The sequence below is a fragment of the Streptomyces sp. NBC_01006 genome (genome assembly GCF_045162725.1).
Classification (GTDB): domain Bacteria; phylum Actinomycetota; class Actinomycetes; order Streptomycetales; family Streptomycetaceae; genus Streptomyces.
On record NZ_CP108700.1, the window covers coordinates 4,529,621 to 4,587,291 of the forward strand.

Annotated in this window: 46 protein-coding genes, 1 tRNA gene and 1 pseudogene; 30 read left to right on the plus strand and 18 right to left on the minus strand. The window is 71.1% G+C overall.

All coding sequences use genetic code 11. From position 1 onward, the window contains the following. Nucleotide 1: 1 nt before the first annotated feature. The 5 genes from OG509_RS20735 to OG509_RS20755 all read right to left on the minus strand — a co-directional run bounded on the left by OG509_RS20735 (nt 2) and on the right by OG509_RS20755 (nt 7,845). The gene (locus tag OG509_RS20735) at nt 2-961 is read right to left on the minus strand and encodes an alpha/beta fold hydrolase (protein ID WP_406183939.1); all 960 of its coding nucleotides are present in this window, start codon (nt 959-961) and stop codon (nt 2-4) included. Then, complete coding sequence (locus OG509_RS20740) at nt 958-1,416, minus strand: phage holin family protein (RefSeq protein ID WP_406183940.1); 459 nt, start codon at nt 1,414-1,416, stop codon at nt 958-960. The genes OG509_RS20735 and OG509_RS20740 overlap by 4 nt, the downstream gene beginning before the upstream one ends. 86 nt (nt 1,417-1,502) lie before the next feature. Beyond that, complete coding sequence (gene nhaA, locus OG509_RS20745) at nt 1,503-2,966, minus strand: Na+/H+ antiporter NhaA (RefSeq protein ID WP_406183941.1); 1,464 nt, start codon at nt 2,964-2,966, stop codon at nt 1,503-1,505. 185 nt (nt 2,967-3,151) lie between these two features. Further along, nucleotides 3,152-5,149 carry an acetate--CoA ligase gene (gene acs, locus OG509_RS20750; RefSeq protein WP_385573655.1) on the minus strand — a complete coding sequence of 666 codons (1,998 nt, stop codon included), beginning with the start codon at nt 5,147-5,149 and terminating at the stop codon, nt 3,152-3,154. A 212-nt stretch (nt 5,150-5,361) separates the two neighbouring features. Next, entirely contained in the window at nt 5,362-7,845 is a 2,484-nt protein-coding gene (locus OG509_RS20755; protein ID WP_406183943.1) for a SulP family inorganic anion transporter, read from the minus strand. A gap of 232 nt (nt 7,846-8,077) precedes the next feature. On the opposite strand from OG509_RS20755, the gene OG509_RS20760 reads away from it, so the two are divergent. Then, nucleotides 8,078-9,385 (plus strand): hypothetical protein, encoded by a 1,308-nt coding sequence (locus OG509_RS20760; protein ID WP_406183944.1) that lies wholly within the window; start codon nt 8,078-8,080, stop codon nt 9,383-9,385. Here the strand turns inward: OG509_RS20760 and OG509_RS20765 are convergent. Next, complete coding sequence (locus tag OG509_RS20765; protein WP_406183946.1) at nt 9,339-10,403, minus strand: ATP-binding protein; 1,065 nt, start codon at nt 10,401-10,403, stop codon at nt 9,339-9,341. The two genes, OG509_RS20760 and OG509_RS20765, sit on opposite strands and share 47 nt — an antisense overlap. A gap of 109 nt (nt 10,404-10,512) precedes the next feature. Between OG509_RS20765 and OG509_RS20770 the strand changes: the two genes are divergently transcribed. After that, the gene (locus OG509_RS20770) at nt 10,513-11,334 is read left to right on the plus strand and encodes an oxidoreductase (RefSeq protein ID WP_406183947.1); all 822 of its coding nucleotides are present in this window, start codon (nt 10,513-10,515) and stop codon (nt 11,332-11,334) included. 458 nt (nt 11,335-11,792) lie between these two features. On the opposite strand, the gene OG509_RS20775 is transcribed toward OG509_RS20770, so the two are convergent. Continuing rightward, entirely contained in the window at nt 11,793-12,629 is an 837-nt protein-coding gene (locus OG509_RS20775; protein WP_030152694.1) for an HAD family phosphatase, read from the minus strand. Between the two features lie 527 nt (nt 12,630-13,156). Here OG509_RS20775 and ssd point away from each other — a divergent pair. From ssd to OG509_RS20810, 7 genes are all read left to right on the plus strand, one after another. Continuing rightward, nucleotides 13,157-14,344 (plus strand): septum site-determining protein Ssd, encoded by a 1,188-nt coding sequence (gene ssd, locus OG509_RS20780; protein WP_406183948.1) that lies wholly within the window; start codon nt 13,157-13,159, stop codon nt 14,342-14,344. Further along, a complete protein-coding gene (locus OG509_RS20785; RefSeq protein WP_385573641.1) occupies nt 14,341-15,489 on the plus strand; it encodes a TadA family conjugal transfer-associated ATPase in 1,149 nt (382 codons plus the stop codon). The genes ssd and OG509_RS20785 overlap by 4 nt, the downstream gene beginning before the upstream one ends. Nucleotides 15,490-15,494: 5 nt before the next feature. Next, a complete protein-coding gene (locus OG509_RS20790) occupies nt 15,495-16,370 on the plus strand; it encodes a type II secretion system F family protein (RefSeq protein ID WP_406187639.1) in 876 nt (291 codons plus the stop codon). Continuing rightward, the gene (locus tag OG509_RS20795; RefSeq protein ID WP_406183949.1) at nt 16,370-17,146 is read left to right on the plus strand and encodes a type II secretion system F family protein; all 777 of its coding nucleotides are present in this window, start codon (nt 16,370-16,372) and stop codon (nt 17,144-17,146) included. Before OG509_RS20790 ends, OG509_RS20795 begins: the two co-directional genes overlap by 1 nt. Nucleotides 17,147-17,265: 119 nt before the next feature. Continuing rightward, a complete protein-coding gene (locus tag OG509_RS20800) occupies nt 17,266-17,463 on the plus strand; it encodes a DUF4244 domain-containing protein (RefSeq protein WP_327132988.1) in 198 nt (65 codons plus the stop codon). Beyond that, nucleotides 17,450-17,827, plus strand: a complete 378-nt coding sequence (locus OG509_RS20805; RefSeq protein ID WP_403733385.1) for a TadE family type IV pilus minor pilin — start codon at nt 17,450-17,452, stop codon at nt 17,825-17,827. The genes OG509_RS20800 and OG509_RS20805 overlap by 14 nt, the downstream gene beginning before the upstream one ends. Beyond that, nucleotides 17,824-18,240, plus strand: a complete 417-nt coding sequence (locus OG509_RS20810; protein WP_406183951.1) for an Rv3654c family TadE-like protein — start codon at nt 17,824-17,826, stop codon at nt 18,238-18,240. The genes OG509_RS20805 and OG509_RS20810 overlap by 4 nt, the downstream gene beginning before the upstream one ends. Here the strand turns inward: OG509_RS20810 and OG509_RS20815 are convergent. After that, nucleotides 18,206-20,659, minus strand: a complete 2,454-nt coding sequence (locus tag OG509_RS20815) for a DEAD/DEAH box helicase (protein WP_406183953.1) — start codon at nt 20,657-20,659, stop codon at nt 18,206-18,208. The two genes, OG509_RS20810 and OG509_RS20815, sit on opposite strands and share 35 nt — an antisense overlap. A gap of 81 nt (nt 20,660-20,740) precedes the next feature. On the opposite strand from OG509_RS20815, the gene bldG reads away from it, so the two are divergent. From bldG to OG509_RS20895, 16 genes are all read left to right on the plus strand, one after another. Then, entirely contained in the window at nt 20,741-21,082 is a 342-nt protein-coding gene (gene bldG, locus OG509_RS20820) for an anti-sigma factor antagonist BldG (protein WP_030152678.1), read from the plus strand. Between the two features lie 119 nt (nt 21,083-21,201). After that, nucleotides 21,202-21,642 carry an ATP-binding protein gene (locus OG509_RS20825; RefSeq protein WP_385573631.1) on the plus strand — a complete coding sequence of 147 codons (441 nt, stop codon included), beginning with the start codon at nt 21,202-21,204 and terminating at the stop codon, nt 21,640-21,642. A gap of 262 nt (nt 21,643-21,904) precedes the next feature. Next, a complete protein-coding gene (locus OG509_RS20830) occupies nt 21,905-24,313 on the plus strand; it encodes a sodium-translocating pyrophosphatase (protein ID WP_406183956.1) in 2,409 nt (802 codons plus the stop codon). A 172-nt stretch (nt 24,314-24,485) separates the two neighbouring features. Beyond that, a complete protein-coding gene (locus OG509_RS20835) occupies nt 24,486-25,052 on the plus strand; it encodes a small secreted protein (protein WP_406183957.1) in 567 nt (188 codons plus the stop codon). Nucleotides 25,053-25,207: 155 nt separating this feature from the next. Next, nucleotides 25,208-26,713: a methyltransferase gene (locus tag OG509_RS20840; protein WP_406183959.1), complete on the plus strand. Its 1,506-nt coding sequence runs from the start codon at nt 25,208-25,210 to the stop codon at nt 26,711-26,713. A gap of 260 nt (nt 26,714-26,973) precedes the next feature. Next, complete coding sequence (locus OG509_RS20845; protein WP_385573619.1) at nt 26,974-27,171, plus strand: hypothetical protein; 198 nt, start codon at nt 26,974-26,976, stop codon at nt 27,169-27,171. Nucleotides 27,172-27,497: 326 nt separating this feature from the next. Then, nucleotides 27,498-30,320 carry a type I DNA topoisomerase gene (gene topA / locus OG509_RS20850; protein WP_406183961.1) on the plus strand — a complete coding sequence of 941 codons (2,823 nt, stop codon included), beginning with the start codon at nt 27,498-27,500 and terminating at the stop codon, nt 30,318-30,320. Nucleotides 30,321-30,453: 133 nt separating this feature from the next. Then, entirely contained in the window at nt 30,454-33,744 is a 3,291-nt protein-coding gene (gene tmk, locus OG509_RS20855; protein WP_406183962.1) for a dTMP kinase, read from the plus strand. 113 nt (nt 33,745-33,857) lie between these two features. Then, nucleotides 33,858-35,069 (plus strand): DNA polymerase III subunit delta', encoded by a 1,212-nt coding sequence (locus tag OG509_RS20860; protein ID WP_406183964.1) that lies wholly within the window; start codon nt 33,858-33,860, stop codon nt 35,067-35,069. Nucleotides 35,070-35,240: 171 nt separating this feature from the next. Further along, entirely contained in the window at nt 35,241-36,809 is a 1,569-nt protein-coding gene (locus tag OG509_RS20865) for an alpha/beta hydrolase (protein ID WP_406183965.1), read from the plus strand. 137 nt (nt 36,810-36,946) lie between these two features. Beyond that, nucleotides 36,947-37,020 (plus strand) — tRNA-Thr (locus OG509_RS20870). A gap of 556 nt (nt 37,021-37,576) precedes the next feature. Next, nucleotides 37,577-38,842, plus strand: a complete 1,266-nt coding sequence (locus tag OG509_RS20875; protein ID WP_406183966.1) for a hypothetical protein — start codon at nt 37,577-37,579, stop codon at nt 38,840-38,842. Beyond that, nucleotides 38,839-40,170 carry a hypothetical protein gene (locus OG509_RS20880; RefSeq protein WP_406183968.1) on the plus strand — a complete coding sequence of 444 codons (1,332 nt, stop codon included), beginning with the start codon at nt 38,839-38,841 and terminating at the stop codon, nt 40,168-40,170. Before OG509_RS20875 ends, OG509_RS20880 begins: the two co-directional genes overlap by 4 nt. Nucleotides 40,171-40,303: 133 nt before the next feature. Continuing rightward, nucleotides 40,304-40,861, plus strand: a complete 558-nt coding sequence (locus OG509_RS20885) for a hypothetical protein (protein WP_073797929.1) — start codon at nt 40,304-40,306, stop codon at nt 40,859-40,861. Nucleotides 40,862-40,979: 118 nt separating this feature from the next. Beyond that, complete coding sequence (locus tag OG509_RS20890; RefSeq protein WP_406187640.1) at nt 40,980-42,566, plus strand: relaxase/mobilization nuclease domain-containing protein; 1,587 nt, start codon at nt 40,980-40,982, stop codon at nt 42,564-42,566. A gap of 234 nt (nt 42,567-42,800) precedes the next feature. Next, nucleotides 42,801-45,434, plus strand: coding sequence for a valine--tRNA ligase (locus OG509_RS20895; RefSeq protein ID WP_406183969.1), 2,634 nt, complete (start codon nt 42,801-42,803; stop codon nt 45,432-45,434). A 100-nt stretch (nt 45,435-45,534) separates the two neighbouring features. Here the strand turns inward: OG509_RS20895 and OG509_RS20900 are convergent, their stop codons facing one another. From OG509_RS20900 to OG509_RS20930, 7 genes and pseudogenes are all read right to left on the minus strand, one after another. Then, on the minus strand, nt 45,535-46,461 hold the full coding sequence (locus OG509_RS20900) for a glycosyltransferase family 2 protein (protein WP_406183970.1): 927 nt from the start codon (nt 46,459-46,461) through the stop codon (nt 45,535-45,537). Continuing rightward, nucleotides 46,458-47,174, minus strand: a complete 717-nt coding sequence (locus OG509_RS20905) for a class I SAM-dependent methyltransferase (protein ID WP_406183971.1) — start codon at nt 47,172-47,174, stop codon at nt 46,458-46,460. Before OG509_RS20905 ends, OG509_RS20900 begins: the two co-directional genes overlap by 4 nt. A 42-nt stretch (nt 47,175-47,216) precedes the next feature. Beyond that, complete coding sequence (locus OG509_RS20910) at nt 47,217-47,774, minus strand: hypothetical protein (RefSeq protein ID WP_406187852.1); 558 nt, start codon at nt 47,772-47,774, stop codon at nt 47,217-47,219. A 61-nt stretch (nt 47,775-47,835) separates the two neighbouring features. Then, nucleotides 47,836-48,156 (minus strand): annotated as a pseudogene (locus tag OG509_RS20915) (PIN domain-containing protein); the annotation flags it as partial. Nucleotides 48,157-48,160: 4 nt separating this feature from the next. Beyond that, complete coding sequence (locus OG509_RS20920) at nt 48,161-48,616, minus strand: helix-turn-helix domain-containing protein (protein WP_327415536.1); 456 nt, start codon at nt 48,614-48,616, stop codon at nt 48,161-48,163. A gap of 199 nt (nt 48,617-48,815) precedes the next feature. Further along, entirely contained in the window at nt 48,816-49,034 is a 219-nt protein-coding gene (locus OG509_RS20925; protein WP_406183972.1) for a hypothetical protein, read from the minus strand. Between the two features lie 7 nt (nt 49,035-49,041). Continuing rightward, complete coding sequence (locus tag OG509_RS20930) at nt 49,042-49,506, minus strand: hypothetical protein (RefSeq protein ID WP_406183973.1); 465 nt, start codon at nt 49,504-49,506, stop codon at nt 49,042-49,044. Between the two features lie 568 nt (nt 49,507-50,074). Here OG509_RS20930 and OG509_RS20935 point away from each other — a divergent pair. The 3 genes from OG509_RS20935 to OG509_RS20945 all read left to right on the plus strand — a co-directional run bounded on the left by OG509_RS20935 (nt 50,075) and on the right by OG509_RS20945 (nt 52,697). Next, on the plus strand, nt 50,075-50,746 hold the full coding sequence (locus OG509_RS20935; protein WP_406183974.1) for a histone deacetylase: 672 nt from the start codon (nt 50,075-50,077) through the stop codon (nt 50,744-50,746). 222 nt (nt 50,747-50,968) lie between these two features. Further along, nucleotides 50,969-52,186, plus strand: coding sequence for a serine hydrolase domain-containing protein (locus OG509_RS20940; protein ID WP_406183975.1), 1,218 nt, complete (start codon nt 50,969-50,971; stop codon nt 52,184-52,186). Between the two features lie 4 nt (nt 52,187-52,190). After that, entirely contained in the window at nt 52,191-52,697 is a 507-nt protein-coding gene (locus OG509_RS20945; RefSeq protein ID WP_406183976.1) for a GNAT family N-acetyltransferase, read from the plus strand. Between the two features lie 16 nt (nt 52,698-52,713). Here OG509_RS20945 and OG509_RS20950 read toward each other — a convergent pair whose 3' ends face one another. Continuing rightward, nucleotides 52,714-54,414 (minus strand): bifunctional 3'-5' exonuclease/DNA polymerase, encoded by a 1,701-nt coding sequence (locus tag OG509_RS20950; RefSeq protein ID WP_406183977.1) that lies wholly within the window; start codon nt 54,412-54,414, stop codon nt 52,714-52,716. A gap of 398 nt (nt 54,415-54,812) precedes the next feature. Between OG509_RS20950 and OG509_RS20955 the strand changes: the two genes are divergently transcribed. Next, nucleotides 54,813-55,982 carry a DUF2786 domain-containing protein gene (locus OG509_RS20955; protein WP_406183979.1) on the plus strand — a complete coding sequence of 390 codons (1,170 nt, stop codon included), beginning with the start codon at nt 54,813-54,815 and terminating at the stop codon, nt 55,980-55,982. Here OG509_RS20955 and tatA read toward each other — a convergent pair. Then, on the minus strand, nt 55,979-56,146 hold the full coding sequence (gene tatA / locus OG509_RS20960; protein WP_030158578.1) for a Sec-independent protein translocase subunit TatA: 168 nt from the start codon (nt 56,144-56,146) through the stop codon (nt 55,979-55,981). The genes OG509_RS20955 and tatA overlap by 4 nt on opposite strands. A 290-nt stretch (nt 56,147-56,436) precedes the next feature. On the opposite strand from tatA, the gene OG509_RS20965 reads away from it, so the two are divergent. Continuing rightward, nucleotides 56,437-56,673: a DUF397 domain-containing protein gene (locus tag OG509_RS20965; protein WP_030158576.1), complete on the plus strand. Its 237-nt coding sequence runs from the start codon at nt 56,437-56,439 to the stop codon at nt 56,671-56,673. Nucleotides 56,674-56,810: 137 nt separating this feature from the next. Here OG509_RS20965 and OG509_RS20970 read toward each other — a convergent pair whose 3' ends face one another. Next, on the minus strand, nt 56,811-57,335 hold the full coding sequence (locus tag OG509_RS20970; RefSeq protein ID WP_406183981.1) for an ATP-binding protein: 525 nt from the start codon (nt 57,333-57,335) through the stop codon (nt 56,811-56,813). Nucleotides 57,336-57,671 lie beyond the last annotated feature (336 nt).

Sequence of the window (57,671 nt, forward strand, 5' to 3'; positions counted from 1 at the left end):
GTCAGCGGTCCGGCTCGGGGTCCTTCAGCCAGTTCACCAGCTCGGTCGAGAAGGCCACCGGATCCTCCTCGTGCGGGAAGTGCCCGAGGCCGTCGAACAGCCGCCATCGGTAAGGGGCTTCGACGTACTCCCCGGAGCCGGCCGAGCTCCGGGTGCGCATCACCGGGTCGAGCGATCCGTGCAGGTGCAGCGTCGGCACGCGCACCGGCCGCTTCATACGGCGGTTGAACTGGAGCCCGTCCGGCCGGGCCATCGACCGCATCATCCAGCGGTACGGCTCGATCGAGCAGTGAGCGGTGGACGGGATGCACATCGCGCGCCGGTACACGTCGAGGTCCTCGACCGCGGGCGGCAGCGGCCCGGACCAGTCCCGGATCAGCTCGGCCACGAGCGCCCCGTCGTCGGCGACGAGCTGGCGCTCCGGGATGAACGGCCGCTGGAAGCCCCAGATGTGCGAACCGGCCCGGGTCTGGCCGAAGTCGGAGAGCATCGCCGAGCGCCAGCGCCGCGGGTGCGGCATCGAGGAGACCACGAGCCGGCGCACCAGCTTGGGCCGCATCACGGCGGCGGTCCAGGCGAGGTAGCCGCCGAGGTCGTGTCCCACGAGGGCGGCGTCGGGCTCGCCGAGGGACCGTACGACCCCGGTGATGTCGAGCGCCAGGTTCGCCGGGTCGTAGCCGCGCGGGGTGCGGTCGCTGCCGCCCACCCCGCGCAGGTCCATCGCGACCGCCCGGTACCCGGCGTCGGCGAGCGCGGTCAGCTGGTGCCGCCACGTCCACCAGAACTGCGGGAAGCCGTGCAGCAGCAGCACCATCGGCCCGTCGCCCATCTCGGCGACGTGGAACCGGGCCCCGTTGGCCGCGACGTCCCGGTGGGTCACCGCTCGCCCGCCCGGCACGTCGATCCTGACCGCCGTCGCGGCGGTGGGCGGAGTGCTGGAGTCCGGTGAGGGCGCTGTCATGAGGACGAGCGTGCCACACCCACGGCCTGGTCACTCACCGACCGCGGATGCGGCTTGACGGTCGCGACGACCGCCGCGGTCTGCTTGACCGAGGCGATGGTCTTCTCCGGCGGCTTGACCTTCTTGAACTTCGATACGGCGATCAGCGCCAGCAGGCCCGCGAGCAGCAGGAACGCCACGCCGACGATGAGGAACGACCAGGCCAGCCCGAGCCCGAGGTTGTGGATCCCGTACGCCGCGGCGAAGCTCAGCACGGGCAGCGAGAACAGGGCGAACACCCCTGCGATCCCGATGGCGCTGCCGCCGACGCCCACGCGCTTGACGTCCTCGCGGATCTCCGCCTTGGCGAGGGCGATCTCGTCGTGCACCAGGGCGGACATCTCGGCGGTGGCCGAGGCGACCAGCTGGCCGAGTGTGCGCTCGGCTCCTTGCGCCCCTTGGTCCACTGCGCTCATCGCTCTCTCCCTCTGTCTTCTGCCGTCGTCTGCTGTCGACGCTCTGCGCGGCGGCTGTCCTTCGCCCGTCACGGCGTCAGTTCAGATCATGCCGGACGGTCGCGCTCGGCGCTGGACCCGGTGGCCGCTTCGAGCGCGGCGGCCGTGGCCGTCTCGGCCTTGCGGCGGTGTTCCGCGGCCTTCGCCTCGTAGATCTTCGCCATCCGCAGGTGGTACTCCGGCTTGTCCTGCTCGTAGATGTCCGGGATGCCGTCGAGGTCCTCGTCGCGCTCCTCGTCCTCGGTGAGGGCCTGGTACTTGCGGTTGCGGAGCTTGAGCATGACGCTCGCGACGACGGCGGCGATGAGGGAGCCGAACAGGACGGCGGCCTTCACCTCGTCGGTGAGGGTCTGGTCGCCGGTGAAGGCGAGTTCGCCGATGAGGAGCGAGACGGTGAAGCCGATGCCGGCGAGCGAGGCCACGGCGAGTACGTCGGGCCAGGCCAAGTCCTCGTTGAGCGAGGCGCGAGTGAAGCGGGCGGCCAGCCAGGTGCCGCCGAAGATGCCCACGGCCTTGCCGACGACCAGGCCGAGGACGACGCCGAGGGTCTCGGGCCGGGTGAAGACCTGGGCGATGGAGTCGTCGGAGAGCGAGACGCCGGCGGAGAACAGCGCGAAGAGCGGGACGGCCAGGCCGGCGGAAATGGGCCGGACGAGGTGCTCGATGTGCTCGCCGGGGGAGGTGTCCTCGCCCTCCTTGCGGGAGCAGCGGAGCATCAGGCCCATGGCCACGCCGGCGATGGTGGCGTGGACGCCGCTGTTGTACATCAGGCCCCAGATGACCAGGGCGAGCGGAACGTAGACGTACCAGCCGCGGACGCCCTTGTGGAGCAGGAACCAGAAGACGACCAGGCCGAGGACCGCGCCGCCGAGGGCCAGGAAGTCGATCTCGCTGGTGAAGAACACCGCGATGATCATGATGGCGAAGAGGTCGTCGACGACGGCGAGGGTCAGCAGGAAGGCGCGCAGGGCGGACGGCAGCGAGGTGCCGATGACGGCCAGGACGGCCAGGGCGAAGGCGATGTCGGTGGCGGTGGGGACCGCCCAGCCGTCCATCGAGCCGCCGCCGGCGGTGTTGACCAGTACGTAGACCAGCGCGGGCACGGCCATGCCGCAGACGGCGGCGATCACCGGGAGGGCGGCCGCCTTGGGGTCGCGCAGATCGCCCGCGACGAGCTCGCGCTTGAGCTCGATGCCGGCGACGAAGAAGAAGATGGCCAGCAGCCCGTCGGCCGCCCAGTGCTGGAGCGAGAGGTCCAGTCCGAGGGCGGCGGGGCCGATGTGGAAGTCGCTGACCTCGGCGTAGCTGTCGGAGAGGGCGGGGATGTTCGCCCACAGCAGGGCGGCGATGGCGGCCACGAGCAGAAGCACGCCGCCGACGGTCTCGGCGCGCAGGGCGTCGGCCACGAAGCGCCGTTCGGGCAGGGAGAGCCTGCCGAGGAACTTGCGGCTGTGGCGGTCGGTGGGGCTGGGCGCGGCCACGGGGGGCACCTCCGGGTGGTTGGACGGCATGGCGGAACTCGTTGCCGACCAGACTTCCCGGCGCACCCTGTGGACTTGCATTTTTACGCTTCTAATACTTTACAGGGTTGCGCAAGGACGTATCCGGCGATCTTCACTTTATGTGCGAAAGGGGCATCCGGCGCGACGCGCCGGATGCCCCTCGTCACTCAGTACTCAGTCGCTGCAGTTCGCGCCTAGTCCTCGCTGGAGGCGGACGGCAGCTTGCTCTGGATCAGGTCCATGACCGAGGAATCGGCCAGCGTCGTGACGTCACCGACCGCGCGGTCCTCGGCGACATCGCGCAGCAGGCGCCGCATGATCTTGCCCGAGCGGGTCTTGGGCAGCTCCTGGACGGGAACGATCCGCTTCGGCTTGGCGATCGGGCCCAGCGTGGCGCCCACGTGGTTGCGCAGCTCGCCGACCAGGGTGTCGGTCTCCGAGGCGCTGCCGCGCAGGATCACGAAGGCCACGATCGCCTGCCCGGTGGTCTCGTCCTTGGCGCCGACCACGGCCGCCTCGGCGACCGACGGGTGCGAGACGAGCGCCGACTCCACCTCGGTGGTCGAGATGTTGTGGCCGGAAACCAGCATCACGTCGTCCACCCGGCCGAGCAGCCAGATGTCGCCGTCCTCGTCCTTCTTGGCGCCGTCGCCCGCGAAGTACTTGCCCTCGAAGCGGGACCAGTACGTGTCGATGAACCGCTGGTCGTCGCCCCAGATGGTGCGCAGCATCGACGGCCACGGCTCGGTGAGGACCAGGTAGCCGCCACCGCCGTTCGGCACCTCGTGGCCCTCGTCGTCCACGACCGTGGCGCCGATGCCGGGCAGCGCGCGCTGCGCCGAGCCCGGCTTGGCCTCGGTCACGCCGGGCAGCGGGGAGATCATCATGGCGCCGGTCTCGGTCTGCCACCAGGTGTCCACGATCGGGCAGCGGTCACCGCCGATGTGCTTGCGGTACCAGATCCAGGCCTCGGGGTTGATCGGCTCGCCGACCGAGCCCAGCACGCGCAGGCTCGACAGGTCGAACTTCGCGGGGATGTCGTCGCCCCACTTCATGAACGTACGGATCGCCGTGGGCGCGGTGTAGAGGATGGTGACGCCGTACTTCTGCACGACCTCCCAGAACCGGCCCTGGTGCGGGGTGTCCGGCGTGCCCTCGTACATCACCTGCGTGGCGCCGTTGGCGAGCGGACCGTAGACGATGTACGAGTGCCCGGTCACCCAGCCGATGTCGGCGGTGCACCAGTAGACGTCGCTCTCCGGCTTGAGGTCGAAGACGGCGTGGTGGGTGTACGCGGCCTGCGTGAGGTAGCCGCCGGAGGTGTGCAGGATGCCCTTGGGCTTACCCGTGGTCCCCGAGGTGTACAGGATGAACAGCGGGTGCTCGGCGTCGAAGGCCTGCGGGGTGTGCTCGGCGGACTGGCGTCCTACGATCTCGTCCCACCAGACGTCGCGGCCCTCGGTGAACGCGGTGTCCTGGCCGGTGCGCCGTACGACGAGCACGTGCTCGACCTGCGGGCACTTGGCGACGGCCTCGTCGATGGCGGGCTTGAGGGCGCTGGGCTTGCCGCGGCGGTAGCCTCCGTCGGCGGTGATGACCAGCTTGGCGTCGGCGTCCTGGATGCGGGAGGCCACGGCGTCGGCGGAGAAGCCGCCGAAGACCACCGAGTGCGCGGCGCCGACGCGGGCGCACGCGAGCATCGCGACGACGGCCTCGGGGATCATCGGCAGGTAGACCGCGACCCGGTCGCCGGCCTGGACGCCGAGCTCGGTCAGGGCGTTGGCGGCCTTGGAGACCTCGTCCTTGAGCTCGGCGTAGGTGATCGCCCGGCTGTCGCCGGGCTCGCCCTCGAAGTGGATGGCGACGCGGTCGCCGTTGCCGGCCTCGACGTGCCGGTCCACGCAGTTGTACGCGACGTTCAGCTTGCCGTCCGCGAACCACTTGGCGAAGGGCGGGTTGGTCCAGTCGAGCGTCTCGGTCGGCTCGGTGTCCCAGGTCAGCCGCCGTGCCTGCTCGGCCCAGAAGCCCAGCCGGTCCGCGTCGGCCTGTGCGTACGCAGCCCCGGTCACATTGGCGGCGGCGGCCAGGTCGGCGGGAGGAGCGAATCGACGCTCCTCCTTCAACAGGTTGGCCAGGCTTTCGTTGCTCACGACATCTCCCTTTCCCAGGGTGTCCGTTGTGTCCCCGGGCATAGCTCATCAGTCAGCGGCCCTGGTGACAAGGGGTAGCCGAAAATTGGTTTAGACCTATATCACGGCCGGGCGGACGTGCAGAGTGGCCCCTTCCCGCTGCAGGGTGCGGGAAGGGGCCACTCTGTGACACGGATACCGGAGGGTACCGGTTCGTTTGTATCCATGATCCGGATCTGCCGGGCACGGCGATTCGGTCATCATCCGGTCATCTTTCAGGCGTGCTGCCCGACGTGCTGCGCGGTGTGGTGTCCGGCATGCTCTTCGGCGTGCTGTCCGGCCTGGTGCCCCACGCTGTCGAAGACCCGGCAGTCGAAGAAGTCCTCGCCCTCCGACAGCAGGTACGCCTGGGCCTCGCCCACGTGGAAGTACATCCCGTGCAGCTCCAGCGTGCCCTCCGCGAGCCGCCGGGCCACCGACTCGTGCGCCCGCAGGTGCTCCAGCTGCTGCACCACATTGGTCAGGCACAGCTGCTCCACGGCATCCGCCGGGAGCCGGCCCGCGATCCGGGCCCAGGCGTGGTGGCGGCTGGCCATCCGCTCCAGGCTGGGCAGCCCGTGCCGCAGCCACCGGCGCAGCGGGGTCATCGGGGCCCCGGGCGTGGAGTTCAGCAGCGCCTGCATGGCCCCGCAGCCCGAGTGCCCGCACACCGTGATGCTGTCCACCTTGAGCACGTCCACCGCGTACTCGATGGCCGCCGCGACCGAGTCGTCCGTGGCTTCGGCGCCCGGCAGGGGGACCAGATTGCCGACGTTGCGGACCGTGAACAGGTCGCCGGGGCCGCTGGCCGTGATCATGCTGGTGACCAGGCGGGAGTCCGCGCAGGTCAGGAAGAGCTGCGAGGGCCGCTGCCCCTCCCGGGCCAGCCGGGCCAGTTCCTCGCGGACGTGCGGCGCGGTGTCCCGCTGGAAGGCGCTGATGCCGCTGGCCAGTTGGCCGGCGCCGCGGCGGCGCGGGGCCGGGGTCGGGGCCGCCGCCTCCATGACCTCCAGCGCGTCGGGAGCCGCGGCCGCGCCGGGGATCGTACGCTCGGCCGCCGGCCGGTGGTCGCAGTGGTTCATCCACGGGGTCCAGGGGCGGCAGCACTGGTGCCCGCCGCGATGGCTCCCGCGGTGGGAGCGCTGCTCCACGCGGTCGGCCCGGTGTCCCTGGTGCGCCTGGTGCGCCAGGTAGGTCCGGTTGGCGCGGTCCGCCCCGGTCATCCGGGTGGTGGAGCGGCCGGTGACCTCCAGCGAGCCCCCGTGCACCAGGTGGGCGTGCTGCCAGTCCTGGAGCGTCTCGTACGCCGCGTGGTCCATGAACGAGCCGTCCAGCTCCACCACCACCCGCCCGCCCGTCGGGATCTGGTTCAGCACCCGGCTCAGCCGCGGCACCGCGAGGAAGGTCAACTGCCCGCGCGCCCACACCCGGTGGACCCCGTCCAGCACCTCCACCGTGATCCGGGTCCGGGCCAGCCGGTGCAGGGCGATCGCGACGGCCACCGCGATGCCGATGGCGACCCCCTCCAGCACCCCGCCGAGCACCACTGCCGCGATCGTCGTCACGTACACCGCGATCTCGCGGTGCCGGGTGACCGTACGCAGATGCGTGGCGCTGACCATTTGCACGCCCAGCGCCATCACCAGGGCGGCCAGCGCGGCGAGCGGGATCAGGTCGAGGACCGGGACGAGAAGGGCGGCCGCGAGCAGGATCCAGAGCCCGTGCAGCATGACCGACCGGCGGCTGACGGCCCCGGACCTGACGTTGGCCACGCTCCGGACGGCCCCGCCCGCGACGGGCAGCCCGCCCAGCAGTCCGGAGACGACGTTCGCCGCGCCCTGTCCGCGCAGTTCCCGGTCGAGGTCGGCGCGCGACGGGCGGTTGCCCGTACGCCGCTGCGAGGCGATCAGCTTGTCGGTGGCGACCGCGGACAGCAGGGATTCCACACTGCCGACCAGGGTGACCGTCAGGACGGCCGCGATGATGCCGAGGACGGGACCCTCGGGCAGCTCGGGCAGGGCGTGGCTGCGCCAGGACGGCAGGTCCACCCGGGGCAGGGTCAGCCCGGTCAGCGCGGCGAACGCCGTGGCCGTGGCCACGGCGGCCAGCGCGGCCGGCACCTTGCGCAGCGCGAGCCCGATCCGCCCGGGCAGCCGCGGCCAGCCGAGCAGGACGACCAGGGTCAGGGCGCTGACGCCGAGCGCGGCCGGATGCAGCTGCGCCAACTGGTCCGGAAGGCCCAGGACGTTGGCGAGGGCGGAGCTCTGCGGGGTGCCGCCGAGGACGATGTGCAGCTGGGCCAGCGCGATCGTGACGCCGACGCCCGCGAGCATGCCGTGGACGATGGCCGGGCTGACCATGAGTGCCGAGCGGGCGGTGCGCAGCGCGGCGAGCCCGAGCTGGCAGCAGCCGGCGAGCACGGTGATGGCGCAGGTCGTGCGCCATCCGTAGTGCTGGATCAACTCGGCGGTGACGACCGTCAGTCCGGTCGCGGGTCCGCTCACCAGGAGGGGGGTGCCGCCGAGGCGCCCGGCCACGATCCCGCCGACGGCCGCGGCCACCAGGCCCGCCTGGAGCGGGGCGCCGGTGGCGAGCGCGATGCCGAGGGAGAGCGGCAGGGCGATCAGGAAGACGGTCAGGGAGGCGGAGAGGTCGGCATGGAGATCGGCGCGGTGCCCCTTGCGTGGGCCGCCGTGGGGCGTGGGGGAGGTGGCTGTCATAGGTCCCGTCTCCTCTGCGGAGGGATGAAGCGGCGGGAGTCTCAACACTCAGTAAATGAAAGGTAATGGAGAGTAAAGGATCGCGATAGGAAATAGGAGCAAATGGTCTAGAAATTAGCCCCCAGGGGTGATTAATCATTTTGTACGGCTTGTCACATCATCTTCACGGCGGACCGCATGGGACGTTGCGGCGCGGAAGACCCGCGATGGAACTGCGAGGAGAGGTGGACGGATGATCGCCGCCACGAAGAAGATCGCCGGCGGCCTGGTCGCCACGGCGCTGGTGCTGGGCGTCGCCGGGTGCAGCACCTCGGGACCCGCCAAGCCGTCCCCCGGGAGCCCGAACGGCAAGAAGGGCGCGGCGGCCCCCGAAGCCGCGCCCGGGAGCGTGAACCGGCTCATCGGCGACGGTTCGACGGCGTACACGGGTGCGCAGCCGAACGTGCGGAAGCCGGAGAAGCTGAAGCCCGGCGAGAAGCCGCCGCAGTTCGTGGTGTTCTCGTGGGACGGGGCCGGCGAGGACAGCCAGAAGCTCTTCTCGCACTTCCGCGAGGTCGGAAAGAAGTACAACGCCCGGATGACGTACTTCCTCAGCGGCGTGTACATGCTTCCCGAGGAGAAACGTTCCCTCTATACGGCCCCGCAGCACGAGTCCGGCCGCTCCGACATCGGCTTCGGCGATCTCCAGGGCGTCAAGGACACGGCCGCGCAGGTCCGCGGGGCCTGGCTGGAGGGCAACGAGATCGGCACCCACTTCAACGGCCACTTCTGTGGCCCCGACGGCGGCGTCGGCACCTGGTCCGTCCCGGAGTGGAAGAGCGAGATCAACCAGGCCAAGTCGTTCGTCAAGAGCTGGAAGACGAACACGCCGGACCTCAAGGGCATGGAGCCGCTCCCGTTCGACTACGAGAAGGAGCTCATCGGCGCCCGCACCCCCTGCCTCGAAGGCCAGAAGAACTTCATGCTGGCGGCCAAGGACATGGGCTTCCGCTACGACTCCAGCGGCATCAGCAAGCAGATCTGGCCGAAGAAGACGGACGGGCTCTGGGACCTCCCGCTCCAGCTGGTACCCATGCCGGGCCGTGCCTTCGACACGCTGAGCATGGACTACAACTACCTGGTCAACCAGTCCGGTACGACCACGCAGGGCGACCCCTCGCAGCACGCGTACTGGGGCGAGCAGATGCGCGAGGGCCTCCAGCAGGCCTTCGACCGGGTCCACTCGGGCAACCGCGCGCCGCTGATCATCGGCAACCACTTCGAGTCCTGGAACGGCGGCACGTACATGAAGGCCGTCGAGGACTCCATCGAGTCGATGTGCACGCAGAAGGACGTCCGCTGCGTGCCGTTCCGCGAGCTGGTCGACTGGCTGGACGCCCAGGACCCGAAGGTCCTGGAGTGGATGCGCGGCCTCGACGTCGGCGAGGCGCCCAAGGAGGGCTGGACGAAGTTCCTGACGGCGGGGCCGCCGGCCGAGCCGGCCGCCCCCGCGGTCAAGCCGGCTGCGGAGCCGGCCGAAGAGGGTTCGAGCGAGGACTGACGAGGTCGGGGCCGGCCGGCCCGTCGAGGTCCTGGACCGCCGGCCCGCCGCCGACGCTCTCCCGCAGGACGAAATCGGGGTCGACCTGGGCAGCCAGGTCGGCCCCGGTCTTGGCGTTCCCCCAGCTCTCCGCGTTCCGCAGGTGGAAGTGGACCATCTGCGCGGTGTACCGCTCCCAGTCGCGGTCGGCGTACGAGTCCTCGGCCGCGTCCTGGAGGGCCTGGAGGGCGAGCCGGTTGCTCGCTTCGAGCAGCTCGAACGCCGCCGGGCGGCCCTTCTCCATCGCCCGTACCCAGTCGGAGTGCCCGACGGTGACGAGCAGGTCCTCCCCGACCTCGTCCTGGAGGAACTCGATGTCGTCCGTGCCCTGCACCTTGTTGCCGATGACCTTGAGGGCGACCCCGAAGTCCCGCGCGTAGTCCTTGTACTGGCGGTACACGGAGATGCCCTTGCGGGTCGGCTCCGCGACCAGGAAGGTCATGTCGAAACGGGTGAACATGCCCGAGGCGAAGGAGTCGGAGCCCGCGGTCATGTCGACGACGACGTACTCGTCCGGGCCGTCGACCAGGTGGTTGAGGCAGAGCTCCACCGCGCCGACCTTGGAGTGGTAGCAGGCGACCCCGAGGTCCGACTCGGTGAACGGGCCGGTGGCCATCAGTCGCACGGGCTCCCCGTCGAACATCAGCGTGCGCGCGCAGGCCTCGTACACCGGGTTGTCCTCGGTGACCCGCAGCAGGCGCGATCCGGCGCCGGGCGGGGTGGTCTTGATCATCGTGTCGGCGGAGGCGATGCGCGGATTGGAGCCCCGCAGGTACTCCTTGATCAGGGGCAGGTGCGCGCCCAGGGCGGGCAGCGCGGCGGCCTCGTCCTCGCCGAGTCCGAGCGCGGCGCCCAGGTGCTGGTTGATGTCGGCGTCCACCGCGACGACAGGGGCTTCATTGGCTGCGAGGTGGCGGATGAAGAGGGAGGACAGGGTCGTCTTGCCGCTGCCGCCCTTTCCCACGAAAGCGATCTTCATGTTCACCAAGAGTAGCGGTCAGGTCGCTGTGCGTGGTGTCGCCAAGTGAAGAAGACCACTCCAAGGAGGGGGCGGTGCTATGGACGTCGAGTGCGTAGGCTCCCTACTTATGAGTAGCGCTTCTGACCCGCTGGTCGCCCTGGGTTCGCTCCCGGGCGTCGCCGAATCCGTGGATTCCGTACGCAAGGCCGTGGACCGGGTCTACGGGCACCGGGTCATGCGCCGGCGCAGCGGGGAGATCACCTCGGAGGCGGCGCTGCGCGGGGCGCGCGGCAGCGCGGCGCTGTCCGGGGCGGACTGGGCGCTGGAGGAGGTGCGCCGCCGCACCGATTTCGGGGCGGAGGCGGAGGCGCGCACGGTGGGCGCGGCGCTGCGCCTGACGGCGGAGGCCGGGCAGCTGCTGAGCATCTGGCGCCAGTCGCCGCTGCGGGTGCTGGCGCGCCTGCACCTGGTGGCGTCGGGGTCGACGGCCGAGGGTGACGTGGTGGGCCGGCCGCGGCTGGCGGGCGAGCCGGTGGACGAACCCTTCGTCACCCTGCCGCTGCCGAGCGCGGACGAGGTGGCGGGCCGACTGGACGGCCTGTCCCGGCTGATCATCGCGGGCGGCTCGGCCCCGGCGCTGATCACGTCGGCGGTGGTGCACGGCGAGCTGCTGGCGCTGCGTCCGTTCGGCTCGTACAACGGGCTGGTCGCGCGGGCGGCGGAGCGGATCGTGCTGATCAACAGCGGTCTGGACCCGAAGGCGATCTGCCCGGCGGAGGTCGGCCACGCGGAGCAGGGGCGGGACGCGTACCTGGCGGCGTTCGAGGGCTACGTCTCGGGGACGGCGGAGGGGATGGCGGCGTGGATCGCGCACTGCGGCCGCGCGATCGAGCTGGGCGTCCGCGAGTCGACGGCGGTCTGCGAGGCGTTGCAGCGGGGCGCGGCGTAATCGCCCCTGCACAGGGTTGCGGCGACACCGTCTAGCTTTGGTGTCGCCGCTGGCATTTACGCCCAGTTACCAAGCGTCCTCGATGATTGCCCATCAGGCCGGGAGCTTTGCCCGTTACCTGGTGCGGCTGGCCCGTAATCGACGGGTCGACGTCGCGTGGGTGCTCGGCGTTCATGCTTCGGTCCGTGGGCCTTACTGCGTTTTAAAGATGATCCTCTCGGATGTTCTTTGGTCTCGCGGGCCGTTGACTCCTTTGTACTCCGCTTCGCTGACAAGCGGAACCCCTACCTACTTTTTTTACTTTCCGGGGCACCGTGGGGCGAACCGGACAGTGGTCATCGCTGCAGCTCAGGGCCGATTCCCGCCGGGCGCCCGCTGACCTCCTTAGCCCCCACTGGGGTATCCGGCCCCGCCGGAGTTCGAGGCGCGGGCTCGCGGGCGCTTATGCCGGGTCAGGGTCAGGCGGACGCGGCAGCGGCCAGCGCGCTCGCCCGCCGCCGGCTGGCGTACCAGACCAGCCCCGCGGTGGCGGCAGCCGCCCCCACCGCCGCCGCGGCCACCAACGCCGGCCGCGCCGGCATGGACAGCCCCGGCAGCCGCTGCTTCAACCGCACCGGCCGGTTGAACACCAGCACCGGCCACTCCCGCGCCACCGCCTCCCGCCGCAACGCCCGGTCGGGGTTGACGGCGTGCGGGTGCCCGACCGCCTCCAGCATCGGGATGTCCGTCACCGAGTCGCTGTACGCGTAGCACCGCGCGAGGTCGTACCCCTCGGACTCCGCGAGCTCCCGCACCGCCTCGGCCTTGGTCGGCCCGTACGCGTAGTACCCGATCTCGCCCGTGAAGCAGCCGTCCTCACCGATGACCATGCGCGTCGCGACGACCCGGTCCGCGCCGAGCATCTCGCCGATCGGCTCGACGACTTCGGCGCCGGACGTCGACACGATCACCACGTCGCGGCCGGCCGTGTGGTGGGCCTCGATCAGGGAGGCGGCCTCGTCGTAGATCAGCGGGTCGATCAGGTCGTGCAGGGTCTCGGCGACGATCTCCCGCACCTGCTGGACGTTCCACCCCTTGCAGAGGGAGGACAGGTACTCACGCATCCGCTCCATCTGATCGTGGTCGGCGCCGCCGACCAGGTAGATGAACTGGGTGTAGGCGGTGCGCAGCACGGCTCGGCGGTTGATGAGGCCGCCCTGGTAGAAGGACTTGCTGAACGTCAGAGTGCTTGACTTCGCAATGACCGTCTTGTCCAGGTCGAAGAAGGCTGCGGTGCGGGGCGACGAGTGCGGCAAGGGCTGGATTTCCACGCCCCGAGCATATGCGCCCACCATTCGGCGTAAGGTGTGGCGCGTGGGTTTGCCTGAGAAGGCTCTCGGGTACACCATGGAAGTCACGGATCGTTCGCGACCGTGCTAACCCGGTCTGGCTCCTCCCCCCCCGAGTCGGACCGTGGGGACGACCCCCGCTCTCCCCCCCGGCGGGGGTCGTCGCATGTCCGGACGCGGTTTGCGTCCCTGCCTTCGGCCCCAAGTGACCATTCCTGCAGCCCTCCTTCCTCGGTGGACCCTGCGTGGCGAAGGCCCTCACCTCTTCAGACTCGTGACTCTGTGTAGTGGTTCCGCCGCGCTCTGAACTCACCTGTTGGGGTGATGGAGTTATTCACAGGGCTCCTGTTGTCCACAGTTTTCGAGCAAGATCCACGTCTTTTTCCGGATGGCCCCACGGTGATTCCAGCCGCGAAGTCCGCGGTGCTGGGATTTGCAGTGAGAAGGGGGCGGAGATCGTGGCTGGATCGAAGTCGTGTGAAGTGCCGGAGCGCGTGGAAGCAGGCGGAATCAGGCCATTGGGCGCCCTGGGCGGGGCTGTGCCCGGTGGCGGGCGGCCGCTGATCATCACCGAGGACCCGCTGCTGCTCGACGATCTGCTGCGGCTCTGCGCGGCCGCGGGCGCCGAGCCGCATGTGCACCATGCGGTGCCCGAGCAAAGCGGAGGCGGTGGCGTCGCAGGCGGCGGGAGGGGCGAAAGCGGTTCCGGGGCCGCCCTGGAAGCGGATGGGGGCGTCGGGTGGGAGTCCGCGCCGCTCGTGCTCGTCGGGGATGACGCCGCCCGCCGGGTGCGCGGCGCCCCGCGCCGGGGCGGGGTGCTGCTCGTCGGCCGGGACCTGGACGACCCCCTCGTCTGGCAGCGGGCGGTGGAGATCGGCGCCGAGGAGGTGCTCCGGCTACCCGACGCCGAGAGCCGGCTCGTCGACCGCATCGCCGATGTGGTGGAAGGGGCCGGGAAACCCGCCCTCGCCGTCGGGGTGATCGGCGGCAGCGGCGGGGCCGGAGCCTCCACCCTCGCGTGCGCACTGGCCCTCCGGGCAGCCCGCGCCGGGGAGCGGACCATCCTCATCGACGGGGACCCGCTCGGCGGCGGTATGGACGTACTGCTCGGCGGAGAGAGCGCCGAGGGGCTGCGCTGGCCGGACTTCGCGGGCTCGCGGGGCCGGGTGGGCGCCGGCGCGCTGGAGGAGTCCCTGCCGGAGCTGCACGCGCTACGGGTGCTCAGCTGGGACCGCGGGGACCGGGTGGTGGTGCCGCCCGCGGCGATGCGCTCGGTGCTGGCCGCCGCGCGCCGCCGGGGCGGGGTGGTGGTCGTCGACCTGCCCCGGCGGGTGGACGAAGCCGTGGCCGAGGCACTGGCCCAGCTGGACCTGGTGCTGATGGTGGTGCCGGGCGAGTTGCGGGCGGTGGCCGCCGCGGGCCGGGTCGCGGCCGGCGTGCGGATGGTGGCCCGGGACGTCCGCGTGGTCGTACGGGGCCGCTGCCCGGGCGGGCTCGACGCCGAGGCGGTGGCCGGGCTGCTGGGGGTGCCGCTCGCCGGGGAGGTGCCGGTCGAGGTGGGGCTCCCGGGGCGGGTCGCCGAGGGGGAACCGCCGGGCGGGCAGGGGCGGGGCGCGCTGGCCCGCTTCTGCGACGGCTTCTGGCGGCGGGCGCTCGGCCCCGCCCAGGGGGTGGCGGCATGAGCGCCGTACTCCTGGACGCGGTGCGGCAGCGGCTCGCCGAGAGCGGGGCGGAGCCGACCCCGGCCCGGGTGGCGGCGGCCCTGCGGGCGCAGGGCCGCCTGCTCGGGGACGCGGAAGTGCTCGGCGTGGCCGCCGAGTTGCGGTCCGAGCTGGTCGGCGCCGGCCCGCTGGAAGCGCTGCTCGCCGACCCGGAGGTCACCGATGTCCTGGTGGCCGCCCCGGACCGGGTGTGGGTGGACCGCGGTGGCGGGCTGGAGCTGACCGGGGTGACCTTCGCCGACGCCGATGCCGTGCGCAGGCTCGCCCAGCGGCTGGCCGCCGTCGCGGGCCGGCGCCTGGACGACGCCCGGCCCTGGGCGGACGCCCGGATGCCCGACGGCACCCGGCTGCATGCCGTGCTGCCGCCGGTGGCGGTCGGCTCGGCCTGCCTGTCGCTGCGCGTGGTGCGGCCGAGGGCGTTCACGCTGGACGAGCTGGTCGAGGCGGGCACGCTGCCGCCCGGCGGGCAGCGGCTGCTGCGGGACATGGTCGAGGCCCGGCTGTCGTTCCTCGTCTCCGGCGGAACCGGCACCGGCAAGACCACGCTACTCAGCGCCCTGCTCGGGCTGGTCGGCCCCGGCGAACGGATCGTCCTGGCCGAGGATTCGGCCGAGCTGCGCCCCGACCATCCGCACGTGGTGCGGCTGGAGACCCGGCCGGCGAACCAGGAGGGTGCGGGCCTGGTCACCCTGGCGGATCTGGTCCGGCAGGCACTGCGTATGCGCCCGGACCGGCTGGTCGTCGGCGAGGTCCGGGGCGCGGAAGTCGCCGATCTCCTGGCGGCTTTGAACACGGGTCACGAAGGCGGCTGCGGCACGGTCCATGCGAATGCCGCCGCGCACGTGCCGGCCCGGCTGGAGGCGCTCGGGACCTCCGCCGGGCTCGACCGGGCCGCCCTGCACAGCCAGTTGGCGGCCGCGCTGACCCTGGTGGTCCATCTGGTCCGGGACCGGGCCGGGCGGCGCCGGGTGGCCGAGGTGCACGTGCTGGAACGGGACGCCGCCGGGCTGGTGGTCACCGTACCGGCGCTGCGCTGGTCCGCCCGGGGCTTCGCTCGGGAGCGGGGCTGGGAGCGGCTGCGTCCGCTGCTGCGGGGTGCGCGGTGAACGGGGTGGCGGCGGTGCCGGTGCCGCTGTTCGCCGGGGTGCTCTGCGCGGGGACGGCCGCCTGGGCGCTGGCCGGGGGAGACCGGGTGTCCCGGCGGGCGCGGGTGGTGCTGGCCGGGGGCGGGCCCGTGGTGCCCCGCGGTCCGGTGCACCGGGAGCGGCTGCTGATCGCGGTGCGGGTACGGGCCGCGCGGTGGCGGGAGTGGTCCTGCCTCGGGATCGGGCTCGTGGTCGCGCTGCTGGGCACGTCGGTGATCCCGCTGGTGGCGGGCGCGGCGGCGGTGCCGCTGGTGCGGCGGTGGCTGCGGGTCCGGCAGCGGGAGCGGGAGCGGGGTGCCCGGGCCGCCGGGGTGATCGCGCTGTGCGGAGCGGCGGTGGGCGAGCTGCGGGCGGGGGCGCAGCCCGGACAGGCGCTGACGGCGGCGCTGCGGCGGACGGCCACGGGTCCGGGCGGTCCCGGCCCGGCGGAGGCGGCGGTGCTGGCCGCCGCGGCGTTCGGCGGGGACGTCCCCGCGGCGTTGCGGCAGGCGTCGCGGGAGCCCGGTGCGGAAGGACTGGCCGGGATGGCCGCCTGTTGGTCCATCTCGGTGGACGGGGGCGCGGGGCTCGCAGCCGGACTGGACCGGCTGGAGGGGGCGTTGCGGGCCGAGCGGGACCGGCAGGAGTCCCTGCGGGCCCAGTTGGCGGGTGCCAGATCGACCACGGCGGTGCTGGCCCTGCTGCCGCTGGTCGGCCTGTTGATCGGCACCGGGCTCGGAGCGGACCCGCTGCGCGTGCTGCTGCACACCCCGGTCGGGTGGGGCTGTCTGCTGGCGGGCGGGGTGCTGGAAGTGCTGGGGCTGCTGTGGTGCCGGCGGATCGTACGGGCGGGGGAGCGGTGATGGGCGGATTCGTGGTCCACGGGCTGGGGATGGCGTTGTGCCTCGCGGTGGCGGTGGCGTGCACGGCTTCGGCGGTGGCGGCCCAGGTCCGGGCGCGGGCGGCCCGGCGCAGGATCACCGCGCTGATGTCGGCGCAACCGGAGCGTCGGGCGCCGGTGTTCGGACCCGGAATACGGGCGGCGGTGACGGTGTGGGCGGGCCCGGCGGGGGCGCTGCTGGCGGCCTGGGTGCTGGTCGGCGGGGTGCCGGGAGTGCTGGCCGGCTGCGGGGCGGCGCTCGGGGTGTGGCGCTGGCAGCGGCGGGCGCGGCCGCCGGCCGGGGTGGATCCGAGGGACGCGGAGCGCCAGCTCCCCTTCGCGGCCGATCTGTTGGCCGCGTGCCTCGCGGCCGGTGCGGGGCCCGTGGAGGCCGCCGAGGTGGTGGGTGAATCACTGGGCGGTCCGGTCGGCGAGCGGCTGGCGCTGGCCGGGGCGGAGCTGCGGCTCGGCGGCGAACCGGGCGCCGCGTGGGGGAGGTTGGCGGAGATAGCGGGCGCGGGGGTGCTCGCGGAATGTCTGGAGCGGGCCGCCCGGACGGGAGCCCCGGCCGCCGAGCCGGTCTCCCGCCTGGCGACGGCCCTGCGCGAGGACCGCGCCCGGCAGGCAGGAGCCCGGGCGCAGCGGGCGGCGGTGCTCGTCACCGCTCCGGTGGGGCTGTGTTTCCTCCCCGCGTTTCTCGCGGTCGGAGTGGCCCCGGTGGTGATCGGAATGGCCTCCGGCCTTCTCTCTGCCACCTGAAGTCACAGCAGCAACTTCCGTTACTCGGCTCTCGCGTCGGCCCTCAACTCGGCGCCTGGAAACACCACTCGGATCACCACTGAGATCACGTCAAGAACCCGAATCAACAGGAGGTTGTCATGAGGATCATCTGGTTTCGCCTGCGGTCGGCGATGAGCGGTCGTGCGAACGACGCGGGCATGTCCACTTCGGAATACGCCATGGGCACGATCGCGGCATGTGCATTCGCGGCGGTTCTGTACAAGGTGGTGACGAGTGACGTGGTCTCCACAGCACTTCAGTCGACCATCGGGAAGGCACTCGATGTGCCGTTCTGAGAAAAAGCACGGGGGACCGGGTGACCGGGGATATGTGACGGCCGAGGCCGCCCTGGTGATTCCCGCGCTGGTGCTCTTCGCGGCGCTGCTGGTGTGGGCGCTGATGGCGGCGGCCGCGCAGATCCGGTGTGTGGACGCGGCCCGGGCCGGAGCCCGGGCGGCGGCCCGCTCGGAGCCGCCGGGCGTGGCGGAGGCGGCGGCCCGGGCGGCCGCCCCGGCGGGGGCGGAGGTGGGGCTGGAGCGGGAGGGGGACCTGTGGCGGGTCCGGGTGTCGGCGCCGGCGCCGGGCCCGGGCGGGCTGCCGGTGCGGCTCGGGGCCCAGGCGGTGGCCCTGGCCGAGGACAGCGTGGGGCCGCCGCCATGAGCCGGGGTCGGGACCGGGGGTCGGCGACGGTGTGGGCCGCGCTGGTGGCGACGGTGCTGGGGGCGGTGTTCGGCGGGGTGCTGCTGCTCGGCCAGGCCGTGGTGGCCCGCCACCGTGCGGCGGCGGCTGCCGACCTGGCGGCCCTGGCGGCGGCTGCGACCTGGACCCACGGCCCCGAGGCCGCCTGCGCCGCGGCCCGCCGCGTCGCCGGGGCCCAGAGCGCGGCGGTGACCGCCTGCACCGTCCAGGGCGAGGTGGCCGAGGTGGCGGCCCGTCCCGCGACGGGCCCCTTCGCCCCGACGATCAGCACCCGAGCGGGCCCGCCCGTGCCCACCCCCGACCGGCGCCTGACCGAACCGGGGTTCTCGTACGAGGCGCTCAGGCAGGCGGGGCCTCGGACAGCAGGCGGGTGAGGAGGCGGATCGCGCCGCGTTTGTGGAGGGGGTCGTTGCCGTTGCCGCACTTGGGGGACTGGATGCAGGACGGGCAGCCGGCCTCGCATTCGCAGGCGGCGATCGCGTCGCGGGTCGCGGTCAGCCAGGCGCGGGCCGTGTGGAAGGCCCGCTCCGCGAAGCCGGCGCCGCCGGGGTGGCCGTCGTAGACGAACACGGTCGGGAGGAGGGTGTCGGGATGCAGCGGGACGGAGACCCCGCCGATGTCCCAGCGGTCGCAGGTGGCGAACAGCGGGAGCAGGCCGATGGAGGCGTGCTCGGCGGCGTGCAGGGCGCCGCCGAGGATCTCCGGGTTGATCCGGGCCTCGTCGAGCTGGTCCTCGGTCACCGTCCACCACACGGCCCTGGTGCGCAGGGTGCGCGGCGGCAGGTCCAGCTTGGCCTCGCCGAGCACCTCGCCGGTGATCAGTTTGCGGCGCAGGTACGAGACGACCTGGTTGGTCACCTCGACGGAGCCGAAGCAGAGCCGGGCCGGGCCCCACGGGATCTCGGTCTCGGTCTCCAGGACGGAGATGGAGGTGGTGTCGCGTGCGGTGGTCGAGAACGGCGGATCGGCCTCCTCGACCAGCGCCACCGAGTCCTCCAGGTCCAGCTGCTTCACCAGATAGGTGCGGCCCTGGTGGAGGTGGACCGCCCCTTCGTGGACGGAGGTGTGGGCCGCCGACTCGTCGACGGTGCCCAGCAGGCGCCCGGTGGCCGCCTCGACGATCTGCACCGGGTGGCCGCCCCCGCCGCGGATGTCGGTCAGGTCCGAGGCCCGCTCCCGGCGGGTCCAGTGCCAGGCCGTGGCCCGGCGGCGCAGCAGCTTGGCGGCCTCCAGCTGCGGGATCAGTTCAGCGGCCGCCGGGCCGAACAGGGCGAGGTCCGGCTCCGTCAGCGGGAGCTCGGCGGCGGCCGCGCACAGGTGCGGGGCCAGGACGTACGGGTTGTCCGGATCCAGCACCGTGGCCTCCACCGGCCGGCGGAACAGGGCATCCGGATGGTGGACCAGGTACGTGTCGAGCGGGTCGTCCCGGGCGATCAGCACGGCCAGGGCGCCCTGCCCCGAGCGCCCGGCCCGGCCCGCCTGCTGCCACAGGGAGGCCCGGGTGCCCGGGTACCCGGTGATCAGGACGGCGTCCAGCCCCGAGACGTCCACGCCCAGCTCCAGGGCGGTGGTGGCGGCCAGGCCGAGAAGCTCGCCGGAGTGCAGGGCCCGCTCCAGGGCCCGGCGCTCCTCGGGCAGGTAGCCGCCCCGGTAGGCCGCGACCCGCCGGGGCAGGGAACGGTCCACCTCGGCCAGCCGTTCCTGGGCGATCACCGAGATCAGCTCCGCGCCGCGCCGGGAGCGGACGAAGGCGACCGTACGGACCCCCTGGACGACCAGGTCGGTCAGCAGCTCGGCGGTCTCGGCCGTGGCGGTACGGCGCACCGGGGCGCCCTTCTCGCCCCGCAGGTCGGTCAGCGGCGGCTCCCACAGGGCGAAGACGACCTCGCCGCGGGGGGAGGCGTCGTCGGCGACCTCCACGACCGGCACGCCCGTCAGCCGGGACGCTGCGGCCGCCGGGTCGCTCGCGGTGGCCGAGGCCAGCAGGAAGACCGGATCGGCGCCGTAGCGGGCGCACAGCCGCCGCAGGCGGCGCAGTACCTGGGCCACGTGGGAGCCGAATACGCCCCGGTAGGTGTGGCACTCGTCGATGACCACGTAGCGCAGCGCGCGCAGGAAGGAGGACCAGCGGGGATGGGCGGGCAGGATCCCCCGGTGCAGCATGTCGGGGTTGGTGAGCACGTAGTTCGCGTACTGGCGCACCCATTCGCGTTCTTCCACCGGCGTGTCGCCGTCGTAGACCGCGGGCCGGATCGCGTTGCCCAGGGGCCCGGCCAGCTCTCGTACGGCGCGCCGCTGGTCGGCCGCCAGGGCCTTGGTCGGGGCCAGGTAGAGGGCGGTCGCACCCCTGCCGTTGGGGGCCTGCGCACCGTCCGCGAGGGCCGAGAGCACGGGCGCGAGGTAGGCCAGCGACTTGCCCGAGGCGGTCCCGGTGGCGACGACCACCGACTCGCCGTCCAGAGCGTGCTCGGCGGCCGCGGCCTGGTGCTCCCACGGATGTTCGATGCCCGCTGCCCGGATCGCGGCTACGACATCCGTTCGGATGCGGTCGGGCCAGACTGCATGACGGCCCTCCCGAGGGGGCAAGTGCTCCGTATGGGTGATGCGCGCAGCTCGAGAAGGCCCCCGTGAGAGCCGGTCCAGAACCGTGCCGGGGGTGGGTCGAGGGTCCTCGGGTGCCGTGGGCCGACCGGGACGGTGAGTATTGGCCATTGGAACCGAGTGTGTCACCGGCGTGCGGGACAATGGTCGGAAGGCGTCGTGCGCGCCTGCCGGTAAGTGATTGAATGCCATTGCGGCAGCCAATCCCTCCCCTGCCTACGGGTGGGGAGGCCCCTGGGGGGCGCCGCTCGATAGCAAGGTGCTGGAGGATCCGTGGACCTGTCCCTGTCGACTCGCACTGTCGGCGACCGCACGGTCGTGGAGGTCGGTGGCGAGATTGATGTGTATACCGCGCCCAAGCTGCGCGAGCAGTTGGTCGAGTTGGTGAACGACGGCAGCTACCACCTGGTTGTCGACATGGAGCGAGTGGACTTCCTCGACTCCACCGGGCTTGGTGTGCTCGTGGGAGGTCTCAAGCGCGTCCGTGCACACGAGGGCTCGCTGCGTCTGGTGTGCAACCAGGAGCGCATCCTGAAGATTTTCCGCATCACCGGCCTGACGAAGGTCTTCCCGATCCACACGACGGTGGAAGACGCCGTCGCAGCCACCGACTGACGGTTTCACCCTCTGCGGCGCCGCGAGGCGCCGCGGGGGGACCCGAAGAGGAGCGGGGGCGCGGGCCGACAGCGGTCCGGGCCCCTGTAAGGCACGCCCGTAGTCCGAGGGGGACGCGCATGGCCACCGTTGAACTGCGCTTCAGCGCCCAGCCCGAACACGTCCGGACGGCCCGCCTCGTCGCGGCCGCCGTGGCGCGGCGGGCCGGCGTGGACGAAGCCGTGCTCGACGAGGTCCGCCTCGCCGTGGGCGAGGCCTGCTCGCGCGCCGTCGGTCTGCATCTCAGCAACGGGCTGACCGCGCCCGTCCGGGTGGTCCTGACCGAGGAGGAGAAGCTGTTCTCCATCGAGGTCGGCGACGAGGTGCCCGGACCGGCCGGCGGCCCGGAGGGCGCCGTGCCCGGCATCGACGCCGCCCTGGACCCGGACACCGACACCGAGGACGAGATGGGCCTCGCGGTGATCAGCGGGCTCGTCGACGACGTCGAGGTGACGAGCGGGGAGGCGGGCGGGACCATCCGGATGAGCTGGCCCGTGTCCGGCGGGTCCGATCTCCCGTAGTCCCACCGGTTCGGAGATTCTTCCGATCTTCATCAAGGCCCTGCTGAGCAGGGCCTTTTTTCATACTCCCGCGGCATTTCCTAGATCAATGATCAGGCGTCAATGCCTTTGCCCCATTACTTCTTTCGGGGGGTAGTGGAGTGACGCGATCTATTGCTGAGGAGCAAGAGCAGGCCAATTCCGTTTCCTGCGCACTGTTTTGATCGGGAAGAGCTACCTACAATCCGTCCACATCTTGAGCTCATCACGTCAAGGAGGACGAATGACGGGGCTCTTCACCCCCAACGCGCCGATCGGAAACTCCGATCTGGCAGCAGCCGTACTCACCGATGACAATCGGCTCATCGTCATGGTGATCGCGGCCGTGGCACTTGCCGCACTCGTCGTCGCGCAGATCCTGGTCCGCCAGGTTCTCGCCGCGGACGAGGGAACCGACAGCATGAAGAAAATCGCCGCCGCGGTCCAGGAAGGCGCCAACGCCTACCTCGGCCGGCAGCTGCGCACCCTCGGGATCTTCGCCGTCGTCGTGTTCTTCCTGCTCTTCCTGCTCCCCGCCGACGACTGGACCCAGCGGGCGGGACGTTCCGCCTTCTTCCTCGTGGGCGCCATCTTCTCGGCGGCCACCGGCTACATCGGCATGCGCCTCGCGGTCCGAGCCAACGTGCGCGTCGCCGCCGCCGCGCGCGAGGCCACCCCCGCCGAGGGCGAGCCCGCCAAGGACCTCACCGACGTCTCGCACAAGGCCATGCGGATCGCCTTCCGCACCGGCGGCGTCGTCGGCATGTTCACCGTCGGCCTCGGCCTGTTCGGCGCCTCCTGCGTCGTCCTGGTCTACGCCGCCGACGCCCCCAAGGTCCTGGAGGGCTTCGGCCTCGGCGCCGCCCTGATCGCGATGTTCATGCGCGTCGGCGGCGGCATCTTCACCAAGGCCGCCGACGTCGGCGCCGACCTGGTCGGCAAGGTCGAGCAGGGCATTCCGGAGGACGACCCGCGCAATGCCGCGACCATCGCCGACAATGTGGGCGACAACGTCGGCGACTGCGCCGGTATGGCGGCCGACCTCTTCGAGTCGTACGCCGTCACCCTCGTGGCCGCGCTGATCCTCGGCAAGGCCGCCTTCGGCGACCTCGGCCTCGCCTTCCCGCTGATCGTCCCCGCGATCGGCGTCATCACCGCCATGATCGGCATCTTCGCGGTCTCCCCGCGCCGCTCCGACCGGAGCGGAATGACGGCCATCAACCGCGGCTTCTTCATCTCCGCCGTGATCTCGCTGATCCTGGTAGCGATCGCCGTCTTCGTCTACCTGCCGTCCAGCTACAAGGACCTCCTCGGCGTCGAGAACCCCGCGATCACCAACCACTCCGGCGACCCGCGCATCCTGGCGCTCGTCGCCGTGGCGATCGGCATCCTGCTCGCGGCCCTGATCCAGCAGCTGACCGGCTACTTCACCGAGACCAACCGCCGTCCCGTCCGGGACATCGGCAAGTCCTCCCTGACCGGCGCGGCCACCGTCGTCCTCGCCGGCATCTCCGTCGGCCTGGAGTCCGCCGTCTACACGGCGCTGCTCATCGGCCTCGGCGTGTACGGGGCGTTCCTGCTCGGCGGCACGTCGATCCTGCTCGCGCTCTTCGCCGTGGCCCTGGCCGGCACCGGCCTGCTCACCACCGTCGGCGTCATCGTCGCCATGGACACCTTCGGGCCCGTCTCCGACAACGCCCAGGGCATCGCCGAGATGTCCGGCGACGTCGAGGGCGCCGGTGCGCAGGTCCTGACCGACCTCGACGCCGTGGGCAACACCACCAAGGCCATCACCAAGGGCATCGCCATCGCCACGGCCGTGCTCGCCGCGGCGGCGCTCTTCGGCTCGTACAACGACGCGATCGCCACCGCGGTCAAGGAGGTCGGCGCCAAGGCCGGGGAGATGAACCTCAGCCTGGACATCGCACAGCCCAACAACCTCGTCGGGCTGATCCTGGGCGCGGCGGTCGTGTTCCTGTTCTCCGGCCTCGCCATCAACGCCGTCTCCCGCTCCGCGGGCGCCGTCGTCTACGAGGTGCGCCGCCAGTTCCGCGAGCACCCCGGGATCATGGACTACTCCGAGAAGCCCGAGTACGGGCGCGTCGTCGACATCTGCACCAAGGACGCGCTGCGCGAGCTCGCCACCCCCGGCCTGCTCGCGGTCCTCACCCCGATCGCCGTCGGGTTCTCGCTCGGCGTCGGCGCGCTCGGCTCGTTCCTCGCGGGCGCCATCGGCACCGGCACCCTGATGGCGGTCTTCCTTGCCAACTCCGGCGGCGCGTGGGACAACGCGAAGAAGCTCGTCGAGGACGGCCACCACGGCGGCAAGGGCAGCGAGGCCCACGCGGCCGTCGTCATCGGTGACACGGTCGGCGACCCGTTCAAGGACACCGCCGGGCCCGCGATCAACCCGCTCCTCAAGGTCATGAACCTGGTGGCGCTGCTGATCGCCCCGGCGGTCGTGCAGTTCAGCTACGGCCCCGACACGAGCGCCACCGTGCGCGCGATCGTCGCGGCCCTGGCCATCGCCGTCATCATCGGCGCGGTGTACATCTCCAAGCGCCGCGGCATCACGGTCGGGGACGACAGCGAAGGCGAGGGCGCGCCCGCCGAGCGGGTGGCCCAGCAGGCCGATCCCGCGGCGGTTTCCTGACCCGAGGGGTGACCCTCACAGGGACCTGTGGGCCGACCGGCCCGAGGACTCGAAGATACGACCGAACGGCGGACAGGCGGCGCGGACTGACGCGCCGTCTGTCCGCCTTTCTGCGTGCCCGGATGGCGGGCGTGTATCTTCCGGGCCGAGAGCCTTCGAAGGGACCAATCCGGTGAACAAGAAGTTTGCGGCCGCAGTGTCCGGCGGTGCGGTACTGATGCTCGTGCTGTCCGGCTGTGGCGGCGATGAGACGGACGACAAGGCCAACGCCTGGGCCAAGAAGGTCTGCGACAAGTGGCAGCCGGAGCTGAAGAAGATCGAGACCGCCAACGCGGACATCAAGCGGGTGGCGACCGAGAGCAGCAAGCCCGAAGAAGTGCAGACGACCGACTCGGCGGCGTTCGGCACCATGTCCGCGTCGTACAAGGCGATGGGGACCGCCCTGCAGGAGGGGGGAGTTCCGCCGGTCAAGGACGGCCAGACGACGCAGGGCACGGCGATCAAGGGCTTCGAGGAATCGTCCAAGGGCTACGCCGACCTGAAGGCGAAGATGGAAGGCCTGGACCCGAAGGACCAGACGAAGTTCGCCGAGGGCCTCAAGGAAGTGGCCGGCGGACTCGAAGCGGCCACTCAGGGCGGCAAGAACGCGCTCAGCACGCTCAAGGCCGGCGGCCTGGACAAGGCGATGAACAGCCAGAAGGGCTGCCAGGTCGCGGCGCCGTCGCCGTCGGCGAAGTGAGGTAGCCCGCGGGCGCCGTTGCCGGCGGACGCGGCAGCGGTACGCGGACCAGGGCGGCCGGATTCCGAGGAACCCGGCCGCCCTGGCGCATGCATCGTCGGCATCAGCGGCCGCGCGGCATACGCATCGGCGGCGGCAGCCGACACAATGGACCGGTGAGTACCACCAGCCTTCCCTCGCCCGACCGCGCCGCCGAACTCCGCACGGCCCTGCTCGCCGCCGGCTTTACCGCCGACGGCCTGCTCGACCTGCTCGGCGCCCCCGCCTACGCCGCGCTGGCCCGCAGCGAGACGGTCCCCGCCCTGCGCGCCACGCGCGGCTCCGGCGACGGCCCGCTCGCGAGCCTGGTCCGGCTGTTCCTGCTCCAGCAGCCGGAGCCGTACGAGAACGCCGCCCGGGCGCTGCCCGTCGAAGCGGCGCTGGCCGACGGATGGCTGCGCCGGGAGGGCGATGAGCTGCACGCCACCGTCGACGTGCGCCCGTACGGCGGACCCGACGGCGAGGACTGGTTCATCGTCTCCGACCTCGGCTGCGCCGTCGGCGGCGCCGGCGGGATCGGCAGCCGCGAGGAGGGGGTCGTCCTCGGCGTCGGCGGGGCGTCCACCACCCTGGCCGGGATCACCGTCCGCACCCCGGTCGGCAGCGCCCTCGACCTCGGCACCGGATCCGGCATCCAGGCCCTGCACGCCGCCCGGCACGCCACCCGGGTCACCGCCACCGACGTCAACCCCCGGGCCCTGGAGTTCACCCGGCTGACCCTGGCGCTGTCCGGCGCCCAGGAGGCCGAGCTGCTCTTGGGGTCGCTGTTCGAGCCGGTCGGCGAGGCCACGTACGACCTGATCGTGTCGAATCCGCCGTTCGTGATCTCTCCCGGCGCCCGGCTGACGTACCGCGACGGCGGGATGGGCGGCGACGACCTGTGCCGGACCCTCGTCCAGGAGGCCGGCGCGCACCTCAACCCGGGCGGGTACGCGCAGTTCCTCGGCAACTGGCAGCACGTGGAGGGCGAGGACTGGCACGACCGGGTCCGCGCCTGGGTGCCGCGCGGCTGCGACGCCTGGATCGTGCAGCGTGACGTGCAGGACGTCACGCAGTACGCGGAGCTGTGGCTGCGCGACGCGGGCGACCACCGCACCGACCCCGCCGAGTACGCGCGGCGGTACGAGGACTGGCTGGACGAGTTCGAGGCCCGCAAGACCAAGGCCGTCGGCTTCGGGTGGATCACGCTGCGCCGCAGCGACGTGGCGGAGCCCTCCGTCGTGGTCGAGGAGTGGCCGCACTCGGTGGAGCAGCCGCTCGGCGACGCCGTCGTGGCCCACTTCGCCCGGCAGGACTACCTGCGCGACCACGACGACGCGGCCCTGCTGGAGGCCCGCTTCGTGCTGGCGGCGGAGGTCGTCCAGGAGCAGGTCGGCGCGCCCGGCGCGGAGGACCCGGAGCACGTGGTGCTCCGGCAGAACCGCGGGATGCGGCGGGCGACCAAGGTCGACACGGTCGGGGCGGGCTTCGCCGGAGTGTGTGACGGCTCACTCACGGCGGGCCGGATCCTGGACGCGATCGCGCACCTGGTGCAGGAGGATCCCGTCGTGCTGCGGGACCGGACTCCGGAGGCGATCCGGGTCCTGGTCGAGCAGGGATTCCTGGAGCCGGCCGAAGGCTGACCGGCCCCCCCGGTCGGCCCCCGGCCGTCCCTTCCGCCGGCCACTCCACCGGTCGCCTCGGCGGCCCGGTCGGCGGTCTCGTCCGAGGCGTCCGGCCGTGGCCGAAACCGTCATGTAACCCGGGGTTCGCAGGCCGTTACGCAGCGCGTGGGAGGCTCTCGCGCAGGGGTACGGCCGCGAGCCGGCCACGGGGATCCGGAGGGATCCGTACGGGACCCGGAGAGCGGCCCGTGAGCAGGCGGGAGTAAGGGGGGAACGGCATGGAGAGCGGTCCGGCGATCTTCGCGGCGACCGTGTTCCTGCTGTTCGGAACGGCTCTGCTGGGCTGGACGGGGGCGTGCGCGGCGCGCCGGGCGCCAGTGGCTGATGGTGTGCGCCCCGCGGTGGCCGTTCCGCTGGCGCTCCTCGCGTCCGGGACCTCCCTGGCGCTCGGAGTCTGGTGCCTCGTACGACGGTGACCGCGGGCCCGGTCGCGAACCTGATCAGAGCCTGATCAGAGGCCCGGCGACCGACCGGTCACCGGCGCGCCGACCCGCGCGGATGTGCGTCGTGAACAGGACGTCAGAGGGGGTGCGGGGGCGGGGCCAGACGGCCCCCTGGCCACTCGGCCCGGTGATCGCTACGGGTCCGGCGCGGTATCCGGGCGGCAGAAATGGCACTTGTCGGGTTACCGTTCGAGTGGCCGTTGCGGGCTTCTGCCGTTTGACACGGGGGCGGGTTGTACCGTCACACTCCGCAGCGTCGCCGTACCGCGACCGAGTGCCGACCGGAGAGAAGAGCCAAGTTGTCCCCGACTAGCGAGACCGCAAAGGGCGGCCGCCGACTCGTCATCGTCGAGTCCCCTGCCAAGGCGAAGACGATCAAGGGCTACCTCGGCCCGGGATACGTCGTCGAGGCGAGCGTCGGGCACATTCGCGACCTCCCGAACGGCGCCGCCGAGGTCCCCGACAAGTACACGGGCGAGGTCCGCCGCCTCGGCGTGGACGTCGAACACGACTTCCAGCCGATCTACGTCGTCAATGCCGACAAGAAGGCCCAGGTCAGGAAGCTCAAGGAGCTGCTGGCCGAGTCCGACGAACTCTTCCTCGCCACCGATGAGGACCGCGAGGGCGAAGCCATCGCGTGGCACCTGCAGGAAGTCCTCAAGCCCAAGGTCCCCGTCCACCGGATGGTCTTCCACGAGATCACCAAGGACGCGATCCGCGACGCCGTCGCCAACCCGCGCGAGCTGAACCAGCGCATGGTCGACGCCCAGGAGACCCGCCGCATCCTCGACCGCCTCTACGGCTACGAGGTCTCGCCGGTCCTGTGGAAGAAGGTCATGCCGAGGCTGTCGGCAGGCCGCGTCCAGTCCGTGGCCACCCGCCTCGTCGTCGAGCGGGAGCGCGAGCGCATCGCCTTCCGCTCCGCCGAGTACTGGGACCTGACCGGAACCTTCTCCACCGGCCGCGCCGGTGACGCCTCCGACCCCTCGACGCTCGTCGCCCGCCTGAACACGGTGGACGGCAAGCGCGTCGCTCAGGGCCGCGACTTCGGCTCGACCGGGCAGCTCAAGAGCGAGGTGCTGCACCTCGACGAGGCGAACGCGCGGGCGCTGGCCGCCGCGCTGGCGGACACCTCGTTCGCCGTCCGCTCGGTCGAGTCCAAGCCGTACCGCCGCTCCCCGTACGCCCCGTTCCGCACGACGACCCTCCAGCAGGAGGCCTCGCGCAAGCTGGGCTTCGGCGCGAAGGCGACGATGCAAGTGGCGCAGAAGCTGTACGAGAACGGCTTCATCACCTACATGCGTACGGACTCCACCACGCTCTCCGACACCGCGGTGTCGGCGGCGCGGGCGCAGGTCACGCAGCTCTACGGCGCCGACTACCTGCCGGAGAAGCCGCGCGTCTACGCGGGGAAGGTCAAGAACGCGCAGGAGGCGCACGAGGCGATCCGCCCCTCGGGTGATCGTTTCCGCACCCCGGCCGAGACGGGTCTGACCGGCGACCAGTTCCGCCTGTACGAGCTCATCTGGAAGCGGACCGTCGCCTCCCAGATGAAGGACGCGGTCGGCAACTCGGTCACCGTCAAGATCGGCGGCCGCGCGTCGGACGGCCGCGATGCCGAGTTCACCGCCTCCGGCAAGACGATCACCTTCCACGGGTTCATGAAGGCGTACGTCGAGGGCGCGGACGACCCGAACGCCGAGCTCGACGACCGCGAGAAGCGGCTGCCGCAGGTCGCGGAGGGCGACGCGCTGTCGGCCGAGGAGATCACGGCGGACGGCCACTCGACCAAGCCGCCGGCCCGCTACACCGAGGCCTCGCTGGTCAAGGAGCTGGAGGAGCGGGAGATCGGCCGCCCGTCGACGTACGCGTCGATCATCGGCACGATCCTGGACCGCGGATACGTCTTCAAGAAGGGCACGGCGCTCGTGCCGTCCTTCCTGTCGTTCGCCGTGGTCAACCTGCTGGAGACGCACTTCGGGCGGCTCGTCGACTACGACTTCACCGCGAAGATGGAGGACGACCTCGACCGCATCGCGCGGGGCGAGGCCCAGTCCGTGCCGTGGCTGAAGCGGTTCTACTTCGGCTCCGAGGACGCGTCGGAGGTCGTACCGGCCGACGGCGACCACCTCGGCGGCCTGAAGGAGCTGGTCACGGACCTCGGCGCGATCGACGCCCGGGAGATCTCCTCCTTCCCGGTCGGCGAGAGCATCGTGCTGCGCGTCGGCCGCTACGGGCCGTACGTCGAGCGCGGGGAGAAGGACGCGGAGGGCCACCAGCGGGCCGACGTGCCGGACGACCTGGCGCCGGACGAGCTGACCGTCGAGTACGCGGAGGAGCTCTTCGCGAAGCCGAGCGGCGAGTTCGAGCTGGGCAAGGACCCGGTGAGCGGGAACGAAATCGTCGCGAAGGACGGTCGTTACGGGCCGTACGTGACGGAGATCCTGCCCGAGGGCACGCCGAAGACGGGCAAGAACGCGGTGAAGCCGCGGACGGCCTCGCTGTTCAAGTCGATGAGCCTCGACACGGTCACGCTGGACGACGCGCTGCGCCTGATGTCCCTCCCCCGGGTCGTGGGCGCGGACGCGGAGGGCGTGGAGATCACGGCCCAGAACGGCCGCTACGGCCCGTACCTGAAGAAGGGCACGGACTCGCGGTCGCTGGAGACCGAGGACCAGCTGTTCTCGATCACCCTGGACGAGGCGCTCGCGATCTACGCCCAGCCGAAGCAGCGGGGGCGCGCCGCGGCGAAGCCGCCGCTGAAGGAGCTGGGCACGGACCCGGTCAGCGAGAAGCCGGTGGTGGTCAAGGACGGCCGCTTCGGTCCGTACGTGACGGACGGCGAGACGAACGCGACGCTGCGGCGGGACGACGACGTCGAGACGATCACGCCGGAGCGCGGCTACGAGCTGCTGGCGGAGAAGCGCGCGAAGGCCCCGGCCAAGAAGACGGCGAAGAAGGCCCCGGCCAAGAAGGCGCCCGCGAAGAAGGCCACGGCGACGAAGACCGCCGCGGCGAAGAAGACGACGACGGCGAAGAAGACCGCCGCGAAGAAGACGACGACGGCCAAGAAGACGGTCGCGAAGAAGGCGGCCGCGTCCGCCCCGTCGTCGGACGACTAGCAGGGCAGGGGTGTTCCGGGCCCGTGCGCAATCGCACGGGCCCGGCGCCGTCCGGCCGAAGTGGGGCCGGGGTCACACCGGACGGTTATCCACAGGCTCCTCAGCGGCCGAGCGCAGCGGATAGGCTGGGCGGATGACGCGAGCCGAGCAGCCAACGGTCGTGACCGCCCCCGCGAACCCCACCTACGACGAAGCCCTCGCCGCGGATTCCCGCGAGCGCGCGGTGCGTGCCCTGCTGCGCACCCCCAGGCTGCGCCGGCTGTGGAGCGCCCAGCTGGTGAGCGGCATCGGCGATGCCCTCGCCCTGCTGGTGCTGGTGCTGCTGGCCTTCCAGACGGCCGTCTCCGAAGAGACCTTCGGCGGCGGCTACCAGGGCTGGGCCCTCACCGTCGCCGCCGTCTTCGGCGTCCGGATCCTCGCCACCCTGCTCTTCGGCGCCGTCCTGCTCGGTCCGCTGGCGGGGCTCCTCGCCCCGAAGGAGGCCGGCGGCAAGCTGGACCGCCGCTGGACGATGATCGGCGCCGACGGGATCAGGCTCGGCCTGTTCGTCGTCGCCCCGCTCTGGCTCGACTGGATCCCGGCCCACGCGCTGACCGCGCTGCTGGCCACCGTCTTCGTCTCCGGCGTCGCCGAGCGCCTCTGGACCCTCGCCAAGGACAGCGCGGCTCCCGCCCTGCTGCCCGCGCCGCCGCCCGAGGGGGCGACCGTACGGCCGCTGCCGGACCACCTCGACGCGCTGCGCCGGCTGAACCTGCGTACGTCCTTCGCCGCGCTGCCCGTCGCCGCCGCCGTGCTGCTCGCCGCGACCCTGGTCGGCAAGGCCCTCGGCCTCGGCGTGGACTGGTTCGCCGAGAACCAGGCCGCCCTCGGCTCGTACGTGGCCTCCGGCCTCTTCGCGGCGTCCGTCTCGCTGCTGCTCCCGCTGGTGCTGCCCGGGGCGAAGACCCCGCGCCCGCGTTCGCCGCTGGAGGGCCTGCGGGCCCCCAAGACGGGGGACCGCCCGGAGAAGGGCCGTACGGGGGCCATTCCGCTGCTCGTCCTGGCCTGCGCCGCCGTCGCGGGAGCCGTGGCCAGTGCGGCCGCCGTCGCCGTCCTGCACGCCTTCGACCTGGGCGGCGGCCCCGCCACCTTCTCCCTGCTCGTCCTGGCCCTGCTCGGCGGCACCGCCCTCGGCATCCGCGCCACCCAGGCCGGCAAGGTGCTGCCCGCGCTGTCCCGGCGCCGGCTGCTCGCCCTGGCCATCGCGGTGACCGGGCTCGCGCTGCTGCTGACCGGGCTGGTCCCGGACACGGCGACCGTGCTGTTCCTGTCTCTGCTCGCCGGCACCGCCGCGGGCGTGGCCGCCAACACCGGGCACACCCTGCTCGACCAGGAGACCGAGGAGTTCCGCCGGGCCCGGGTCACCGAGCACCTGCAGGCCGTCGTGCGGGTGGCCGTGGGCGTCGGAGCCGTCCTCGCCCCGCTCCTGGCCGCGGCGATCGGCCCGCACCGGCTGGCCGCCGGGGACGTGGTCTTCGCACACGGCGGGGCCGCGTTCACCCTGATGCTGGTCGGCGCCCTGCTGCTGCCCGTCGCCGTCGTGGTCCTCACCAAGGCCGACGACCGCAGCGGCGTACCGCTGCGCCGCGATCTGCGCGAGGCGCTGCGCGGCGGGGAGCCGGTGCAGGCGGCGTCCGACGCCGGGTTCTTCATCGCCCTGGAGGGCGGGGACGGAGCCGGTAAGTCCACCCAGGTCGAGGCCCTGGCCGACTGGATACGGGGCAAGGGCCACGAGGTCGTCGTGACCCGCGAGCCGGGGGCCACCCCGGTCGGCAAGCGGCTCCGCTCGATCCTGCTCGACGTCTCTTCGGCCGGGCTGTCGAACCGCGCCGAGGCCCTGCTGTACGCCGCCGACCGCGCGGAGCACGTGGATACCGTCGTCCGGCCCGCCCTGGAGCGCGGCGCGGTCGTCATCTCCGACCGCTACATCGACTCCTCGGTGGCCTACCAGGGCGCCGGCCGCGACCTGTCCCCGACCGAGATCGCCCGGATCTCGCGCTGGGCCACCGACGGGCTCGTCCCGAACCTGACCGTGCTGCTCGACGTATCGCCGGAGGCGGCCCGCGAGCGGTTCACCGAGGCGCCGGACCGGCTCGAGTCGGAGCCGGCCGAGTTCCACCAGCGGGTGCGGGCCGGGTTCCTGACGCTGGCCGCGGCCGACCCCGGGCGCTACCTGGTGGTCGACGCCGGGCAGGACCCGGAGTCCGTGAGCACGGTCGTACGCCACCGCCTGGACCGGATGCTCCCGCTCTCGGAGGCCGAGGTGGCCGCCCAGGCCGAGGCCCGGCGCAAGGCCGAGGAGGACGCCCGGCGCAGGGCCGAGGAAGAGGCGGCGCGCAAGGCGGAGCAGGAGCGGCTGCGCGTGGCGGAGGAAGCCCGGCTGAAGGCCGAGGCGGAAGCCGCCCGGATCAAGGCCGAGGCCGAGGCCGCCCGCAAGGCGGAGGAGGAGCGGCTGCGCGCCGAGGAGGAGGCCCGCGCCCGGGCCGAGGCCGAGCGGCTGCGCGCGGAGGCCGAGGAGAAGGCCCGCGCGGCGGAGCAGGAGCGGCTGCGCAAGCAGGCCGAGGAGGAGGCCCGGCTGCGCGCCGAGGCCGAGGAGCGGCGGCTGGAGAAGCAGCGGCGTGCCGAGGAGGCCCTGCTGCGGGCCGAGGAGGCGCGCCGGCAGGTGGAGGCCTCGGCGGCAGCGGCGGCCGCGCAGGCCGCGGCGGCGGCTTCGGCTCCTGCCGCGGCTCCGGCTGCGGCGCCCGCTCCGGCCCCTGCGCCGGCTCCCGCGGCTCCCGCGGCTCCCGCGGCTCCCGCCCCCAAGGTGCCGATGACCAAGGAGCCGCTGCCGGACGACGCCGTGACGGTGGAAACCCCGCTGGTCAAGCGGGTCGTCCAGCCGGACGACGTGACGCAGACGGTCCCGGTGCCGAAGATCGACCCGGCGGCGGAGACCTCGGTCCTGCCCGCCGTCGCGCAGGCCGGCCCGGCGGACGAGACGGCGGTCCTGCCGCCCGTACCGGCATCCGGTCCGACCGACGAGACGGCGGTCCTGCCGCCCGTACGGCCGTCCCGTACGAGCGGCCAGGCCGGTCAGGCCCCGTCCGGCCAGGCCCGGTCCGCCACGCGGCCGACGGCCCGGCGTCCGCAGGAGAGCCCGGCCGACCGGGTGCCGCCGGGCATCTTCCGGGATGGCGGCGAGGACGCGACCCGCGAGCTGCCGGTCTTCGGCGCCGACGGCCGTCCAGGCGGGCAGGGGCAGGAGGACGGGCAGGGCCGGCCGAGCCGGCCGCGGCCCGCCTGGGCCGAGGAGACCCCGCTGGACGACCTGCCGACCCTGGCGGACGAGCTGCTCGGCCCGCGCCGGGACGACGAGGACGAAGAGGGCGGTCCGCGCCGCCGCTGACGGGGATTGTCAGTGGCGCACGCCACACTGGGGGCAGGCGCAGGAGCGGCAGGAGCAGGACGAGCGGTACGGACGGCCAAGGCAACGACGGCCGGTGAAAGGCGGTGGGCGGGATGCCCGTATGGGACGACCTGGTGGGACAGGAGCGGGTGCAGGCGCAGCTGGCCGCCGCCGCTCGTGACGCCGACGCCCTGGTCACCGCCGTCGAGACCGGGGCGGCGCAGCCCACCGCGTCCAAGATGACCCACGCCTGGCTGTTCACCGGCCCGCCCGGCTCCGGGCGGGCCACCGCCGCCCGGGCCTTCGCGGCCGCGCTCCAGTGCACCAGCCCGGACCGCGCCCTCGGGGGCGAGCCGGGCTGCGGGTTCTGCGACGGCTGCCACACCACCCTGGTCGGCACGCACGCCGATGTGGAGATCGTCCGTACCGATCTGCTGTCCATCGGCGTGAAGGAGACGCGCGACCTGGTCCGCCGGGCGCAGCTCTCCCCGGCCGTGGGCCGCTGGCAGGTCATCGTCCTGGAGGACGCCGACCGGCTGACCGAGGGCGCGGGCAATGTGCTCCTCAAGGCCGTGGAGGAGCCCGCTCCGCGGACCGTGTGGCTGCTGTGCGCGCCCTCGCTGGAGGATGTGCTGCCCACCATCCGCTCCCGCTGCAGGCATCTGACCCTGCGCACCCCGCCGGTCGCCGCCGTCGCCGATGTCCTGGTCCGGCGCGACGGCATCGAGCCTTCCGTCGCCGCGGCCGTCGCGCGTGCGACGCAGGGGCACATCGACCGGGCCCGCCGACTCGCCACCGACGAGACCGCCCGGGCCCGCCGGGCCGCCGTGCTGAAGCTCCCGCTCCGCATCGACGACGTGGGCGGCTGCCTCAAGGCCGCCCAGGAGCTGGTCGACGCCGCCGCCGAGGATGCCAAGCAGGTCGCCGAGGAGGTCGACACGAAGGAGACCGAGGACCTGCGGGCCGCGCTCGGCGCCGGAGCCGGCACCGGCGGGCGCATGCCGCGCGGCACGGCGGGCGTGATGAAGGAGCTCGAAGACCGGCAGAAGCGCCGCCGTACCCGTACCCAGCGCGACACCCTCGACCTGGCGCTGACCGACCTCACCGGCTTCTACCGCGACGTGCTGGCGCTCCAGCTCGGCACTTCGCTGGCGATCGCCAACGAGGAGATACGGGCCGACCTCGACCGGATCGCCCGCGCGTCCGGACCGGAGCGCACCCTGCGCCGGATCGAGGCGATCATCGCCTGCCGCGATGCGCTGGACCGCAACGTGGCCCCGCTCCTCGCAGTCGAGGCGATGACGATGTCCCTGCGCGCGGGCTGAGCGAGCCGGCGCCCCGCCCGCGTTGACCGCTTCACCCGTATGAGCGATCCGGCGAGGTGGGGCTGCGGAGCGCGGGCTCCGGGCGGGCCTGCGGTGCGCCACGGTGCGGCGGGCGGCCGGTCGGCGTGCGCCCGCCCGGCCGGGCTGCCCGGCAGGCCGTAGGCTCCGGGAATGGACACCAGTCGCCTGCTGCGTACCACCGGAACCGTGATCGCAGCCGCCGGGCTGCTGCTCTCCGGGTGCACCTCGGACGGTTCGGGGGGCCCGCGGGCGGCTGCCTCCTCGTCCGGGGGTGCCGCGCTGCCGGCGGCTCCGACCGCGGTCCCGGCTGCGCTGCGCCCGTACTACGAGCAGAAGCTGAACTGGCGCGACTGCGGTGTCCCCGGGTTCCAGTGCGCCACGATGAAGGCCCCGCTTGACTACGCGCACCCCGAGTCCGGGCAGGACGTGGACATCGCCGTGGCCCGCCGTCAGGCCACCGGCCCCGGCAAGCGGCTGGGCTCGCTGGTGGTCAACCCGGGCGGACCGGGCGGTTCCGGCATCGGGTACCTCCAGGCGTACGCGGGCATCGGCTACCCGGCACCCGTCCGTGCCCAGTACGACATGGTCTCCTTCGACCCGCGCGGGGTGGACCGCAGCAGTCCGGTGCAGTGCCTGACGGGACCGGAGATGGACAAGTTCACGCAGGTGGACCAGACGCCGGACAACGCGGCGGAGCGGGCCGAGCTGGTGACCGCGTTCAAGGAGTTCGCCGACGGCTGCAAGGCCCGCTCGCAGCGGGTCCTGCCGCACGTCTCCACCGTCGAGGCGGCCCGCGACATGGACATGCTGCGCGCGGTGCTGGGCGACGAGAAGCTGACGTACGTCGGCGCCTCGTACGGCACCCTGCTCGGTGCGACGTACGCGGAGCTCTTCCCCGGCCGGGTCGGCCGCCTCGTCCTGGACGGCGCGATGGATCCCTCCCGTCCGGCGCTCGAAATGAACCGGGACCAGACCGGGGGCTTCGAGACGGCCCTGCGCTCCTTCGCCAAGGACTGCGTGAAGCAGTCCGACTGCCCGCTCGGCAAGGGCAGCCCGGAGGCGGTGGCCGATCGTCTCCAGGAGTTCTTCCGCAAGGTCGACGCCCAGCCGGTGCCCAGCGGTGATCCGGCCCGCCCCCTGGGCGAGTCCCTCGCCACGACCGGGGTGATCGCGGCGCTGTACGACGAGAGCGCGTGGCCGCAGCTGCGGGAGGCGCTGACGGCGGCGATGAACGGCGACGGGTCCGGCCTGCTCGGCCTCGCCGACAGCTACTACGAGCGCGAGCCGGACGGGAAGTACGCGAACCTGATGTTCGCGAACGCCGCGGTGAACTGCCTCGACCAGCCGCCCGCCTTCGCCGGCCCGGAGGCAGTGGATGCGGCCCTGCCCTCCTTCGAGAAGGCCTCCCCGGTGTTCGGCGCGGGCCTCGCCTGGGCCTCGCTGAACTGTGCGTACTGGCCGGTCAAGGCCACCGGCGAGGCCCGCGCCCTGACCGCGAAGGGGGCCCCGCCGATCGTGGTGGTCGGCACGGTCCGCGACCCGGCGACCCCGTACAAGTGGGCCCAGGCACTGGCGCAGCAGCTCGACTCGGGAGTCCTGCTCACGTACGACGGCGACGGCCACACGGCGTACGGCCGTGGCAGCTCCTGCATCGACACGGCGATCAACACGTACCTCCTGCAGGGCACCGCGCCACAGGACGGCAAGAAGTGCAGCTGACGCCCTGATCCACCCCATATGCGAGACATGTCCGACCCCCACGCAATGCGGTTCGGGGCACCCCGTTCGAGCCTGTAGACTTGGCGCCGCTGCTGATGAGAGCTCCTCTCCAAGGGAACGCTTGTCTACCCAGCGGTGCCGCCTTAGCTCAGTTGGCCAGAGCAACGCACTCGTAATGCGTAGGTCTCGGGTTCGAATCCCGAAGGCGGCTCGGATCAGCCCCAGGACTCACTCGCCGTGACCTGGGGCTTTTTCATGCCCTTTACCCATGGGGGCGTGCAGCGGCCGGGCATCGAAACCCCGTGCGTGAGCGCTGCGTGAGCGGGGCGCCTCCGGAGATCAGGAACGGGCCGGGGTCGGTCGGCAGGCCCCTTCCCCGAATCGACGGCACATCCCCGGCCTGGTCGCATTTGGCATCGATCCGAGTGTGGCCGCAGCCTGTGGTGGCGCCAGCCGTGCTGCGAGTCGAGCGAGCCAGCCACCAGGCCGGCCGACAGTGCTTCCGGGGGCACGTGTGCGCGAATCGGCGGGCTATATAAAGATGTGGGCGCCCTCATGCCCCATGAGAACGCCGATACAAGCAACTCCCTTGTGGCGTGAGTGCATTGCGGCGACATTGAGTGACATCTGACCGTCCTCGCCTGTCTCGGAGCGCCGATGCATCCCACCCGTCGTTTCACCTCGCGGAGCCCTGCGAGCGGCATCGTTCCGATGTGCGCCGCTCGACTCCGCGTCACCCTGCCCGCCGCATGTCACGGAGGGCAGGGATGAGTGTCGGGGGATCCGGAATCCCGCGGCTGCAGGATCTCGCGTACATAGAGGTCGCCATCGGTCAGGTAGCCAATGGGGCGACGTTCGAGCAGGTCCGACGGGCCCTGGTCCAACGGGCGGCGGATGTGGCGCGCGAGAGCGACATGGACGGCTCCTACTCTCCGCACAAGTGGGAGCGGGCGAAGGCGGACATCAAGAAGCACGTTCACAACACCGTCGACGTGCTAAAGGAGCTCATGCGGCTGGGATGGGTGGAACGGCACATCCTGCCGTCCGGCCCCAACTCCGCTTTTGCGCATGCTGATTCTACGTTCCGGCTTACCCGGGCCGGCGAGGGCTGGGCCCAGCTCGTTGCCGTGGACCGTCGAGCTGCTTACAACGCACTTACCGGCGTGCTGGTCGCAACCCACCCGCAGTTCGAGGGGTTCCTGCGCCTGATCGGCGCGCGTCCGGACAGCGTTGCCGCCCATCTCACAGTCCCGCTCCTGAAGTTCAACGCCATGGAATATCGGACCAATGGCGCCTATCTCGAGGACTTCGTCCAGTTCGCCGCGGACGCCGCGCTGCGAGGTTCTCTCGGTTGGACCGAAGAGCCCGAGGTCATCAGTGGAAGCGTCCGCAGTTACGTCCGGCGGTTCGAGGAGAGGGCGCAGGCTCGGCAGAAGGCGATCAGCCGCAAGCAGTTCGCTGTCACCTGCGAGGAGGCCATGACTCGTGTGGCCTTCAGCGCTGCGGGCTGCAAAATGGACTACATCAGTCACGAGCTGCTGCGCAGATGGACCCGGTTTCTCGGTCTGGCCAACTTCAGTTACTACGCCCCTGGTCCACCGGCTTTGAGGCTTTGGTCGACCGCCACGGTGACGGGCAGCGGCGACAGCGTAGTGATCAGCCGTCGCGTCGGAAAGGACGTCCGGCGGGCCGCTCTCGACGGTACCTGGGCGGTCTGGCGCGACCAGCGCGCCGATGGGGCTGGGGGCATGTACCTCCCCGTCTGGCAGCTACGAGCCGCGGTCTGCTGGAAACAGCGGATCAGCGACGACGAGTTCGATCGGGCGCTTCGGGAGGCGCTGGCCGGCGAGCATCAGGGCCTCGGCCTGAGCATTCACCTCGATCAGGCGTCGCTGAGGGTCGCCCCCGCCTCTACCAAGCCGCTCGTCATCCCCAGCGCGAGTGGCCTCCGCCGGGTGTTCAACGTCATCAGCATCGCACCGGACGTCACCACCGCGACCACCGACATCACCGAGGAGACTCGAAACCGATGACCATCGTCCCCCGCACAGCGGGCCCCGTCTGGCTGAAGAAGCAGTGGGGGCTGCGTAACAACCCCTTCCCGACCACCGGAATCGCCCGGCTCGGTGGCAGCGACGAGCGCGAGAACGGGCTCCTCTACGAGCCGGATGTGAATGCGGACAAACTTCAGGAGACCATCGAGAAGTTCGTGCTGGGCACAGCGTTCTCGGGCCTTCGGTTCGGCTACCTGTGGTCGACCGGCACCGGGCCGGGAGACTCGGACGCTCGCGGCTTTGGTAAGTCCGTGCTGATGCAGCATCTCACCGGGAGCCTCAACGAGGACTTTGGCCGTACGGCCTACCTCAGTTGCGGACTCGATGAGGAAGACGCCGATGAAGTGCCGATCTGTGGGCTGCTGACCAGCTTCGACACCGCCCAGATCCGCTCCCTCAGCGCGGCCCTGTTCACTGCCGTCGAGTACGCGACCGACTTCCGGGCGCATGATGGGGACCTCACCCTTGCCCAGCGCCTTCGGCGGGCGCTCGTGGGGCGCACCGCGGCCGAAGATCCGCAGACGTTGGCAAAGTTCGTCATCAATGAACACCGGGATCTGCGGGGCCGCACCCTCGGGCCGCCCGACGACAAACTCATCCTCGCCCTGTGCGACTCCGACCCGACCGTGGCGAGGGACTACCTCGACAAGGTCAAGCCTGCTTCGCGGACTCGCAACGGATCGGTGTATCTCGCCACGTTCCTCCTCTTCGCGGCGGCTGCCGGGATGAAGCACGTGCTGCTCTGCTGCGACCAACTGGAGGACCTCGCGAGCACCACTACGGCAAAGGCCAAACGTGATCTGGAAACCGAGCGCTTTCGCGACATCATCCTTGAGACGCTGCCCATGGCCGACATGCTTAGCATCGTGGTGACCATGCATCCGCGGGCTGCCCTCACCATCGGCACGGCGTGGGAACTCGCGGACCTCCCGACCTTTGAGATCTCCGAGGCCAACAAGCACCGGATCGTGGTGTTGCCGGCTCTGCGGGATCTTCCCTCGGCCGTCAAGCTGCTCACGAAATACCTCGACGCGGCTCGGAAGAAGGCTGACCGGGCGTCCGTCGACGTCCACCCCTTCACCCCCGCCGCCGTGGCGGCCCTGTTCAGCCGGTCGAACCGCAAGCCGCGCGATGTGCTGCGCAAGGCGCACGGTCTCATCGAGGCCGCCTCGGGCGACAACCTGGAGACCATCGACGAGCAGGCGGTTGCCCGCTATCTCGACGCGGTCGGACCCGACACAGAAGAAGACATCGGCCCCGTCGTGGCCGGTTCGGTGACGACGTCTCCGGATTGGAGCGAAGGGTGAGTTCCGGCCGTGTCGGGACCGGAGGGGAGGCATGAGTCTGGGCGTTTGCCGCTTGTGTGGGTCCCCCTTGGCCCCATGGGAGAAGGGGCGCTGCGGATGCGGTGGGCCGCGAAGGATGGGGAATGCGGAAATCATGTACGCGATTGCCTGTTCTGTCCGCGCGCCCGTCCATGTCCTGGACTTCGTGCGTCTGGCAGAGCGCGACTACGGCCGCAAGCTGGGGAGGTCGACGGCGAACGCGGTTCTCTCTCCCGACCGGCGTTTCTGCTGGGCCGGCAGCGGGTTGTACGCCCTGTACAGGCATGGCCCGCTGCCAGGCCCGCGGAACCTCGAAGAGGCCAGCCGCCTTGTCCTCATTGCGGCGGGCAGGCCCCTGACGATCGACGCGATGGACTATTGCCTCAAACAGCTGGGCTACCGGTACAACGTCGGCTCCTTACGGAACGCGATCAGCCGCTCATCGGTGATCCATTGGCAGCAGGACGGTCAGTGGGCCCACGCGCGCGGCGACGATGTCGAACGGGAGTTGCGTCGTCAGATACCGGTCGTTCCGGACAGGCAGCAGGATGCGTGGACGGTCATGCGCGACGCCCTGGCACGTCGGATTCGAGAACTCATCGCCCAGCGCACCGAGCGATTGCGAGATCTCGGCAACCTCAACCGTTTCGGCCTCGACTGGAGTGAGAACTGAAGACGTGGAGCTGCTTGCGAATCCCGAAAGCGGCTCGGATTAACCCCAGGACTCACTCGCCGTGACCTGGGGTTTTTCATGCCCTTTACGTACGGGGCACATCGTGGCCGGCTTCGCCATGCTCGCCATGCCCGACCCCGGCCGCGACGAGAACGCCACCCTCACCCAGCTCGCCCGCTACCTCGACGCACCCGTGCGCCTGCGCAACAGCGAGTTCGGCAAGAAGATCACCGACCACGTTTGGCACTGCCCCGTCCGCGCAGCCCCCGAAGACCGCCACCTCTCCGACGCCGAGTGGGGCGAGATCGCCCAGCGCATCGTCGCCGCGGCCGGCATCGCCCCCGAAGGCGACGACCTGGCCTGCCGATGGATCGCCGTACGCCACGCCGACGACCACATCCACATCCTCGCCACCACCGTCCGCGAGGACGGCCGCCGACCCAAGCTCCACGACAGCGGCATACGCGTCGGAGACGCCTGCCGCCACATCGAGAAGGACTACGGCCTACGTCGCCTCAAGAAGGGCGACCGCACCGGCACCCGCGCCCCCACCCAGGCCGAGATGCACAAGGCCCAGCGCCTCGGCTGGGAACAGACGAGCCGCGAATGGCTCCAGGACCGCATCCGCGCCGCCATCCCCCACGCCCGCACGGCCGAGGAACTCCTCGCCTACCTCGAAGCCGACGGCATCGCGGTCAAGGCCCGGCGCGGCTCGTCCGGAGACCTCCTCGGCTACGCCGCCGGCCGCCCCGGCGACCTCAACAAGGACGGCGAACAGATCTTCCACCCCGGCGGGAAGATCGCCCCCGACCTCACCCTCCCCAAACTCCAGTCCCGCCTCGAAGCCGGCCAGCCCGAGGAACACCCCACCGCCCGCCGCAACCGCCCCGCCACCCCGTGGCACCACGCCACCGAAGCCCTTGACAGCTTCCGCACCGACCTCGCCGACGACACCCACGCCCAGGTGCACATCACCGCTCTCGGTGAACTCCTCGAAGCCACCGCCCAGAAAGCCCCCACCCACTTCCGCGCCGAACTCCACGCCGCATCAAAGGCGTTCGCACGCGCCCAGCGCTCCCAGATCCGGGCGGAAGACCGTGCCGCCCGCGCCATCCGCAACGCGGCTCGCGACATCGTCCACACCGCCACAGGCCCCGACGGCAGCGCCCTCGCAGCCCTCATTGCAGCCCTCCTGTGGGCCGGGATCATCGCCAGCCGCTGGCACGAGGCCAAGGGCCACGCCCACCAAGCTGACGCCGCCCGCCAAACCCTCCACCACCTGCAGGTAGCCGCCGAGCAAGCGCTCACCCCCACGCTCGTCGTACTCAAACAGCGTCAACCGAAGCAGGAAGCCCGCCGCATCCTCGCCCACGATGTCCGCGCGGCCGTCCCCGACCAGGCCGATCGCATCCTCACCGACCCCAGCTGGCCCGCCCTCGCCGCGCTCCTGGCCGACGCGGAGGCCCGAGGCCACCAACCCCACCAGCTCCTGAAGGAAGCCGCAGCCCAGCGCGAACTGAGCACAGCCCGCCAACCGGCCCGCGTCCTGGTCACCCGCCTCCAGCACACCAGCCGTAACCCCGCACCCAACCCCCGTGCCGAAGCCGCCCGCCGACGCACAACGGCATCGCGGACCAGCCAGCCGGGACGCGGCACGCAGCCGCCCACCGCGCCCGCAGCCTCACCGAACCGCCCACGACGCTGACTAGTCACGGCCGCCTACTGCCGGGGCCGCGGACCCCGCGGTCCCATGAGGCGGGGCCACCTGTCCGTACGAGACCGATGGCCGGGCGGGGTACGATGAACATCGGCCGCACGGGCGTGTTCTTGGTCACACTTGAATCTCATCCGTGCGGCCACCTTTGTGTCCCGGTGGTAGCCCGCTCGCCCGGGGAAAGTCAGGCGAAGCCGAAGGTGCCACGGGCCTAGAATGGCCGTCGTGACCGACAACACTCCACAGAGCCCCAACAGCGGGCCGACGCCTACCCATGAGCTGCCGACCCAGTACGCGCCGGCCGAGGTAGAGGGGGCGCTGTACGAGCGTTGGGTAGAGCGCGGGTACTTCGAGGCGGACGCGAAGAGCGAGAAGCCGGCGTACACGATCGTCATCCCGCCGCCGAACGTCACCGGCTCGCTTCACTTGGGCCACGCCTTCGAGCACACGCTGATCGACGCCCTCACCCGCCGCAAGCGCATGCAGGGCTACGAGACGCTGTGGCAGCCCGGCATGGACCACGCCGGTATCGCCACCCAGAACGTCGTCGAGCGCGAGCTCGCCAAGGAGGGCAAGTCCCGTCACGACCTGGGCCGCGAAGCCTTCGTCGAGCGCGTCTGGGAGTGGAAGGCCGAGTCCGGCGGGCAGATCGCCGGCCAGATGCAGCGCCTCGGCGAGGGACTGGCGTGGAGCCGGGACCGCTTCACCATGGACGAGGGCCTGTCCCGGGCCGTCCAGACCGTCTTCAAGAAGATGTTCGACGACGGGCTGATCTACCGCGCTGAGCGCATCATCAACTGGTGCCCCCGCTGTCTGACGGCCATCTCCGACATCGAGGTCGACTACCAGGACGACGACGGCGAGCTCGTCTCCATGAAGTACGGCGAGGGCGAGGACACCATCGTCGTCGCCACCACGCGCGCGGAGACGATGCTCGGCGACACCGCCGTCGCCGTCCACCCCGACGACGAGCGCTATGCCCGCCTGATCGGGAAGCAGATCAAGCTGCCGCTGACCGACCGGAGCATTCCGGTCGTCGCGGACACGCACGTCGACCCGGAGTTCGGTACCGGCGCCGTCAAGGTGACCCCGGCGCACGACCCGAACGACTTCGCCATCGGCCAGCGCCACAACCTCGAATCCATCGAGGTCCTCGACGAGCGCGGCATCATCACCGTCCATGGCCCCTTCCAGGGTCTGGACCGCTTCGAGGCGCGCTCCGCGATCGTCGCCGCCCTGCGCGCCGAGGGCCGGATCGTCGCCGAGAAGCGCCCCTACGTCCACTCCGTCGGCCACTGTTCGCGCTGCAAGACGACGCTGGAACCCCGCCTGTCGCTGCAGTGGTGGGTCAAGGTCGAAACCCTCGCCAAGGCCGCCGGCGACGCGGTCCGCGACGGCCGGGTCGACATCCACCCCGCCGACATGTCGCAGCGGTACTTCGACTGGGTCGACAACCTCAACGACTGGTGCATCTCGCGCCAGTTGTGGTGGGGCCACCGCATCCCGGTCTGGCACGGCCCGAACGGTGAACTGGTCTGCGTCGGCCCCGACGAGGAGCCGCCCACGGGTGAGGGCTGGACGCAGGACACCGACGTCCTCGACACGTGGTTCTCGTCCGGCCTGTGGCCGTTCTCCACGCTCGGCTGGCCCGAGCAGACGCCGGACCTGGAGAAGTTCTACCCGAACTCCGTCCTGGTCACCGGCTACGACCTGATGTTCTTCTGGGTCGCCCGGATGATGATGTTCGGCCTGTACGCGATGGACGGCCAGCCGCCGTTCCGCACGATCGCCTTCCACGGCATGGTCCGTGACGAGTTCGGCAAGAAGATGTCGAAGTCGTTCGGGAACACGGTCAACCCGCTGGACTGGATGGACAAGTACGGCTCCGACGCCCTGCGCTTCACCCTGGCCAAGGGCGCCAACCCGGGTGTCGATGTCCCGATCGGCGAGGACTGGGTCCAGGCGTCCCGCAACTTCGCCAACAAGATCTGGAACGCGACGCGCTTCGCGCTCATGAACGGCGCCACGGTCGAGGGTGAGCTTCCGCCCACCGAGCAGCTGTCGGCGACCGACCGTTGGATCCTGTCGCGGCTGAACAAGGTCGTCGCCGAGGCGGATGCGTACTACGAGGACTACCAGTTCGCCAAGCTCGCGGACGCCCTGTACCACTTCGCGTGGGACGAGGTCTTCGACTGGTACGTCGAGCTGTCGAAGACGACGTTCTTCGAGGAGGGCGACCAGGCCAAGGTCTCTGCGCGCGTCCTGGGCGAAGTCCTCGACGTCACCTTGCGGCTGCTCCACCCGATCGTCCCGTTCGTCACGGACACCTTGTGGACCACCCTCACGGGCGGCGAGTCGGTCGTCATCGCCGAGTGGCCGAAGGACTCCGGGTTCCGCGACGAGGCCGCGGAGCAGGAGATCGAGCTGGTCCAGCAGGTCGTCACGGAGGTCCGTCGGTTCCGCTCGGACCAGGGCCTGCAGCCGGGCCAGAAGGTCCCGGCCCGCTTGGAGCTCGACGGCACGGCGCTGGCCCCGCACGAGGCGGCCATCCGCCAGGTGCTGCGCCTCCAGCCGGAGGGCGAGGGCTTCGCCGCCACCGCCTCCCTGCCGGTGGCCGGCGCCACGGTCTCGCTCGACCTGTCGGGCACCATCGACGTGGCGGCCGAACGCAAGCGGCTGAGCAAGGACCTGGCAGCCGCCGAGAAGGAGAAGCAGCAGGCCGAGGCCAAGCTCGGGAACGAGGCGTTCATCGCCAAGGCCCCCGACAACGTCGTGGACAAGATCAAGGGCCGGCTCGCCAAGGCCGAGTCGGACATCGCCCGGCTCCAGGCCCAGCTGGACAAGCTGCCGCCGCAGTAGGCGTCGGAACACGCCGAGGGGGCCCAGACCACGTGGTCTGGGCCCCCTTCGGGTTCTTCGGCCTCGGACACCCTCTGCCTCGGGCTCTCGGCGGTGAGGCCTACGGAATGCGCAGCGTCTCGTACGGGCTCGACAGAGAGAACTCGCGTTGCTCGGCGACGATCTGGGCCTGGTGGAGATCGAACTTCGCCATGTGCAGGAGGTCGTCGAGGTGCGTCGGCTTCTGACCCAGCAGGTCGAGGGCGATCGCGGCAGCCCCGTCTCTCCGGTCCAGTCGGTCCTGGAAAAAGTCCAGGTTCTTCTCGACGACGAGGAGAGTCATGTCGAGCTCCGAGATCTCCGCATCGGACACTCGATCGCACCGAGAGTGCACTCGGTACTCGTAGAAGGGGCCGGCGACGCAGTGGATGTTGTTGCCTGCCCCTCGCCTGTACCGGCTGGCCAGCAGGTTGACCGCGAAAGCCCAGTCACCCCACTTGAGTACCTTCGGGTCGTACAGCCCGCATTCGAGAGCGTCAGCCCGCCGGCAGACTATCGACGTCGGAACGTGGTGCTTACGCGCCACCAGATCCTCGCGGCACGGGTATGAGGAGATGGTGAACCCCTCGAAGGCGCCGATCATCCACGACATCGTGTGCACGAAGGCCGTATCGGCATCGGACTCCAGGGCCTCCACCGCCCTGTCCGGGTAGGACCCTTCCCTGAGGAGATGCGGGTCGGTGGCCAGCCGGTCGTCGGCGTCCACCTGCATCACGTACTCCATCCGCGCGGCTGCCACGCCGGCGTTCCTGGCCACGTGGTGGCCTTGGCGCTGTTCGAGCCGGACGACGCGTACGCCGGGCAGATCGGCGCAGGTGTCGATGGCCTTGAGGGTCGTGTCGTCGTTCGACCCGTCGTCCACGATCACTACCTCGTGCGGACGCCGAAGCGGCTGCTCGACGACGGACTTCACGGCCTCGATGAGATAGTCGCCCGCGTTGTGGCAGGGGACAACGAAGCTGATGCCTCCAGAATCCGCGATGGTCACGCTGTCTCCCTTCCGCTCATGGCCGCGGTGCCGACTGGAGCCGGGCACCTGCGCGCCGCTATGACGGTCGCGCGAGCCGCTCTGAAGTAGGTGCGCCGTGAGCGCGTGTCCTGCTCGGTGTGGTCGTCCCAGCTCACGGTGACGTCCCAGCCCTCGTAGATCCGCTCCAGCGCGCGGCTGAATGACTCCCGTGTGTACCGGGCCTCGCCCTCGATGCGGATCTGAACTCCGTGGGCGTCTATCCGGAAGATCTCGGTGAAGACCTCCAGATAGTGCAGGTTGACCGAGCGGGAACTCTGCACAGCCTGGGTGAGCAGAGCTTCGACGTCGTGCTGTGACAGGTAGTGGAGAACGTCCTTGGCGACGAGCGCGCCGAAGTCCTCCTGGACGGCGTACTGCTCGATGAGGGACTCCACCACCGTGACCCGCTCCGCCAGGTCCTCGTACTCCGAGAGCCGCTGAAGCAGCGGCTCGGCCGGGGCCTGGTCCACCGCGACAACGGTGAACCCGGCTTCGGCCAGGGCGATGGTGTACGCACCGGCGCCGTATCCGAGGTCCAGAGCGCGACGCGGAGTGTCGGCGGGGACGGAAGCCAGCAGGGTGAGGAATCGCGCCGGAACGGGTGCGCGCAGCTTCTCTCCGGTGCTCCGGCCGTTCCGTAACGCGTCTGCGTAGAAGGCGTGAAGGGACGCCTTCGAGTGCTGTACAGGCAAGGGGCACCACCTGGGGCTGGAGGGGCGAGCGAGGACAGGCATCTAGAACTCGGCGATCTCGACGGCCCGGCCGGGCGTGCGCAGAGAGGATGCCAACGCCTCGGTGACCTTCATCGGCAGCAGGTGTGCGGAGAGCGAGCTCCTGTTCTCGGTCCCCCGCAGCCAGTTCTCCATGAGCTGCCTGTTGCTGTCGCTGTGGAACAACCCGTCGAACATCTTGACCGACGTGTACCGCTCCTCCGGCAGCAAGGAGGCGTTCGCCCTCGTGGTCAGCCGAGCGAAGGCGTCGATCTTGTCCGCGTTCTGCCCGCGGGGCACGTCGTAGCAGTGGACGTGTGCGGAGTAGAGGGTCGACAGCTGGGCTTCGAGGTCGACGCTGGAGGTGCGCCCGTTCTTGTTGTAGACGTCATCCGGGAGGTCCTGCCAGCTGCGGATGGACGGCGTCGTCTGCTCGAAGGACAGAGTTCCGACAGTCAGGGTCCGCTCCGACGCGACGTCGACCAGCCGGAACGTGGTGGTGATGTCCGTCTCGCCGAAGGAATGCGCCAGGCTGTCGGCGTCCGGCCAGGTCGATCTGAGCGAGAACGAAATCGTCCGCACCTACGGCTTCGACGTTCCACTGTGAGAGGGTCTCGTCCGGGAAGCCCTTGAGGTTGTTGGTGACGATGAGTTGGGCTCGGGACTTGATGGCGGCGGCAAGGACGTGGCGGTCGTCGGCGTCAGGCAGTTGGAGGGCCGACTCGAGCGGTTCGTAGTCCTTGACGAGGCAGTCCCGCACGGCCCGCATCATCAACTCTCGGGTCCGGGTCAGTTTCGAGGGGTCGAGCTCTGGCCTGTTGGTCTGCAGATTCGTGAAGACTTCGTCCAAGATCCTTTCGGTCCACTTAGCCTGCACGAGCCCGGCTTGGGCTATCCGGATCAGCAGGTCGCGCAGCGTGCTCGGGTACAGGACGCAGGCGTCGTAGACGACGGTGAATGCCACGGGATCAGATCAGTCCCATCTCCTGGTTCAGAGCCGTGAGTTCATCCGCAGCCGCCCGTCGCTTCCGGTCGTCTTGCCGCTGATATTCGAGCAGGGACTGTGCCCTGATCCGGCGGTGTGTACCGACCTTCCGGTAGTCGATCTCTCCTGCCTCCAGTAGCCCGATCAGGAAAGGTCGGGACACGTTCAGCATGTCGGCGGCCTGCTGGGTGGTCAGCTCTGCGTGCTCGGGAACGATGGAGACGGTGCGGCCGGCGGCCATGTGGCTGAGCACCGCGGCCAGTAGCTCCACGGCCTCGCGGGGCAGCTCAAGATCGGCGTTTCCGTCCTCGATCCGGAACCGGATCCGTTCGGCGTGCGGGGAGCGGGCGAGGGACCGCTTCACCGGCCTGAGTGCCCGCGCCGCGAAGTCGGCATTCGCCCCGGACGGGGGCGTGGGCCGAGCGGTCGACGTGCTCATTGTGTGACCGTCCCTTCGTGTGGCGTCTGAGTCGCGATGAGGCAACCCTTAAGCGCATTATCTGCAGCATTCGCAATAACCGCAACAGAATTCGTTCTGGTGTTGTGGCTATGGAGGGGGCCGTGCAGCTCTGAGGTGGCTGACCGCCTGGCCCGCCACGGCGTAAGGGCGTGCGTACCCGGTCGAGCTTCAGCCCAGATCAGGGTGCTTTCGTGATGCGGGCAAGCCATGCCCAGCGGACCAGCCCCCCGACGGCGAGCGAGACGAGGATCGCGCCCCAGTCGATCACGTGGGGGAGGCCGGGGAAGAAGGCGAAGAAGGTGAAGGACGCGGCGGCGCCGGTGAGGAAGGCGGTGATGCCGGTGCGACGGCGCTTGGCTTCCCGGGCGGGGCCTTCAGGCGTGGGCTGGGTGGTCATGTGCGGCTCACTTCGTGATGTGGTGGCACTGGCCGGCTCGGCGAACACCGTTGACGTGGATGTACGCGCACGCCTTTCCGTAGCGGGGGAGTTTCTGGGGTGCGTTGTCGCGCATCGGGTTGATCTTGCACTCGGTGTGGGTCTTGCCGCGGGAGGTGCGGTAGATCTTGTTGTCGGTGTCCGAGTAGGTGAAGTCGATGCGCCAGTTGCAGAAGCCTGCGTTGAGGGCTCCGACGAAGCCGCAGTCGACGCCGGCGTTCTGGTAGGTGATGTTCTTGCCGTCGCCGCGGATGATGTGGGTGAACATGCAGCCTGTGGGGATCTTCATGGTGACGCCGCCGACTTGGTAGTCGAAGGTGGCCACGGGCGTCGAGCCGATGGCGCCGGCGTGCGCCTCGGCGGGAGGTAAGACGGCCAGCGCGGCCGTTGTGGCGAGAGCGGCGATGATCCGTGCTGTGGAGCGCTTGCCCATCGGTGTCCCCCTTCTGGCGAAGTGTGTCTGCAGATCGGAACTCCTGTCGTCGGCGCAGGGTGCTGCTCCCGAGAGGCAGTCCACTACGAAGAGTGATCAGCAGATTGGCATGCTGACCACCCGTAACCGGCACCCCAGGAAGCCGGTCTCATGCGTGTGCGGTGCGTGAGCGGACCGGGTGGCACAGGGTGGATTGGGTGGCACGCGGGGGCCGGGCCGAACCTTCCTGACCTGCGGGAACAGGATTCGGTGGCACGGCCCGGCAGTAGTTGGGATGATCTTGTGGGGCCTCGTAATGCGTAGGTCTCGGGTTCGAATCCCGAAGGCGGCTCTGTAGAAGCCCCAGGACTCACTCGCCGTGACCTGGGGCTTTTGCTATTTCCGGGATCGCCCGGCGCGTGCGCCGTCTGCCGGGAGCCGTCCTCCTGCTCCTGCGTGTCAGCCCCGGCCGCATGGTCTGCTCGTTGGACAACTCCCCCAGGCCTCCCCGCGCGTTCCACAGCCGTCCCTCCCGATCGAGATGCTGAGCGCCCGTAACCCCTCACGACTTTCCCCGAGGAAAACGCGTATGACCGTGCACACTGTGACGCCGCTCGACGGAGCACTTCCGGTGCCCGAGCGGGTCTGGTACGCCTCCTACGGCTCCAACATGCACATGGACCGGCTTGCCGCGTACATCGCGGGAGGTACGCCCCCGGGCGCCACGCGTACGTACCCGGGATGCCGGGATCGGCGGGCGCCGGAGCGGTCCATCGCGGTGGAGTTGGCCGGCCGGCTCTACTTCGCAACCGAGTCTGCCGTGTGGACGGGTGGGCGCGGGTTCTACGATCCGACCGCTCCGGGCCGTATGCGTGGACGCGCGCATCTGATCACCGTCGGCCAGATCTCCGATATCGCTGCGCAGGAGATGTACGGGGAACCCGGACGTGACCTCGATCTGACGGCGGTTCTTCGCGAGGGCCGTTACGAGGTGGGCCCCGGACGCTACGAGACCCTGATCTGTCCCGGGACGATCGAAGGCATCCCCGTACTGACGTTCACGGCACCGTGGAGGCTCCAGGACGTGGACGTGCTCATGCCCTCCGCGGCGTACCTGCGGTGCCTGGCCGGCGGACTCCTGGAATCAGGGCCATGGGAGAAGCAGGACATCGCGAACTACTTGGCCGCCTGCCCGGGTGCGGCGGGCAGTTGGACGGCCCGTCAGGTGCTGGAGCTGCTGACCGCCGACATCAGACAGTGAACCGGGATCGGCCGGCGCGGGCGGGGGACAACTCGTGGTGCAAGGGTCGGATCGGCGGAGGGGCGTTGCCGGCCTGGAGCTTCTCGGGGCCGCCGAGTGTTGCCAGACGGAAGCTCAGTCCGTTACTAAGAGTGATTGGTGGTGGGGGTGCGGTCGCTGGGGGGTGGGGGGCGGGCTACTTTGGGATGGCTGGACCTGGGCGACGCGTGGCAGGAGGCCGGCATGTCTACACGGTTGCGCAAAGCGGCGGTGGGGGTGGCCGCGGTGGGGCTCGTGGTGGTGCCGCTCGGGGTGGGGTCCGGGTATGCGCTCGATACGTCGGCCGGGACCGTCGTGTCGGCTTCGGCTCCCGTTGCCGACGATGCGGAGTTTCCACAGCTCACGCCCGCCGTGGCACGGCAGTTGGACGACGCCGTGCGGAAGGTGATGAGCGAGGCCAAGGTTCCCGGGGTGATGGTGTCGCTCTCGGCCCCCGGCAAGGGCTCGTACGTACGGGCCTTCGGTGTCGCCGACAAGGCCACCGGCCAGTCGATCCGTACGGACATGAACATGCGCATCGGCAGCGTGACCAAGACCTTCACCGTGACCGCACTGCTCCAGCTGGTCGACCAGGGCAAGGCCCGGCTGGACGACCCCATCGGCAAGTACGTGGCCGGGGTGCCCAACGGGGACCGGATCACGCTGCGCGAGCTCGCCGACATGCGGAGCGGGCTGTTCAACTACTCCGAGGACGAAGGCTTCTTCAAGGCCCTCACGAGCAATCCCCGACGCCCCTTCACCCCGCAGGAGCTGCTCGCGTACTCCTTCAAGCACCCGGTGCTCTTCGAGCCCGGCGCCAAGTTCTACTACTGCAACACCAACTTGATCCTGCTGGGGCTGGTGGTCGAGAAGCAGAGCGGGCAGAGGCTCGACGACTACATCAACCAGAAGGTCGTCCGCCCGGCCGGGCTGCACCACACGCTCTTCCCCGTCGGCGCGGAGTTCCCGAATCCGCACTCCCAGGGCTACACCGACCAGACCGCGACCGGGAAGACCGAGGATGCGGCCGACTGGAACCCCTCCTGGGGCTGGGCCGCCGGAGCGATGATCTCCGATCTCGAAGACCTGAAGACCTGGTCGAAGGTCTTGGCCACGGGCACGCTGCTGAAGCCCGCCACCCAGGCCGAACGCCTGAAGGTCGTCGAGGCGCTGCCCGGAACCGGCTACGGCCTGGGCATCTTCAACGTCCAGGGCTGGATCGGCCACAACGGGTCGCTGCCCGGCTATCAGGCGCTGGCCGTGTACCTGCCGGAGGCGAAGGCCACGCTGGCGGTGATGCTGAACACGGACATCTCGTACGAGGGTGCCGAGCCCAGCACCCTCTTCGGTGAGGCGATCACCAAGGTCGTCACTCCGGACCACGTCTTCACGCTGCCCGCCCAGTCCGTTACCGCACACTGAGGGAATGAGCGATCAGGGTGTGGTGCTGCGCGTTGCCGGTGAAGGTGATCTCGACGTCGCGGGCGGGCTGTTCCGGGGCTACCTCGACTTCTACGAGGTGAAGGTCGAGGACCCGGACGCGCCCCGGGCGTACCTCGCCGAGCGGATCCGGGGCGGCGAGTCGCTGGTGCTGCTCGCCGACGTGCCGGGGGCCGGCACGGTCGGGTTCGCGCAGGTCTACCGGACGTTCTCGTCGCTCGCCCTGCGGCCGATGTGGATCCTGAGCGACCTGTACGTCGACCCCGCCGGCCGCCGCACCGGCGCCGGGCGGGCGCTGCTGCGCGAGGTGCTGCGCCGGGCGCGGGAGGCGGGGGTGTCCGGGGTGCAGCTGGAGACGGCGTACGACAACCACGTCGCGCAGGCGCTGTACGAGGCGGAGGGCTTCGAGCGCGAGGAGTTCCACGTCTACTTCCACGGACTGGATGTTCGCGGAGTGGAGGTTCGCGGAGTGGAGGTTCGCGGGGTGGGGTGAGGGTGGTCGGTCGGTTCTACTTCGCGTCCGCGTAGCACTGGACGATCGCCGTCGTGAACGGGAAGCGGACCGGGGTGTCGCCGAAGGCGATGCGACCGGCGCGGTCGCCGGCGGTGCGGATCGCCTCGGCCACCGCCTCGGCCTCCTCGGCCGGGCAGTGCACGATCACCTCGTCGTGCTGGAAGAACACCAGCTCGGCCCGCATGCCGGCGGCGGCAATGGCCTGGCGCAGGGCCGCGAGGAGCAGCAGGGCCCAGTCGGCGGCGCTGCCCTGGACGACGAAGTTACGGGTGAACCGGCCGCGGGCCCGAGTGTCGGCGGAGGCGTAGCTCGGCGTCCAGCCCTCCGCCCGGTCCTGCGGTACGCCGGCTTCGCCGTCCTCGTCGGCGCCGACCGGCGGCGGGCAGGTCCGGCCCAGCCAGGTCCGTACGAGGCGGCCCTCTTCGCCGGCCTTGGCGGCGTCGTCCACGTACGCCACGGCCTGCGGGAAGCGGCGGCGCAGTGCGGCCAGGTTCTTCAGGCCGTCGCCGGAGGTCTGCCCGTACACGGCGCCGAGGACGGCGATCTTGGCCATGTCCCGGTCGCCGGAGAAGCCCTGGCGGGAGATGGCCGTGTAGAGGTCCTCGGGGCGACCGGCAACCTCCATGAAGGCCGGGTCGCGGGAGATCGCGGCCAGCACGCGGGGCTCCATCTGGTCGGCGTCGGCGACGACGAGCCGCCAGCCGGGGTCGGCGACGACGGCTCTTCGGATCACCTTCGGGATCTGCAGGGCGCCGCCGCCGTTGGTGACCCAGCGGCCGGTGAGGGTGCCGCCGGGGACGAACTCGGGGCGGAAGCGGCCGTCGCGCACCCAGTCCTGGAGCCAGCTCCAGCCGTGGGCGGTGTAGATCCGGTACAGCTTCTTGTACGCGAGGAGGGGCTCGACGGCGGGGTGGTCGAGCTCCTGGATCTCCCAGCGGCGGGTCGACTTGAGCCGGATCCCGGCCTCGGCGAAGGCCTTGATGACGTCGGCCGGGAGGTCGGGGCGTACGCGGCGGCCGAACGCGGCGGAGATCTCGTCGGCCAGCTCGGCGAGGCGGCGGGGTTCGCCGCCGCCGGCGTAGCGCTCGCCGAGGAGCTCGGTGAGCAGGGCGCGGTGGACGTCGGCGCGCCAGGGGAGGCCGGCGCGCTGCATTTCGGCGGCGATGAGGAAGGCGGCCGACTCGGAGGTGGTGAGCAGGCGCATGCGGTCGGGGTGGGCGGTGGCGGCGGTGCGGGTCGCCTGGTCGCGGTAGATCGCGACGAGGGCGTCGAGGGGGAGGGGGATGGAGGTGGGCTGGGGGTCGAAGAGGGAGTCCTGGGTGGTGGGGGTGGCGGTGCGCTGTGGTGGGGGATCGGGGGGTACGGGGGCGCCGGTGAGGCGGGCCCAGGCGGCTGCCGCCGAGCGGGGCTCGCCGGAGCGGCCTTCGTGGGCGAGGAGGAGGAGCTCGGTGTCTTCGATGTCGTGGCAGCGCTCCACGCGGGCGCCTGCGGCGAGCAGGCGGGGGTAGACGGCGGCGGTGCTGCGCCAGATCCAGCGGGTGGGGGTGGGGGCGGAGCGGATCGCTTTCGCGGGGTCTTTGAAGGTGAGGTGGGGGCCGTCGGTGGTGGGGCTGGGGGTGGTGGGGGTGAGCGGCATTGCGTGCCAGAGGCCGTTGGGGGCTTCGGCCAGGGCCCAGTGGGGGGTGCGGTCGCTCATGGGTGCGAGTGTCCCACCGGGGGCTGACAGTCTGGTTCGGCTGAGCCGGTGTGGCGGTGGGTTGGGGGCTGGTGCCGGTTCCGCTGCGCGGGGCTTTCTCCCCGCCCCGCCCTCTCTCCGTTTCCCGGGGGCTCCGCCCCCGGACCCCCACGCCTCAAACGCCGGCGGGGCTGGGTTTGCCGGCTCCGCCCCTGGACCCCCAGCGCCTCAAACGCCGGCGGGGCTGGGTTTGCCAGCTCCGCCCCTGGACCCCCAGCGCCTCAAACGCCGGCGGGGCTGGGTTTGCCGGCTCCGCCCCTGGACCCCCACGCCTCAAACGCCGGCGGGGCTGGATGTGCCGGTCTCCGGTGGTGTTGGCCCCCGGCAGGGTGGGGTGGGGGGCGTGACAAGCTGGGGTCGTGAGAGACATTGTCGATCGGGCTTGTCAGGCCGCGCTCTACAGCCAGGACGATGCCGGGTTGGATGCCGGGGCATCCGTGCTCGTCGGGGACGGCGGGCAGTGGGGTGGGGTCGGGCGAGAGTTGCTGGGGCGCGGGGAGGCGTACGTACGGCAGGCCTGGGAGCGGGGGTGGCAGCCCGCCGATGTGCTCCGGCTCGTGGGGCGGGATCTCGGCGACCGGCATCTGCGGATCACCGGCGACCTGATCGCCGCCGAGGCGCGGCGGTACGCCCGGCTGCCCGAGCGGTGGACCGACGCCGAGGTGTGGTGGGTCGAGGACGGGGAGTACGGGGAACGGCTCGTCGGGCGGGAGAAGACCGATCGGTTCAGCCTCGCCACCGCCTTCCTGGAGGTGTTCCGGCTGCTGATCCGGCTGCCCTCCATCGAACCGGTCGGGCCCCTGCCGGGGGATCCGGCCGCCGATGCCTTGGAGCACGCGCACATCGAGCCCCGCATGCTCGGGCGCATCCGGGCCCTGCTCGCCAAGGCCGAGGCGACCACGTTCCCGGAGGAGGCGGAGGCGCTCAGCGCCAAGGCGCAGGAGCTGATGGCCCGGCACACCGTCGACGAGGCCGTGCTCGCGGCGAGCGGCAAGGGGCCCGCTCAGGTGCCGGCGGCCTGCCGGATCGGAGTCGAGGCCCCCTATGAGGAGGCGAAGGCGGTATTGCTGGATGCCGTCGCCACCGCCAACCGGTGCCGGGCCGTGTGGAACAGCGCCTTCGAGTTCTCCACCGTGGTGGGGTTCGAGAGCGATCTGGAGGCCGTCGAGCTGCTCTACACGTCCCTGCTCGTGCAGGGCACGGCCGCCATGACCCGTGCCGAGGCCGCGCAGCGCTCCGGCGGGCGCAAGCGGACCAAGACCTTCCGGCAGTCCTTCCTGCTCGCGTACGCCAGCCGGCTCGGCCAGCGCCTCGCCGAGACCGCCGAGCACACCGCGGCCGAGGCCCCCGACAACCTGCCCGCCCTGGTGGCCCGCGACGTAGCCGTCACCTCACGGGCCGACGAGATGTTTCCCCGGACCACCACCACCCGGCTGCGCGGGGCCACCGACCACGCGGGCTGGGAGGACGGCACCGCCGCCGCCGACCGGGCGCACATGGGCGGCGGGCGGCCGCCACTGCCGGGCTAGGGGCGATCGCTCTCGCCGCGCAGGGCCTGGGTTTCCGACTTCAGGATGCGCATCGACCGGCCCACGGAGCGGGCCATGTCGGGCAGTTTCTTCGAGCCGAAGACCAGCACGCAGACCACGAGGAGCAGGATCAGGTGCCAGGGCTCAAGGGCATTGCGGAGCATGCGCGTTCCCCCTACGGGTGACGGGAATTCCGGTGCGGTCCCGACCATCGAACAGGGCTGCACGCGCACGGACAAATCTGAAGAAGACCTGAAGGGTGGTCGGCGCCCCGGCCTGGTCGGAGCTTGATCCAGGCTTTATAAGGGTCTGATTCGCCCCTGATCCACCCGAGTTCTTCCCTGACAGTGATCAAAGGAGCACCCTCCGCGTGCACGTGCATCTGCCCATGCATGCGCTTATGAACACAGCTATGATCCGGTGCAGTTGACATCTGCACTATCGGGGGCTTCCTGTGGACCACGCGTACAACGGGATGGCAGCTGCAGAACTCGACGGAGTGACCTGGCAGAAGAGCAGACACAGCAACTCGCAAGGTTCCTGTGTGGAGTTCGCCAAGCTGCCGGGTGGCGCTGTCGCCGTGCGCAACTCGCGCTTCCCGGACGGGCCGGCGCTCGTCTACACGCCGGCCGAGATAGAGGCGCTGCTGCTGGGCGTCAAGGACGGCGAGTTCGACCACCTGATCGCCTGATCGGCCGGAGGGACGGCCGGAGGAGCGGCGCGCTGATCAAGCCATGCACGTGCACTGGCCGGGACTGATCGCAATGATCAACCCCGGCCAGTTTTCGTCGAAGCGGACCATTGCCGAATGCCCCGCGCCCCCGTCGCCTACTCGTGCAGCATGAACAGCGCCCAGACCACCTTGCCGGTCAGCCGGCCCGCGAGCGGGTGCCAGCCCCAGCTGTCGCTGTAGGCGTCCACGAGGAACAGCCCGCGCCCCGACTCCAGGTCGCAGTTCTCCTGCGTGCGCTCCGGCGCGAACGACCCGCCCGGCCGGTCCTCGCTGGGGTCCCGCACCGCGCACACCAGTCGGGTGCTCCACCGCATCAGGTGCAGCCGTACCGTCGGCTCCGGCTCGCCCGAGCCCGATCCACAGCCGGAACCCGGACCCGCGCCGCCACCGGCCCCGGCGTCCTCCGGCAGGGCGTGGCGCAGCGCGTTCGTGACGAGTTCGGAGACCACCAGGGCCACGTCGTCGAAGCGCTCGTCGAGACCCCACTGCGACAAGGTCGACCGGGTGAACGAACGGGCGCCCCGCACCGCCTCGAAGCGGGCGGGCAGAGCGCAGGAGGCGGACCCGGAGACAGCCGTGGGGTCGACCGGGGGCAGCCCCTGCCGTAACGGCTCGAGCATGGTCGATCCATTCGTCCCCATGCGAGGCACTCCCGGGATTCGCGGGCGGAGCGGCGCGCTCCGTCCAGAAAGAACTGCGGGGTGGGTCCGGCGCCGGCGCGAAAGAGCACGCAGGTGCGCGGCACCATCGTTCCGAATGCAGAAGCTGGATGCAAGGGCAGATGCACGTGCACGCGCCGGACCTGTCCACTCCCGTGATGGTTCTTGCTCATTTCTTCCTACGCATACTTACGGACTTCTTTTCCGGCAGGCGGGATTCCGTTACAGAACGAGTACGGACCGATGCGTTTTGGTGGCAGACTGCGGGGCCTGGGGTGCGGGGGCCCCGGCGACGCA

Excerpts from the sequence above, each read along its gene's own strand:
- OG509_RS20785 (WP_385573641.1), top strand. The coding sequence starts at position 14,341 with ATGAGCGCCGTACTCCTGGACGCGGTGCGGCAGCGGCTCGCCGAGAGC.
- OG509_RS20885 (WP_073797929.1), top strand. The coding sequence starts at position 40,304 with ATGTACGCGATTGCCTGTTCTGTCCGCGCGCCCGTCCATGTCCTGGAC.
- OG509_RS20765 (WP_406183946.1), bottom strand. The coding sequence starts at position 10,403 with ATGAAGATCGCTTTCGTGGGAAAGGGCGGCAGCGGCAAGACGACCCTG.
- nhaA (WP_406183941.1), bottom strand. The coding sequence starts at position 2,966 with ATGCCGTCCAACCACCCGGAGGTGCCCCCCGTGGCCGCGCCCAGCCCC.
- OG509_RS20890 (WP_406187640.1), top strand. The coding sequence starts at position 40,980 with ATGCTCGCCATGCCCGACCCCGGCCGCGACGAGAACGCCACCCTCACC.
- OG509_RS20755 (WP_406183943.1), bottom strand. The coding sequence starts at position 7,845 with ATGACAGCCACCTCCCCCACGCCCCACGGCGGCCCACGCAAGGGGCAC.
- OG509_RS20925 (WP_406183972.1), bottom strand. The coding sequence starts at position 49,034 with ATGACCACCCAGCCCACGCCTGAAGGCCCCGCCCGGGAAGCCAAGCGC.
- OG509_RS20810 (WP_406183951.1), top strand. The coding sequence starts at position 17,824 with ATGAGCCGGGGTCGGGACCGGGGGTCGGCGACGGTGTGGGCCGCGCTG.
- OG509_RS20800 (WP_327132988.1), top strand. The coding sequence starts at position 17,266 with ATGAGGATCATCTGGTTTCGCCTGCGGTCGGCGATGAGCGGTCGTGCG.
- OG509_RS20950 (WP_406183977.1), bottom strand. The coding sequence starts at position 54,414 with ATGAGCGACCGCACCCCCCACTGGGCCCTGGCCGAAGCCCCCAACGGC.
- tatA (WP_030158578.1), bottom strand. The coding sequence starts at position 56,146 with ATGCTCCGCAATGCCCTTGAGCCCTGGCACCTGATCCTGCTCCTCGTG.
- tmk (WP_406183962.1), top strand. The coding sequence starts at position 30,454 with ATGACGCGAGCCGAGCAGCCAACGGTCGTGACCGCCCCCGCGAACCCC.
- OG509_RS20815 (WP_406183953.1), bottom strand. The coding sequence starts at position 20,659 with ATGGCATTCAATCACTTACCGGCAGGCGCGCACGACGCCTTCCGACCA.
- OG509_RS20740 (WP_406183940.1), bottom strand. The coding sequence starts at position 1,416 with ATGAGCGCAGTGGACCAAGGGGCGCAAGGAGCCGAGCGCACACTCGGC.
- OG509_RS20830 (WP_406183956.1), top strand. The coding sequence starts at position 21,905 with ATGACGGGGCTCTTCACCCCCAACGCGCCGATCGGAAACTCCGATCTG.
- OG509_RS20945 (WP_406183976.1), top strand. The coding sequence starts at position 52,191 with ATGAGCGATCAGGGTGTGGTGCTGCGCGTTGCCGGTGAAGGTGATCTC.
- OG509_RS20760 (WP_406183944.1), top strand. The coding sequence starts at position 8,078 with ATGATCGCCGCCACGAAGAAGATCGCCGGCGGCCTGGTCGCCACGGCG.
- OG509_RS20940 (WP_406183975.1), top strand. The coding sequence starts at position 50,969 with ATGTCTACACGGTTGCGCAAAGCGGCGGTGGGGGTGGCCGCGGTGGGG.
- OG509_RS20930 (WP_406183973.1), bottom strand. The coding sequence starts at position 49,506 with ATGGGCAAGCGCTCCACAGCACGGATCATCGCCGCTCTCGCCACAACG.
- OG509_RS20935 (WP_406183974.1), top strand. The coding sequence starts at position 50,075 with ATGACCGTGCACACTGTGACGCCGCTCGACGGAGCACTTCCGGTGCCC.
- acs (WP_385573655.1), bottom strand. The coding sequence starts at position 5,149 with ATGCCCGGGGACACAACGGACACCCTGGGAAAGGGAGATGTCGTGAGC.
- OG509_RS20845 (WP_385573619.1), top strand. The coding sequence starts at position 26,974 with ATGGAGAGCGGTCCGGCGATCTTCGCGGCGACCGTGTTCCTGCTGTTC.
- OG509_RS20865 (WP_406183965.1), top strand. The coding sequence starts at position 35,241 with ATGGACACCAGTCGCCTGCTGCGTACCACCGGAACCGTGATCGCAGCC.
- OG509_RS20880 (WP_406183968.1), top strand. The coding sequence starts at position 38,839 with ATGACCATCGTCCCCCGCACAGCGGGCCCCGTCTGGCTGAAGAAGCAG.
- OG509_RS20860 (WP_406183964.1), top strand. The coding sequence starts at position 33,858 with ATGCCCGTATGGGACGACCTGGTGGGACAGGAGCGGGTGCAGGCGCAG.
- OG509_RS20795 (WP_406183949.1), top strand. The coding sequence starts at position 16,370 with ATGGGCGGATTCGTGGTCCACGGGCTGGGGATGGCGTTGTGCCTCGCG.
- OG509_RS20920 (WP_327415536.1), bottom strand. The coding sequence starts at position 48,616 with ATGAGCACGTCGACCGCTCGGCCCACGCCCCCGTCCGGGGCGAATGCC.
- OG509_RS20770 (WP_406183947.1), top strand. The coding sequence starts at position 10,513 with ATGAGTAGCGCTTCTGACCCGCTGGTCGCCCTGGGTTCGCTCCCGGGC.
- OG509_RS20805 (WP_403733385.1), top strand. The coding sequence starts at position 17,450 with ATGTGCCGTTCTGAGAAAAAGCACGGGGGACCGGGTGACCGGGGATAT.
- OG509_RS20875 (WP_406183966.1), top strand. The coding sequence starts at position 37,577 with ATGAGTGTCGGGGGATCCGGAATCCCGCGGCTGCAGGATCTCGCGTAC.
- OG509_RS20735 (WP_406183939.1), bottom strand. The coding sequence starts at position 961 with ATGACAGCGCCCTCACCGGACTCCAGCACTCCGCCCACCGCCGCGACG.
- OG509_RS20970 (WP_406183981.1), bottom strand. The coding sequence starts at position 57,335 with ATGCTCGAGCCGTTACGGCAGGGGCTGCCCCCGGTCGACCCCACGGCT.
- OG509_RS20825 (WP_385573631.1), top strand. The coding sequence starts at position 21,202 with ATGGCCACCGTTGAACTGCGCTTCAGCGCCCAGCCCGAACACGTCCGG.